This is a genomic window from Bacillus sp. EU63, from assembly GCF_038592915.1.
Taxonomy (GTDB): Bacteria; Bacillota; Bacilli; order Bacillales; family Bacillaceae; genus Bacillus; species Bacillus velezensis.
Window position 1 is genome coordinate 70,172 of sequence record NZ_CP151944.1, and the last position, 57,671, is coordinate 127,842.

Annotated in this window: 47 protein-coding genes, 11 tRNA genes, 6 rRNA genes and 2 other annotated features (2 of these 66 running past the window's edge); all 64 genes read left to right on the forward strand. The window is 47.1% G+C overall.

Annotated elements, in window-relative coordinates; all coding sequences use genetic code 11:
• On the forward strand, positions 1 to 10 hold the 3' end of the coding sequence (divIC, locus tag NYE38_RS00375; RefSeq protein ID WP_014416730.1) for a cell division protein DivIC. 368 nt of this gene lie to the left of the window's left edge; the window shows 10 of its 378 coding nt (coding positions 369-378); its start codon lies off the left edge, out of view; its stop codon occupies positions 8 to 10.
• An 80-nt stretch (positions 11 to 90) separates the two neighbouring features.
• Positions 91 to 477: a S1 domain-containing RNA-binding protein gene (locus tag NYE38_RS00380; RefSeq protein ID WP_004264630.1), complete on the forward strand. Its 387-nt coding sequence runs from the start codon at positions 91 to 93 to the stop codon at positions 475 to 477.
• A gap of 157 nt (positions 478 to 634) precedes the next feature.
• Positions 635 to 711, forward strand: a tRNA-Met gene (locus tag NYE38_RS00385).
• A 9-nt stretch (positions 712 to 720) separates the two neighbouring features.
• Positions 721 to 792: transfer RNA gene (locus tag NYE38_RS00390), tRNA-Glu, on the forward strand.
• A gap of 209 nt (positions 793 to 1,001) precedes the next feature.
• Complete coding sequence (spoIIE, locus tag NYE38_RS00395) at positions 1,002 to 3,491, forward strand: stage II sporulation protein E (protein ID WP_100261564.1); 2,490 nt, start codon at positions 1,002 to 1,004, stop codon at positions 3,489 to 3,491.
• 67 nt (positions 3,492 to 3,558) lie between these two features.
• Positions 3,559 to 4,296 (forward strand): VWA domain-containing protein, encoded by a 738-nt coding sequence (locus NYE38_RS00400; RefSeq protein WP_004264624.1) that lies wholly within the window; start codon positions 3,559 to 3,561, stop codon positions 4,294 to 4,296.
• Entirely contained in the window at positions 4,262 to 5,263 is a 1,002-nt protein-coding gene (locus tag NYE38_RS00405; RefSeq protein WP_017419487.1) for a serine/threonine-protein kinase, read from the forward strand. The genes NYE38_RS00400 and NYE38_RS00405 overlap by 35 nt, the downstream gene beginning before the upstream one ends.
• Positions 5,264 to 5,367: 104 nt before the next feature.
• Positions 5,368 to 6,786 (forward strand): tRNA lysidine(34) synthetase TilS, encoded by a 1,419-nt coding sequence (tilS, locus tag NYE38_RS00410; protein WP_026092323.1) that lies wholly within the window; start codon positions 5,368 to 5,370, stop codon positions 6,784 to 6,786.
• A complete protein-coding gene (hpt, locus tag NYE38_RS00415) occupies positions 6,783 to 7,322 on the forward strand; it encodes a hypoxanthine phosphoribosyltransferase (RefSeq protein WP_004264611.1) in 540 nt (179 codons plus the stop codon). Before tilS ends, hpt begins: the two co-directional genes overlap by 4 nt.
• A gap of 97 nt (positions 7,323 to 7,419) precedes the next feature.
• Complete coding sequence (gene ftsH, locus NYE38_RS00420; RefSeq protein WP_004264608.1) at positions 7,420 to 9,339, forward strand: ATP-dependent zinc metalloprotease FtsH; 1,920 nt, start codon at positions 7,420 to 7,422, stop codon at positions 9,337 to 9,339.
• Positions 9,340 to 9,487: 148 nt separating this feature from the next.
• On the forward strand, positions 9,488 to 10,264 hold the full coding sequence (locus NYE38_RS00425; protein WP_007409940.1) for a type III pantothenate kinase: 777 nt from the start codon (positions 9,488 to 9,490) through the stop codon (positions 10,262 to 10,264).
• 10 nt (positions 10,265 to 10,274) lie between these two features.
• Positions 10,275 to 11,150 (forward strand): Hsp33 family molecular chaperone HslO, encoded by an 876-nt coding sequence (gene hslO / locus NYE38_RS00430; protein ID WP_004264606.1) that lies wholly within the window; start codon positions 10,275 to 10,277, stop codon positions 11,148 to 11,150.
• A 45-nt stretch (positions 11,151 to 11,195) separates the two neighbouring features.
• Entirely contained in the window at positions 11,196 to 12,086 is an 891-nt protein-coding gene (locus NYE38_RS00435) for a peptidyl-prolyl cis-trans isomerase (RefSeq protein ID WP_017419485.1), read from the forward strand.
• Positions 12,087 to 12,161: 75 nt separating this feature from the next.
• Complete coding sequence (gene cysK, locus NYE38_RS00440) at positions 12,162 to 13,088, forward strand: cysteine synthase A (RefSeq protein WP_007615206.1); 927 nt, start codon at positions 12,162 to 12,164, stop codon at positions 13,086 to 13,088.
• A 167-nt stretch (positions 13,089 to 13,255) separates the two neighbouring features.
• Positions 13,256 to 14,677: an aminodeoxychorismate synthase, component I gene (gene pabB / locus NYE38_RS00445; protein ID WP_025650395.1), complete on the forward strand. Its 1,422-nt coding sequence runs from the start codon at positions 13,256 to 13,258 to the stop codon at positions 14,675 to 14,677.
• 6 nt (positions 14,678 to 14,683) lie between these two features.
• On the forward strand, positions 14,684 to 15,271 hold the full coding sequence (gene pabA / locus NYE38_RS00450) for an aminodeoxychorismate/anthranilate synthase component II (RefSeq protein ID WP_007409944.1): 588 nt from the start codon (positions 14,684 to 14,686) through the stop codon (positions 15,269 to 15,271).
• Positions 15,268 to 16,152, forward strand: coding sequence for an aminodeoxychorismate lyase (gene pabC, locus NYE38_RS00455; RefSeq protein WP_017419483.1), 885 nt, complete (start codon positions 15,268 to 15,270; stop codon positions 16,150 to 16,152). Before pabA ends, pabC begins: the two co-directional genes overlap by 4 nt.
• Positions 16,133 to 16,990: a dihydropteroate synthase gene (gene folP / locus NYE38_RS00460; RefSeq protein ID WP_017419482.1), complete on the forward strand. Its 858-nt coding sequence runs from the start codon at positions 16,133 to 16,135 to the stop codon at positions 16,988 to 16,990. The genes pabC and folP overlap by 20 nt, the downstream gene beginning before the upstream one ends.
• Positions 16,983 to 17,345 (forward strand): dihydroneopterin aldolase, encoded by a 363-nt coding sequence (folB, locus tag NYE38_RS00465; RefSeq protein ID WP_017419481.1) that lies wholly within the window; start codon positions 16,983 to 16,985, stop codon positions 17,343 to 17,345. Before folP ends, folB begins: the two co-directional genes overlap by 8 nt.
• Positions 17,342 to 17,845, forward strand: a complete 504-nt coding sequence (gene folK / locus NYE38_RS00470; RefSeq protein ID WP_017419480.1) for a 2-amino-4-hydroxy-6-hydroxymethyldihydropteridine diphosphokinase — start codon at positions 17,342 to 17,344, stop codon at positions 17,843 to 17,845. Before folB ends, folK begins: the two co-directional genes overlap by 4 nt.
• A complete protein-coding gene (locus NYE38_RS00475; protein WP_003150668.1) occupies positions 17,797 to 18,006 on the forward strand; it encodes a helix-turn-helix transcriptional regulator in 210 nt (69 codons plus the stop codon). Before folK ends, NYE38_RS00475 begins: the two co-directional genes overlap by 49 nt.
• A gap of 21 nt (positions 18,007 to 18,027) precedes the next feature.
• Positions 18,028 to 19,029, forward strand: coding sequence for a tRNA dihydrouridine synthase DusB (dusB, locus tag NYE38_RS00480; protein ID WP_007409948.1), 1,002 nt, complete (start codon positions 18,028 to 18,030; stop codon positions 19,027 to 19,029).
• An 89-nt stretch (positions 19,030 to 19,118) separates the two neighbouring features.
• Positions 19,119 to 20,618, forward strand: a complete 1,500-nt coding sequence (gene lysS / locus NYE38_RS00485) for a lysine--tRNA ligase (protein WP_014416740.1) — start codon at positions 19,119 to 19,121, stop codon at positions 20,616 to 20,618.
• Between the two features lie 327 nt (positions 20,619 to 20,945).
• A 16S ribosomal RNA gene (locus tag NYE38_RS00490) occupies positions 20,946 to 22,495 on the forward strand.
• Between the two features lie 174 nt (positions 22,496 to 22,669).
• Positions 22,670 to 25,599 (forward strand): 23S ribosomal RNA (locus tag NYE38_RS00495).
• A 50-nt stretch (positions 25,600 to 25,649) separates the two neighbouring features.
• A 5S ribosomal RNA gene (gene rrf, locus NYE38_RS00500) occupies positions 25,650 to 25,765 on the forward strand.
• Between the two features lie 23 nt (positions 25,766 to 25,788).
• Positions 25,789 to 25,864 (forward strand) — tRNA-Val (locus NYE38_RS00505).
• A gap of 5 nt (positions 25,865 to 25,869) precedes the next feature.
• Positions 25,870 to 25,945: transfer RNA gene (locus NYE38_RS00510), tRNA-Thr, on the forward strand.
• A 36-nt stretch (positions 25,946 to 25,981) separates the two neighbouring features.
• Positions 25,982 to 26,057, forward strand: a tRNA-Lys gene (locus NYE38_RS00515).
• 6 nt (positions 26,058 to 26,063) lie between these two features.
• A tRNA-Leu gene (locus tag NYE38_RS00520) sits at positions 26,064 to 26,145 on the forward strand.
• Between the two features lie 24 nt (positions 26,146 to 26,169).
• Positions 26,170 to 26,244: transfer RNA gene (locus tag NYE38_RS00525), tRNA-Gly, on the forward strand.
• A 14-nt stretch (positions 26,245 to 26,258) separates the two neighbouring features.
• Positions 26,259 to 26,344 (forward strand) — tRNA-Leu (locus NYE38_RS00530).
• An 11-nt stretch (positions 26,345 to 26,355) separates the two neighbouring features.
• Positions 26,356 to 26,432 (forward strand) — tRNA-Arg (locus tag NYE38_RS00535).
• Positions 26,433 to 26,448: 16 nt separating this feature from the next.
• A tRNA-Pro gene (locus NYE38_RS00540) sits at positions 26,449 to 26,525 on the forward strand.
• A gap of 4 nt (positions 26,526 to 26,529) precedes the next feature.
• A tRNA-Ala gene (locus tag NYE38_RS00545) sits at positions 26,530 to 26,605 on the forward strand.
• A 230-nt stretch (positions 26,606 to 26,835) separates the two neighbouring features.
• Positions 26,836 to 28,385 (forward strand): 16S ribosomal RNA (locus tag NYE38_RS00550).
• Positions 28,386 to 28,618: 233 nt separating this feature from the next.
• Positions 28,619 to 31,548, forward strand: a 23S ribosomal RNA gene (locus NYE38_RS00555).
• 50 nt (positions 31,549 to 31,598) lie between these two features.
• Positions 31,599 to 31,714, forward strand: a 5S ribosomal RNA gene (gene rrf / locus NYE38_RS00560).
• Together the 16S, 23S and 5S rRNA genes with 9 tRNA genes alongside form the textbook arrangement of a ribosomal RNA operon.
• 227 nt (positions 31,715 to 31,941) lie before the next feature.
• Complete coding sequence (gene ctsR, locus NYE38_RS00565) at positions 31,942 to 32,406, forward strand: transcriptional regulator CtsR (protein WP_016935919.1); 465 nt, start codon at positions 31,942 to 31,944, stop codon at positions 32,404 to 32,406.
• A 13-nt stretch (positions 32,407 to 32,419) separates the two neighbouring features.
• Positions 32,420 to 32,977: a UvrB/UvrC motif-containing protein gene (locus tag NYE38_RS00570; RefSeq protein WP_017419465.1), complete on the forward strand. Its 558-nt coding sequence runs from the start codon at positions 32,420 to 32,422 to the stop codon at positions 32,975 to 32,977.
• Positions 32,977 to 34,068 carry a protein arginine kinase gene (locus NYE38_RS00575; protein ID WP_003156398.1) on the forward strand — a complete coding sequence of 364 codons (1,092 nt, stop codon included), beginning with the start codon at positions 32,977 to 32,979 and terminating at the stop codon, positions 34,066 to 34,068. Before NYE38_RS00570 ends, NYE38_RS00575 begins: the two co-directional genes overlap by 1 nt.
• Positions 34,065 to 36,500 carry an ATP-dependent protease ATP-binding subunit ClpC gene (gene clpC / locus NYE38_RS00580; protein ID WP_017419467.1) on the forward strand — a complete coding sequence of 812 codons (2,436 nt, stop codon included), beginning with the start codon at positions 34,065 to 34,067 and terminating at the stop codon, positions 36,498 to 36,500. The genes NYE38_RS00575 and clpC overlap by 4 nt, the downstream gene beginning before the upstream one ends.
• Before the next feature lie 93 nt (positions 36,501 to 36,593).
• Complete coding sequence (radA, locus tag NYE38_RS00585) at positions 36,594 to 37,973, forward strand: DNA repair protein RadA (protein ID WP_014416742.1); 1,380 nt, start codon at positions 36,594 to 36,596, stop codon at positions 37,971 to 37,973.
• Positions 37,974 to 37,976: 3 nt separating this feature from the next.
• Positions 37,977 to 39,059: a DNA integrity scanning diadenylate cyclase DisA gene (gene disA, locus NYE38_RS00590; RefSeq protein ID WP_003156401.1), complete on the forward strand. Its 1,083-nt coding sequence runs from the start codon at positions 37,977 to 37,979 to the stop codon at positions 39,057 to 39,059.
• A 113-nt stretch (positions 39,060 to 39,172) separates the two neighbouring features.
• Positions 39,173 to 40,273, forward strand: coding sequence for a PIN/TRAM domain-containing protein (locus tag NYE38_RS00595; protein WP_003156403.1), 1,101 nt, complete (start codon positions 39,173 to 39,175; stop codon positions 40,271 to 40,273).
• Positions 40,274 to 40,285: 12 nt separating this feature from the next.
• Positions 40,286 to 40,984 carry a 2-C-methyl-D-erythritol 4-phosphate cytidylyltransferase gene (gene ispD / locus NYE38_RS00600; protein WP_017419469.1) on the forward strand — a complete coding sequence of 233 codons (699 nt, stop codon included), beginning with the start codon at positions 40,286 to 40,288 and terminating at the stop codon, positions 40,982 to 40,984.
• Positions 40,977 to 41,453, forward strand: a complete 477-nt coding sequence (gene ispF, locus NYE38_RS00605; RefSeq protein WP_003156407.1) for a 2-C-methyl-D-erythritol 2,4-cyclodiphosphate synthase — start codon at positions 40,977 to 40,979, stop codon at positions 41,451 to 41,453. The genes ispD and ispF overlap by 8 nt, the downstream gene beginning before the upstream one ends.
• A gap of 91 nt (positions 41,454 to 41,544) precedes the next feature.
• Entirely contained in the window at positions 41,545 to 42,996 is a 1,452-nt protein-coding gene (gene gltX / locus NYE38_RS00610) for a glutamate--tRNA ligase (protein WP_015388783.1), read from the forward strand.
• A 2-nt stretch (positions 42,997 to 42,998) separates the two neighbouring features.
• Positions 42,999 to 43,232, forward strand: a binding site (T-box leader).
• A 74-nt stretch (positions 43,233 to 43,306) separates the two neighbouring features.
• Entirely contained in the window at positions 43,307 to 43,960 is a 654-nt protein-coding gene (gene cysE, locus NYE38_RS00615; protein WP_014416745.1) for a serine O-acetyltransferase, read from the forward strand.
• The gene (gene cysS, locus NYE38_RS00620; RefSeq protein ID WP_007615229.1) at positions 43,957 to 45,357 is read left to right on the forward strand and encodes a cysteine--tRNA ligase; all 1,401 of its coding nucleotides are present in this window, start codon (positions 43,957 to 43,959) and stop codon (positions 45,355 to 45,357) included. Before cysE ends, cysS begins: the two co-directional genes overlap by 4 nt.
• Before the next feature lie 4 nt (positions 45,358 to 45,361).
• Positions 45,362 to 45,793, forward strand: a complete 432-nt coding sequence (locus NYE38_RS00625) for a Mini-ribonuclease 3 (protein WP_003156412.1) — start codon at positions 45,362 to 45,364, stop codon at positions 45,791 to 45,793.
• Positions 45,777 to 46,526 carry a 23S rRNA (guanosine(2251)-2'-O)-methyltransferase RlmB gene (gene rlmB, locus NYE38_RS00630; protein WP_003156413.1) on the forward strand — a complete coding sequence of 250 codons (750 nt, stop codon included), beginning with the start codon at positions 45,777 to 45,779 and terminating at the stop codon, positions 46,524 to 46,526. The genes NYE38_RS00625 and rlmB overlap by 17 nt, the downstream gene beginning before the upstream one ends.
• Positions 46,527 to 46,532: 6 nt before the next feature.
• Positions 46,533 to 47,045 carry a ribosome-dependent mRNA decay endonuclease Rae1/YacP gene (rae1, locus tag NYE38_RS00635; RefSeq protein ID WP_003156414.1) on the forward strand — a complete coding sequence of 171 codons (513 nt, stop codon included), beginning with the start codon at positions 46,533 to 46,535 and terminating at the stop codon, positions 47,043 to 47,045.
• Between the two features lie 62 nt (positions 47,046 to 47,107).
• Positions 47,108 to 47,764, forward strand: coding sequence for an RNA polymerase sporulation sigma factor SigH (gene sigH / locus NYE38_RS00640; RefSeq protein WP_003156415.1), 657 nt, complete (start codon positions 47,108 to 47,110; stop codon positions 47,762 to 47,764).
• A gap of 85 nt (positions 47,765 to 47,849) precedes the next feature.
• Positions 47,850 to 47,999, forward strand: a complete 150-nt coding sequence (gene rpmG, locus NYE38_RS00645; RefSeq protein WP_003156421.1) for a 50S ribosomal protein L33 — start codon at positions 47,850 to 47,852, stop codon at positions 47,997 to 47,999.
• Positions 48,000 to 48,031: 32 nt separating this feature from the next.
• Complete coding sequence (gene secE, locus NYE38_RS00650) at positions 48,032 to 48,211, forward strand: preprotein translocase subunit SecE (RefSeq protein WP_003156422.1); 180 nt, start codon at positions 48,032 to 48,034, stop codon at positions 48,209 to 48,211.
• 167 nt (positions 48,212 to 48,378) lie between these two features.
• On the forward strand, positions 48,379 to 48,912 hold the full coding sequence (gene nusG, locus NYE38_RS00655) for a transcription termination/antitermination protein NusG (RefSeq protein ID WP_003156423.1): 534 nt from the start codon (positions 48,379 to 48,381) through the stop codon (positions 48,910 to 48,912).
• Positions 48,913 to 49,079: 167 nt separating this feature from the next.
• The gene (gene rplK / locus NYE38_RS00660) at positions 49,080 to 49,505 is read left to right on the forward strand and encodes a 50S ribosomal protein L11 (RefSeq protein WP_003156430.1); all 426 of its coding nucleotides are present in this window, start codon (positions 49,080 to 49,082) and stop codon (positions 49,503 to 49,505) included.
• A gap of 94 nt (positions 49,506 to 49,599) precedes the next feature.
• The gene (gene rplA / locus NYE38_RS00665) at positions 49,600 to 50,298 is read left to right on the forward strand and encodes a 50S ribosomal protein L1 (RefSeq protein WP_045514073.1); all 699 of its coding nucleotides are present in this window, start codon (positions 49,600 to 49,602) and stop codon (positions 50,296 to 50,298) included.
• 48 nt (positions 50,299 to 50,346) lie between these two features.
• Positions 50,347 to 50,489, forward strand: a sequence feature (ribosomal protein L10 leader region).
• A gap of 63 nt (positions 50,490 to 50,552) precedes the next feature.
• Positions 50,553 to 51,053: a 50S ribosomal protein L10 gene (rplJ, locus tag NYE38_RS00670; RefSeq protein ID WP_014416746.1), complete on the forward strand. Its 501-nt coding sequence runs from the start codon at positions 50,553 to 50,555 to the stop codon at positions 51,051 to 51,053.
• 41 nt (positions 51,054 to 51,094) lie between these two features.
• The gene (gene rplL / locus NYE38_RS00675; RefSeq protein WP_003156436.1) at positions 51,095 to 51,466 is read left to right on the forward strand and encodes a 50S ribosomal protein L7/L12; all 372 of its coding nucleotides are present in this window, start codon (positions 51,095 to 51,097) and stop codon (positions 51,464 to 51,466) included.
• A gap of 91 nt (positions 51,467 to 51,557) precedes the next feature.
• Positions 51,558 to 52,163, forward strand: coding sequence for a class I SAM-dependent methyltransferase (locus tag NYE38_RS00680; RefSeq protein ID WP_017419471.1), 606 nt, complete (start codon positions 51,558 to 51,560; stop codon positions 52,161 to 52,163).
• Between the two features lie 243 nt (positions 52,164 to 52,406).
• Complete coding sequence (gene rpoB, locus NYE38_RS00685; protein ID WP_003156440.1) at positions 52,407 to 55,988, forward strand: DNA-directed RNA polymerase subunit beta; 3,582 nt, start codon at positions 52,407 to 52,409, stop codon at positions 55,986 to 55,988.
• Positions 55,989 to 56,050: 62 nt separating this feature from the next.
• Positions 56,051 to 57,671, forward strand: partial view of a DNA-directed RNA polymerase subunit beta' gene (gene rpoC / locus NYE38_RS00690; RefSeq protein WP_007410398.1) — the 5' end (the start) only. 1,979 nt of this gene lie beyond the right edge of the window; only the first 1,621 of its 3,600 coding nucleotides appear in the window; the start codon lies at positions 56,051 to 56,053; the stop codon falls past the right edge of the window.

Here is a 57,671-nt window from a genome sequence, read left to right on the forward strand (position 1 = left end):
GAGCAAGTAGCCTTGTTGACACTTAAATTTTTATTTAGGTATAATTAAACAAACGATCTTTTTATAAGCCTAAGGAGGAGCACTTTTTTTATGTCGATTGAAGTTGGCAGCAAGTTGCAAGGGAAAATAACAGGTATTACAAATTTCGGAGCATTTGTTGAATTGCCTGGAGGCTCAACCGGTCTCGTTCATATCAGTGAGGTAGCCGATAATTATGTAAAAGACATTAACGAGCATTTAAAAGTCGGCGATCAAGTTGAAGTGAAAGTCATCAACGTTGAAAAAGACGGGAAAATTGGTTTATCAATTAAAAAAGCTAAAGACCGTCCGCAAGCCAGACCTAGAAATGATTTCCGTCCGAAAGAATCTTTTGAACAGAAAATGAACAAGTTTCTTAAAGATAGCGAAGACCGCTTATCATCTTTAAAACGAAACACGGAATCAAAACGTGGAGGGCGCGGAGCAAGAAGAGGATAACTTGCTGCTTTCTATAAATACATGGAGCATCCGTCTATCCCAGCGGGTGCTTTTTTTGTATGCGCGCATGTAGTCAGAAAATTAAAACTTTAAAGTTTCTGTTGACGGAATGAAGAAACCTTTGTATTATATAACTTGTGCTTATAAGCACCTATATGGCGGTGTAGCTCAGCTGGCTAGAGCGTACGGTTCATACCCGTGAGGTCGGGGGTTCGATCCCCTCCGCCGCTACCATATATATCCGGCCCGTTGGTCAAGCGGTTAAGACACCGCCCTTTCACGGCGGTAACACGGGTTCGAATCCCGTACGGGTCATCAAGCGAATCGGCTTCTGTTGCAGAAGCCGATTTTTTCATATTTAGACAACTTTTTGAGAAATGTCGGAGGAAATACGAAAGGAAAGGGGAACAAGGGAGAAAGCGTCGAAGAGTTCTTTGGAATTGTTACCTTCTTTTGACAAAATCCTATCTGTGCTTTCATTTATAATGACAAGCAACGAATAAAACAGGTGGGGGATGAGAGCAATGGAAAAAGCGGAAAGAAGAGTGAACGGGCCGATGGCGGGACAAGCTCTGGAAAAACTGCAATCGTTTTTTGAAAAGGCGGCAAAGCTTACAGTCCATCAAGCGCATTCACTTTTTTTCTATAAGGGGTTCATTTATGTCGTGATCGGTTTTTTACTTGGACGGGCTTTCATATTATCTGAGGTTCTTCCGTTTGCGCTGCCGTTTTTCGGAGCGATGCTGTTGATCAGAAGAGATAAAGCCTTCTATGCTTGTCTGTCTTTACTTGCGGGCGCTTTAACCATTTCGCCGAAACACTCTTTATTGATTCTCACAGCTTTGGCCGTCTTCACTCTATTTTCAAAAATCGGTACATATATCGTGCAGGACCGGGTGAAGATGCTGCCGATCGTGGTGTTTTTCTCTATGGCTGCCGCGAGAATCGGATTTGTTTATGTTGAAAGCGGCGCTTTTACCACCTATGATTATGTGATGGCTGTTGTCGAGGCGGGCCTGGCCTTTATTTTGACGCTGATCTTTTTACAAAGCCTGCCGATCTTCACGATCAAAAAAGTGAAGCAATCGTTAAAAATAGAAGAAATCATCTGTTTTATGATCTTGATCGCATCCGTTTTAACCGGGCTTGCCGGTGTTTCATTTCAGGGAATGCAGGCTGAACATATCCTGGCCCGCTATGTCGTGCTGAGTTTTTCCTTTGTCGGCGGGGCAAGCATCGGCTGTACGGTTGGTGTTGTGACCGGACTGATCCTCGGGCTTGCGAATATCGGGAATCTCTATCAAATGAGTCTGCTTGCGTTTTCCGGGCTTCTTGGCGGGCTGCTGAAAGAAGGAAAGAAAGCCGGCGCCGCAGTCGGATTAGTGATCGGCTCACTGCTGATTTCATTATATGGAGAAGGATCTGCCGGATTAATGACCACTCTTTATGAATCTTTGATTGCCGTTGTTTTGTTTTTGATTACGCCCCAATCGATTACGAAAAAGGTGGCGCGATACATACCGGGCACTGCTGAGCACAGTCAGGAACAGCAGCAGTACGCAAGGAAAATCAGAGATGTCACCGCCCAGAAAGTAGACCAGTTCTCCAATGTGTTTCATGCCTTGTCGGAGAGCTTCGCCACCTTTCATCAGACGTCTTCTGATGAGCAGGCGGAAGAAGGGGAAGTGGATCTCTTTTTAAGCAAAATCACCGAGCATTCCTGCCAATCCTGCTATAAGAAAAGCAAATGCTGGGTTCAAAACTTTGATAAAACATATGACTTAATGAAACAGGTTATGCATGAAACAGAAGAAAAACAGTATGCCTCAAACCGCAGATTAAAAAAGGAGTTTCAACAACACTGCTCCAAATCCAGACAGGTGGAAGAGCTGATTGAGGACGAACTTGCCCACCATCACGCCCATCTGACACTGAAGAGAAAAGTTCAGGACAGCAGAAGGCTTGTTGCCGAGCAGCTGTTGGGGGTTTCTGAGGTCATGGCGGACTTTTCTCGGGAAATAAAACGGGAGAGGGAGCAGCATTTTATTCAAGAAGAACAAATGATAGAGGCGCTTCAGCATTTCGGAATCGAGATTCAGCATGTCGAGATATACAGCTTGGAGCAGGGCAATATTGATATCGAAATGACAATCCCGTTCAGCGGAGGACACGGCGAGAGTGAGAAAATTATCGCCCCGATGCTGTCTGACATTCTTGAGGAGCAGATACTTGTCAAAAGCGAACAGCACTCGACTCATCCGAATGGCTACAGCCATGTCGCGTTCGGTTCGACCAAGTCGTACCGGGTATCGACAGGCGCGGCTCATGCGGCAAAAGGCGGCGGCCTTGTCTCCGGCGACAGCTACAGCATGATGGAACTGGGGGCGAGAAAGTATGCGGCCGCGATCAGTGACGGCATGGGCAATGGGGCGAGGGCCCATTATGAGAGCAATGAAACGATTAAGCTGCTCGAAAAAATTCTCGAATCAGGTATTGATGAAAAAATAGCGATCAAAACGATCAACAGTATTCTGTCTTTACGGACGACAGACGAAATCTACTCAACTCTCGATCTTTCTATCATTGATCTTCAGGATGCAAGCTGCAAATTCTTGAAGGTCGGTTCAACGCCGAGTTTTATCAAGCGGGGAGATCAAGTCATGAAAGTGCAGGCCAGCAATCTGCCGATCGGCATCATCAATGAATTTGATGTAGAGGTTGTAAGTGAACAGTTAAAAGCGGGAGATCTGCTCGTCATGATGAGTGACGGTATTTTTGAAGGGCCGAAGCACGTTGAAAACCACGACCTGTGGATGAAACGGAAAATGAAAGGGCTGAAAACCGAAGATCCGCAGGAAATCGCTGATATATTAATGGAAGAGGTCATCAGAACGCGTTCCGGCCAAATCGAAGACGATATGACGGTGGTTGTTGTCCGGATTGATCACAACACGCCGAAATGGGCTTCCATCCCGGTGCCGGCGGTTTTCCAAAATAAAAAGGAGATTTCTTAATCCTTTCGTATAAATCACTTTCCTTCTGGCGAAGATGGGACTAATCGTATCACCGGGAGGAATGTATGTGAATAAGGGACATTTAAATCAAGTTCTGCTGATTACAGATGGCTGCTCCAATCATGGTGAAGACCCGATCGCAATGGCGGCTTTCGCCAAGGAGCAGGGGATTACGGTGAATGTTATAGGAATTATGGAAGAAAACGCGATTGACCAAGAGGCAATGAAGGAAGTTGAAGGCATCGCCATGGCCGGAGGCGGCGTCCATCAAGTTGTGTACGCGTCACAATTGTCTCAGACGGTTCAAATGGTGACGAAAAAAGCAATGACCCAGACGCTGCAAGGCGTCGTCAATCAAGAGCTTAAACAAATTTTAGGAAAAAACGTTGAAATGGAAGAGCTTTCTCCTGAAAAACGCGGCGAAGTGATGGAAGTGGTTGATGAACTCGGCGAAACGGTTCATCTGCAAGTGCTTGTGCTGGTTGATACGAGTGCGAGTATGGCGCCGAAACTGCCGACGGTGAAAGAAGCGCTGATCGATCTTTCCATCAGTTTAAATTCCCGGGCCGGACAAAATGAATTTGCCATGTGTATATTTCCCGGGAAAAGCCAGGAAGTTGAGCTTGTACTGAATTGGACGCCGAAGCTTGAATCCCTTTCTGCACTCTTTGCGAAGCTGTCGACCGGCGGTATCACCCCTACGGGCCCCGCTATCCGGGAAGCGACGCAGCAGTTTGAGAGAATCCGCTCAAGAAGGAGCATGTTGGCAGATGATGAACGACGCTTTAACGAGTTTGGCATGTAGTCTGGCACCGGGGACGGCAATTCAGGGCAAATGGAACGGCAAATCCTACAGATTGCTCAAACAGCTTGGAAAAGGGGCTAACGGTATTGTATATCTGGCAGAAGCATCAGGCGGACAGGTCGCTTTGAAAATAAGCAGCGACAGCATGTCTGTTACCTCTGAAGTGAATGTCTTAAAATCCTTTTCAAAGGCCCGGTCGCAAACGATGGGGCCTTCTTTTTTTGATGCGGACGACGCGTTTATACCGCAGCTGAATAAAAATGTCTCTTTTTACGTGATGGAGTACATAGAAGGGCCGCTTCTTCCGCAATATATCAGCAGTAAGGGAGCGGAGTGGATTCCGGTGCTGATGGTGCAGCTTCTTTCCAGCCTGTCAGTCCTTCATCAGCAAGGATGGGTTTTTGGCGACCTCAAACCGGACAATCTCATTGTAACCGGACCACCGGCTGCCATTCGCTGCATTGATGTAGGGGGAACGACAAAACAGGGCCGCGCGATTAAAGAGTATACGGAGTTTTACGACAGGGGCTATTGGGGGTATGGAACAAGAAAAGCAGAACCATCCTATGACCTGTTTGCTGTCGCAATGATCATGATCCACTGTGCCCAGAAGAAAGAGTGCAAAAAGTCAGGACAGCCGAAAGAACAGCTTCGTTCTATCATTGAAGGCCACCCGTTTCTGAATAAGTATAAGAAGGTTCTGTTTTCTGCTTTAAACGGTCAATATCCGTCTGCAGAAGCCATGAAGCATGACATCCTGACGGCGGGGCAGAGCGCCGGGAGCAAAAGGAAAGCCGCCGCCAAGCCTAAGCCGCCGCATTCAAAACCGCGGCAGGGCACTGTATCTCAAACGCGGTATAAACCTAAACAAAAACCCGCAAAGCACAATGGTTTGTTTGAAACAACACTTATTTTAATCAGCGTTCTCGCCCTTTATTTCGCTTACATCGTCTTTTTTCTCATCTAGTGCCGGCCGGACGCCTGCGCTCATGCTTCTTCTTTGCTTGGAGGGAATGAAAGTGATAGGATATGTATATCTTTAAAAAACCTGCTCATTGTGAGGGGGACATTGTGAAAAGCGTGGAAGATTTTTTCAAAACATATCATCTTCAGGCGGAGGGAGAAACGATTATTGCCGGGGTCTCCGGAGGCCCTGATTCAATGGCGCTTCTCAGTATGCTGAATAAGCACTTCGGGCATTCCTCCGTTATCATAGCGGCGCATGTCGACCATCAGTTCAGGGGTCCTGAATCTGAAGAAGATATGAAGTTTGTGCAGTCATATTGCGAGGCTGAACACATCCTCTGCGAAACGGTACAGATTGATGTTTCTGCATACGCAAAGAAGAATAAGCTGAACAAGCAGGCTGCCGCGCGTGATTGCAGATATCAGTTTTTCGAAGATCTGATGACAAAACACCAAGCGAAGTTTTTGGCGCTGGCTCATCACGGCGATGACCAGGTTGAGACAATGCTCATGAGGCTTGCGAAAGGTACGCTCGGGGCAGGGCTTGCGGGAATGCAGCCCGTTCGCGAATTTGCATCCGGCTGGCTGATCAGGCCTTTCCTCTATACGGCAAAGGATGAAATCCTTGAATACTGCCGTCAAGAAGGGCTCAGCTACAGAACGGATGAGAGCAATGCAAAAGACGATTATACAAGAAACAGATTCAGAAAGACCGTGCTTCCTTTTTTAAAACAAGAATCACCTGACGTTCATAAAATGTTTCAAAAGGTGAGTGAAGCACTGACAGAAGACGAACAATACCTGCAGTCATTAACGAAAGAACGAATGAATAAGGTTATTACAAGCAAGTCTGACACATCGGTTGAAGTCAATTCCTCTCAATTGCTTGCCCTTCCGATACCTTTACAAAGAAGAGGAGTTCAACTAATATTAAACTATCTTTATGAAAACGTTCCATCGTCGTTTTCCGCCCGCCACATACAGCAGTTTCTCGAATGGGCGGAAAATGGAAGCGCCTCGGGAGTGCTTGATTTTCCGAAAGGGCTGAAGGTGGTCAAATCATATCAGACATGTTTGTTTACATTTGAACAATGGCAATGTGAAAAGGTTCCCTTTGAGCTGCAGCTGCAAGGAGCGGAAGGCGAGACTGCTGTTCTCCCCAACGGCTTTATGATAGAGGTGGCCGATCAGGCTGACCCTCATATCAAAAATGGGAATGCTGTTTTTATGACAAGCAGAAATAAGGTGCAATTTCCTTTAACAATCCGGACGAGAAAAATCGGCGATCGGATCAAACTTAAAGGGATGAATGGCTCGAAAAAGGTGAAAGATATATTTATTGATCATAAACTGCCTCTGCGGGATCGGGACGAATGGCCGATTGTAACGGATGCGAGCGGTGAAATTATCTGGCTGCCTGGCTTGAAAAAATCCATCTTTGACGATCTTGTGATTCCAAACAGTGACCGCATTGTATTACAATATAGACAGCATGAAAAGTGTAGGGGGCAAGCATTAACATGAAACAGGATATCGAAAAAGTGCTGATCTCAGAAGATGAGATCCAGCAGAAAGTAAAACAGCTTGGAGAACAATTAACAAGCGAGTACAGCGACACGTTTCCGTTGGCAATCGGTGTGTTAAAGGGAGCGCTTCCTTTTATGGCTGATCTTATAAAGCATATTGATACATATTTGGAAATGGACTTCATGGATGTATCAAGCTACGGAAATTCCACGGTTTCTTCCGGAGAAGTCAAAATCATCAAAGATTTGGATACATCTGTAGAAGGCCGGGACATCTTAATCATTGAAGATATTATCGACAGTGGGTTAACCTTGAGCTATCTCGTAGAACTCTTCCGATATCGTAAAGCGAAATCAATTAAGATTGTTACCCTGTTGGATAAACCAAGCGGAAGAAAAGCGGACATTAAAGCAGACTTCGTAGGCTTTGAAGTTCCTGACGCGTTTGTTGTGGGTTACGGACTTGATTATGCCGAGCGCTATCGCAATCTGCCTTACATCGGAGTATTAAAACCGGCGATTTATGAAAGCTGATCGGCTGCCTGCTTCCGAGATGGTTATCGGTTGTATTGGAATGATTTTCTATGGTACTATTGAACATAGTTGTGCTTACTGTGGGAGGAGGTAAGGAATGAATCGGGTCTTCCGTAATACCATTTTTTATTTACTTATTTTATTAGTAGTAATCGGGGTTGTGAGTTACTTCCAGACCTCAAACCCGAAAACAGAAAATATGTCGTACAGTACGTTTATCAAGAACCTCGATGAAGGGAAAGTTGATAGCGTATCGGTTCAGCCTGTCAGAGGTGTTTATGAGGTAAAAGGACAGCTGAAAAAATACGATAAAGACCAGTACTTTTTAACACATGTTCCTGAAGGAAAAGGAGCAGACCAGATATTTGACGCAATTAAAAAGACGGACGTAAAAGTTGATCCCGCACAGGAAACAAGCGGGTGGGTGACGTTCTTAACGACGATCATTCCGTTTGTCATCATCTTTATTCTGTTTTTCTTCCTGCTCAATCAGGCTCAGGGCGGCGGCAGCCGTGTCATGAACTTCGGAAAGAGCAAAGCGAAGCTGTATACGGAAGAAAAGAAACGCGTGAAGTTTAAAGATGTTGCCGGCGCGGATGAGGAGAAGCAGGAGCTCGTTGAGGTTGTTGAGTTTCTGAAAGATCCCCGCAAATTCGCCGAGCTTGGCGCCAGAATCCCTAAAGGCGTGCTGCTGGTCGGACCTCCGGGAACCGGTAAGACATTGCTTGCGAGAGCCTCAGCCGGTGAAGCGGGCGTTCCTTTCTTCAGCATCAGCGGATCTGACTTCGTTGAAATGTTTGTCGGTGTCGGTGCTTCCCGTGTGCGTGATTTATTCGAAAATGCGAAAAAGAATGCGCCTTGCCTGATCTTTATTGATGAGATCGACGCGGTAGGACGTCAGCGCGGCGCCGGTCTTGGCGGCGGGCATGATGAACGCGAACAGACGCTGAACCAGCTGCTTGTTGAGATGGACGGTTTCAGTGCGAATGAAGGAATCATTATTATCGCTGCGACAAACCGTGCGGACATTCTTGATCCTGCATTGCTCCGTCCGGGACGTTTTGACCGTCAGATTACGGTAGACCGTCCGGATGTCATCGGCCGTGAAGCCGTATTGCAGGTGCATGCGAGAAACAAACCGCTTGATGAGACGGTGAACTTAAAAGCAATCGCTTCAAGAACACCCGGTTTCTCAGGCGCAGATTTAGAAAACCTTCTTAACGAAGCGGCACTCGTTGCTGCCCGTCAAAACAAGAAGAAAATTGATATGCGCGACATTGATGAAGCGACGGACCGTGTCATTGCGGGCCCTGCGAAGAAGAGCCGCGTCATATCGAAAAAAGAACGCAATATCGTGGCGTACCACGAGGGCGGTCACACCGTTATCGGACTTGTGCTGGATGAAGCCGATATGGTTCATAAAGTAACGATCGTTCCGAGGGGGCAGGCGGGCGGATACGCGGTCATGCTTCCGAGAGAAGACCGTTACTTCCAGACAAAACCTGAACTTCTCGATAAAATTGTCGGTCTTCTGGGCGGACGCGTTGCCGAGGAAATTATCTTCGGCGAAGTCAGCACGGGCGCTCACAATGACTTCCAGCGGGCAACGAACATTGCCAGAAGAATGGTGACAGAGTTCGGTATGTCAGAAAAACTCGGACCGCTTCAGTTCGGTCAATCTCAAGGCGGTCAAGTATTCCTGGGCCGGGATTTCAACAACGAGCAAAACTACAGTGATCAGATCGCTTACGAAATCGATCAGGAAATTCAGCGCATCATTAAAGAATGTTATGAGCGTGCGAAAACCATCCTGACTGAAAATCGCGATAAGCTTGAATTGATTGCTCAGACATTGCTTGATGTGGAAACATTAGATGCGGAACAAATCAAGCATCTCGTGGATCACGGAAAACTCCCTGAGCGCAATTTCTCAGATGACCATCTTCAAAAAGACGATGTGAAAGTAAACATCCTGTCTAAAACAGAAGACGAAAAGAAAGACGAGCCGAAAGAATAGTTCGCTTTCTGATATGAAAACCGCCGGCGTATACCGGCGGTTTTTTTACTGGTTCCGTTTTGTTTACAAAAGAGCCGCAGATCGTGTATGGTATTGTAGAATGTTGAAAATGTTATGATTAGAAACTATTCAAAAGTGGTGATAGAGGTTGTTACTGGTTATAGATGTGGGGAACACCAACACCGTGATTGGTGTATATCATGATGGGGAATTAGAATATCATTGGCGCATAGAAACGAGCAGGCACAAAACAGAAGACGAATTCGGCATGCTGCTCCGCTCCTTATTTGAACATTCCGGACTCATGTTTGAACAGATTGAAGGGATTATCATCTCATCCGTGGTGCCGCCGATTATGTTCTCTTTAGAAAGAATGTGCACAAAATACTTTCACATCGAGCCGCAAGTTGTCGGCCCGGGAATGAAAACAGGTTTAAATATAAAGTATGACAATCCGAAAGAAGTGGGAGCTGACAGGATCGTCAATGCCGTTGCGGCGATCCAGCAGTATGGCGGCCCCTTAATTGTTGTTGATTTCGGAACGGCGACGACGTATTGCTACATTGATGAAAACAAACAATACATGGGCGGCGCGATTGCTCCCGGCATTACGATTTCGACGGAAGCGCTGTACTCACGTGCGGCGAAGCTTCCGAGAATTGAAATTGCCCGTCCGGACAATATCATCGGCAAAAACACGGTAAGCGCCATGCAGTCCGGCATCCTTTTCGGCTATGTCGGACAAGTTGAAGGTATAGTGAAGCGGATGAAATGGCAGGCAACACAGGAACCGAAAGTCATTGCGACAGGCGGGCTTGCGTCATTAATCGCAAACGAATCAGACTGTATTGATATTGTTGACCCGTTTCTCACTCTGAAAGGGCTGGAAATCATTTATGAGCGAAATCGTGTGGGTCACGTATAGGAGGTAAACGATGGATTATTTAATTAAAGCAATTGCATATGACGGTAAAGTGCGGGCTTATGCAGCCAGAACGACAGATATGGTTAATGAAGCGCAAAGAAGGCATGACACGTGGCCGACGGCATCAGCCGCAATCGGCCGGACGATGACAGCTTCTCTGATGCTCGGAGCGATGCTTAAGGGTGAAGATAAGCTGACAGTCAAAATAGAAGGCGGCGGCCCGATCGGAGCCATTGTCGCAGATGCGAACGCAAAGGGTGAGGTAAGAGCATACGTATCAAACCCGCACGTTCATTTTGACCTCAATGAACAAGGGAAACTGGATGTCAGACGGGCGGTCGGAACTGACGGAACACTCAGTGTCGTAAAAGATTTGGGCTTGCGTGATTATTTTACGGGACAAGTAGAGATTGTCTCGGGTGAACTAGGTGACGACTTCACGTATTACCTTGTTTCTTCTGAACAAGTCCCTTCATCTGTCGGCGTAGGTGTTCTAGTAAATCCTGATAACACGATTCTCGCTGCGGGCGGGTTCATCATTCAGCTTCTTCCGGGGACTGATGAAGAAACCATTTCAACAATTGAGAAGCAATTATCTCAAATCGAACCGATTTCAAAATTGATTCAAAAAGGCCTGACACCGGAAGAAATCTTAGAAGAAGTTCTGGGTCAAAAACCGGACGTTCTCGAAACAATGCCGGTCAAATTTCACTGTTCTTGTTCAAAAGATCGATTCGAAACGGCCATTTTAGGACTAGGCAAAAAAGAAATACAAGATATGATAGAAGAAGACGGAAAAGCCGAAGCGGTTTGCCATTTTTGTAATGAGAAATATTTATTTACAAAAGAAGAACTGGAAGAGCTTCGTGACGAAACAACCCGCTAGCTCTTTAGCGGGTTGTTCTATTTTATAAAAGGGATGGGGTAGATTTTGAAATCGAGAACACTTTTGACGATTATTGTAGCGGCGCTGTTAGTATGCAGTGTGACAGTGGCGTATAAGTTAACAAAATCCCAAGCCGCGGGGTCATCTGAAGAATCCATCGCGACAATCGGTGATAAACATATCACACGGCAAGACTGGATGAAAAAGATGGAAGACGAGTACGGAAAATCAACTCTGGAAGACATGATTAATGCACAAGTAGTGGAAGAGCTTGCGAAAAAGAATAAACTCACAGTTTCAAACAGCGAATTGGAGCGGGAGTTTCTTTTAATCAAAGCGGTGAATAATTCATTTTATGAAGACAGCCATATTACCGAAAAAGAATGGAGAGACCAGATCCGCTACAACATTCTTCTTGAAGAACTGCTGACGAAGGACATCGATATATCGGATAAGGAAATGCAATCATTTTATAATAAAAATAAAGAATTGTACCATTTCGATGATTCCTACAGAATCCGGCACATCGTCGTCAAAAACAAAGAAGAGGCGGACAGGGTGCTTGCTGATTTGAAAGGCGGTTCCAGCTTTGAAGCAGTCGCCGCTGAGCGTTCCACGGACAGATACACGTCTCAGTATGGCGGAGACCTCGGCTTTGTGACAGAAAACCAGGAAAATATCCCGCAGGCATATATCACAGAAGCTAAAAATCTTAAAGAAGATGAATGGTCCGCTGAACCGATTAAAGTTTCCTCAGGATACGCCGTCATTCAGCTGAAAGAAAAGCTTAAAGCGAGAACTTTCTCATACAATGAAGTGAAGAGCCAAATCAGACGCCAGATCGCAATGGATCAATTAGGTGACAAGGCGACAGTCAAAACGCTGTGGAAAGAGGCGGGGGTCTCTTGGTTCTACGGGGAAAAAAGAACTAAATGATTGACAAAAAATTTTGAAATTGATAACTTATATTTATAATACCAATAAATTTAGTCGGAAATTGAGGTGTCCAACATGGTGCGTATTGCAAATTCTATTACTGAACTAATCGGAAATACTCCTATTGTGAAATTGAATCGCCTGACGGATGAAAACAGTGCAGATGTATATCTGAAGCTTGAATACATGAATCCGGGCAGCAGCGTAAAAGACCGGATCGGAGTGGCGATGATTGAAGCGGCTGAAAAAGAAGGAAAATTAAAAGCCGGCGACACAATCATTGAACCGACAAGCGGAAATACAGGGATCGGTCTTGCAATGGTGGCAGCGGCTAAAGGTCTCAGAGCCATTCTCGTTATGCCTGATACAATGAGTATGGAACGACGCAATCTGCTGCGTGCATACGGAGCGGAGCTTGTGCTGACTCCCGGCGCAGAAGGAATGAAGGGCGCCATTAAAAAGGCGGAAGAACTTGCCGAGGAACACGGATACTTTGTGCCTCAGCAATTCAACAATGCGGCAAACCCGGAAATTCACCGCCAAACGACGGGGAAAGAAATCGTAGAACAGTTTGGTGACGACCAGCTTGATGCGTTCGTGGCCGGAATCGGTACCGGCGGAACCATCACGGGAGCGGGCGAAGTGCTGAAAGAAGCATATCCATCCATCAAAATCTATGCGGTAGAGCCGGCGGATTCTCCAGTTCTTTCCGGCGGAAAACCGGGCCCGCATAAAATTCAGGGTATCGGAGCGGGATTTGTCCCTGAAACATTGAATACGGACATCTATGATCAAATCATTCCCGTCAAAAATGAGGATGCATTTGAATATGCCCGTAAAACGGCAAAAGAAGAAGGGATTCTCGGCGGTATTTCTTCCGGAGCGGCCATTTACGCGGCGCTGGAAATCGCAAAAAAACTCGGGAAAGGCAAGAAAGTGCTTGCGATCATCCCTAGTAACGGAGAACGTTACTTAAGCACACCGCTTTATCAGTTTGAATAGAGACATACACACGGCTCCCGGCTGTATCCGGGAGTTTTTTTGTGCCTGAAGCATCGAAAATCCAAAAAACGTTTCGAATTTTATGGTTGGAAGCGAAATTCACTTTTTTCACCAGTGTGATTGCTTTAAAATAAAACTACAGTAAAACGAAGCAGAGGATTGATATGATGGCACAACGCAGACCGGCAGGAAGAAAAATACCTTTTACGAAACAAGCATTTTTACAGCGATATGAAAACCTTTCGAAATCGAGAAAACGGCATGTTCTGCTCGAAAGCGCGAGAGGGGGAAGATTCAGTATAGCCGGTCTAGATCCGATTGCGTCCGTCAGAGGGAAAGACGGAATTACAACGATCAAGCATGAGGGGGAAACACTGTTTAAAGAAGGTGACCCGCTGCGGGCCTTTCATGAATGGTTTGGAACGCTCGGAACGGAAACAAACGTTGAGTTTCCGGACTTTCAGGGCGGTGCGATTGGTTTTATCAGTTACGACTACGCCCGATATATTGAGAATTTTAAAATGCTGTCGTTAGATGATCTGGAAACACCTGATATTTACTTTCTTGTTTTTGATGATGTGGCCGTTTATGACCATGAGGAAGAGGCGTTATGGCTCATTACCCATACTGAAGCAGAAGAAGCGGATCTTGCGGAAGAAAAGCTGTCCGGCTTAGAGGACATGTGGTGTTCCCTCCAAACGGCGGACGAGCCTTTTTCACCGCTGGATCGGAATGGGGACGGATCGTACGCCGCTCCGTTCACTGAAGAAGGATTTTCGCAGGCTGTAGAACAAATTAAACAATATATCGCGAGCGGCGATGTGTTCCAGGTTAATTTGTCCATCAGGCAGTCTCAGTCCTTATCCGTTCATCCGTATGAGGTGTATAAACACTTGAGAAACGTCAATCCGTCTCCTTACATGGCCTATCTCGAGACACCGGGGTTTCAAGTGATATGCGGGTCGCCGGAGCTATTGGTGACAAAGAAGGGGAAGAAGCTTGAAACGAGACCGATCGCGGGTACGCGTTCAAGAGGAAAAGACGATGCTGAAGACAAGGCTTTGGCTGATGAATTAATTCACAACGAAAAAGAACGTGCGGAACACGTCATGCTTGTTGATCTTGAGCGCAATGACCTCGGGCGCGTATCGCGCTACGGCTCCGTGCGGGTTAACGAGTTTATGGCGATCGAAAAGTATTCCCACGTCATGCATATCGTGTCAAACGTACAGGGAGAGCTGCAGGACGGATATGACGCGACAGACATTATTCATGCGGTGTTCCCGGGGGGCACCATCACGGGAGCGCCCAAAGTGAGAACGATGGAAATTATAGAAGAGCTTGAGCCGACAAGACGGGGGCTTTATACTGGATCTATAGGCTGGTTCGGATTCAACGGAGATTTGCAGTTTAACATTGTGATCCGGACGATCTATGCAGCCGGCGGACATGCTTTTATGCAGTCCGGAGCAGGAGTGGTCATTGATTCGGTTCCGAAGCATGAATACAAGGAATCGTTCAAAAAAGCTTTTGCGATGAAAAAGGCGTTAGAGCTGAGCGAAGAAGAGACAAAAAATCAGACGAGGTGAGCAGAGATGATTTTAATGATTGACAATTATGATTCATTTACGTACAACTTGGTTCAATATTTGGGTGAGCTCGGGGAGGAACTGATCGTCAGACGGAATGACGAGATTACGATTGAGCAGATAGAAGAGCTGGGTCCGGACTTCTTAATGATTTCACCCGGGCCGTGCAGTCCTGATGAAGCGGGGATCAGCCTCGAAGCCATCAAACATTTTGCCGGCAGTATTCCTATTTTCGGCGTATGTCTCGGGCATCAGTCGATTGCGCAAGTATTCGGCGGCGATGTCGTCAGAGCAGAGCGGCTCATGCACGGCAAAACGTCAGAAGTTATGCATGACGGACAGACGATTTTTAAAGGCCTGCAAAATCCGCTGGTCGCCACCCGGTACCATTCACTTATTGTCAAAGCGGACACGCTGCCGGATTGTTTTACGGTATCCGCTCAAACCAAAGAAGGAGAAATTATGGCAATCCGCCATAATGAGCTGCCTGTTGAAGGTGTTCAGTTCCATCCGGAATCCATCATGACCTCCTTCGGCAAAGAGATGCTCAGAAACTTTATAGAGACACACCGCAAAAAGGAAGTAACGGTGTGATTATATATTTGAATGGTCAATATATAGAGGAGAAAGAAGCGGCGCTTTCTCCTTTTGACCATGGTTATCTGTACGGGATCGGCGCGTTCGAGACGTTCAGGCTTTACAGCGGCCGGCCGTTTCTGCCGGATGCGCATGTCGCCAGGCTCAACAGGGCGCTTCGGGATCTGCAGATTGCATATGAGGTGAACAAACAGGAGCTGCTTGATATGCTTCTGAGACTGTTGCTCCTCAATGACATCAAGGACGGCAGCGCGCGTGTCCGGCTTAACATCTCGGCAGGCGTCAGCGATAAGGGATTTGCCGCGCAGACTTATGAAAAGCCGACCGTCCTTTGTTTCGTCAACCGGCTCAATCCGGAAACTCTGCCTGTTCAAAAAGAAGGCAGGCTTCTCTCTGTCCGGAGAAACACGCCTGAAGGATCTTTTCGGTTAAAATCCCATCACTATTTAAACAACATGTATGCTAAACGGGAGATCGGGAATGACCCCAATCTTGAAGGCATTTTCCTGACCGGTGAAGGAGATGTCGCGGAAGGCATTGTCTCCAACGTGTTTTGGCGAAAAGGAGACAAGGTCTTTACGCCATCTTTGGATACGGGAATTCTCGACGGCGTAACGAGACAGTTTGTCATTGATGAATTGAAACGGCAGGGGACAGAAGTCACCGAAGGCCGATTCCGTTTTCAATCAATGCTTGAAGCGGATGAAGCATGGATGACAAACTCCGTGCTTGAAATCATCCCGTTTTCTAAAATAGAGGAAGTGCCGCTGCCCGGAATGAGCGGAAAAACGGTGCAATTGCTCCGTAAGCAGTATCAGCAGGAAATAAACAAAATGAATGTACAGGAGGAGGAACAAAATGGCGCAGCAAACAATTGAACAGCCTAAACTGATTCATACAAAAAAAGGCGCTCTGTCCTATAAAGAGAAGACGCTCGTTATGGGGATATTAAATGTAACGCCAGACTCCTTCTCTGACGGCGGCAAATACGACAGTACGGAAAGGGCGCTTCTGCGTGCGGTGAAGATGGCTGAAGAAGGGGCGCATATTATAGATATCGGCGGTGAATCGACAAGACCCGGCGCATCACTCGTGTCGGCTGATGAGGAAATGTCACGAGTCATCCCCGTCATAGAACGGATTACAAGCGAGCTGGACATTCCGCTTTCAATCGATACGTACAAAGCGTCCGTGGCAGACGAAGCGGTCAAAGCGGGAGCCTCTATCCTTAATGACATCTGGGGGGCGAAAGGTGACCCTGACATGGCGTCAGTAGCCGCCGCACACGGGGTTCCGATTATCTTAATGCATAATCGCACGGAAAGAAACTACAACGATCTTATTCCTGATATGCTTGCAGACCTGATGGAAAGCGTAAAAATTGCCGCAGAAGCCGGCGTCACAGATGAAAACATGATTCTGGATCCGGGGATCGGCTTTGCGAAAAACTATGAGGACAATCTGGCTGTCATGAACAAGCTGGAGGTGTTCAGCGGGTTAGGTTATCCGCTGCTCCTGGCGACATCGAGAAAAAGGTTCATCGGCCGTGTACTTGACCTTCCCCCTGAAGAACGTGCTGAGGGAACGGGAGCGACAGTATGCCTTGGCGTCCAGAAAGGCTGCGACATTGTGAGGGTGCACGATGTCAAAGAGATCGCAAGAATGACTAAGATGATGGATGCTATGTTGAACAAAGGAGGCGCACATTATGGATAAAGTATATGTGGAAGGAATGGAGTTTTACGGATATCACGGCGTGTTCGAAGAAGAAAACAAACTCGGCCAGCGCTTCAAAGTAGACCTGACTGCCGAACTGGATTTGAGCAAAGCGGGAAAAACGGATGACCTTTCTTATACCATTAACTATGCGGAATTGTACAGTGTCTGCCGCGGCATCGTTGAGGGCGAGCCCGTTAATTTGGTCGAGACCCTTGCGGAACGAATCGCAGACACCGTCCTTAAGAAATTTGAGCCGGTGCAGCAATGTACGGTAAAGCTTGTTAAGCCTGACCCGCCGATTCCCGGCCATTATAAATCAGTAGCTATAGAAATGACGAGAAAGAAATCATGAACAATACGGCATATATCGGCCTCGGTTCCAATATGGGCGACCGTGAACATTATTTGCGTCAGGCAGTGGCCATGCTCAGCCGGCATCATGGCGTGACGGTGTCAAAGGTGTCCTCCATATATGAAACAGATCCCGTCGGCTATGAGGATCAAGATCAGTTTCTCAATATGGCGGTTGAAGTGAAAACGTCGTTATCTCCTTTTGAACTTCTTGATGTAACGCAGAGCATTGAAGCTGAATTAGGCAGAACGAGAGAGATTCGCTGGGGACCGCGGACGGCAGACCTTGACATTTTGCTGTATAATCGTGAAAATATTGAAACAGAGCGGCTGATTGTTCCGCATCCGAGAATGTTTGAGCGCTTATTTGTCCTTGCGCCGTTAAAAGAAATATGTCCGCAGGCGGATCATATCACGATAAGCGCTGAAACAAACCAAGAAGGTGTAAGAGTATGGAAGCAGAAATCTGGGGTAGGCGAATTCGTGCATTCAGAAAGCTGAAAGGTTATACTCAAGAAGGATTTGCAAAAGCATTAGGTATATCAGTTTCTATTGTCGGTGAAATTGAACGCGGAAACCGATTGCCGTCAGATGCCATCATTCAAGATGCGGCAGATGTTTTAAATATAAGTGCGGACGAATTGGCCCCGCCTGAAAAATAGACAAATGAAAGGAGGGGAAAAATGTTTAAAATCGGTGATATTCAATTGAAAAACCGGGTTGTGCTTGCCCCTATGGCCGGTGTCTGCAACTCAGCGTTCAGATTGACTGTAAAGGAATTCGGAGCCGGATTGGTATGCGCTGAAATGGTCAGTGACAAAGCGATTCTTTACAACAACGCCAGAACAATGGGGATGCTTTACATTGATGAACGTGAAAAACCGCTCAGCCTTCAGATTTTTGGAGGGAAAAAGGAAACTCTGGTGGAAGCGGCGAAGTTTGTAGATCAAAACACGACTGCTGATATTATTGATATTAACATGGGATGTCCCGTACCCAAGATTACAAAATGTGATGCGGGCGCCAAATGGCTTCTCGATCCTGATAAGATTTATGAAATGGTATCCGCAGTAGTAGATGCTGTTGATAAGCCGGTTACAGTGAAGATGAGAATGGGTTGGGATGAAGAGCACATCTATGCGGTGAAAAATGCCCAAGCCGTTGAACGTGCCGGCGGAAAAGCCGTTGCCCTGCACGGCCGCACAAGAGTGCAAATGTATGAAGGCACTGCGAACTGGGATATCATTAAAGAAGTGAAACAATCCGTCTCCATTCCCGTCATCGGAAACGGTGATGTCAAAACGCCTCAGGACGCGAAACGTATGCTTGAGGAAACAGGAGTTGACGGCGTCATGATCGGCCGGGCCGCACTCGGCAACCCGTGGATGATTTACCGTACGGTGCACTACCTTGAAACCGGTGAGTTAAAAGACGAACCGAAAGTCCGTGAAAAAATGTCGGTTTGCAAACTGCACTTAGACCGCCTGATTAAGTTAAAAGGCGAAAATGTGGCAGTCAGAGAAATGAGAAAACACGCTGCCTGGTACCTGAAAGGTGTCAGAGGCAATGCGAATGTACGCAACGAAATTAACCAATGTGAGACGCGTGAAGAAGTTGTGCAGCTTTTAGATGCATTTACCGCCGAAGCAGAGGCAAAAGAGCTTCAAGATGCAAAAGTAGGTTAATATACACCCTCTATTGCTGCTCACTGCCAGCTTACCGCTGGCAGTTTTTCTGCTTTTTCGTGAAATCAAAATGTAACGGAGTGATACCAATGAGTCAAGAAGAGCAAAATCATGAGGAATTGAACGACCAGCTGCAAGTCAGACGAGATAAAATGAACCAGCTGAGAGAAAACGGCATTGACCCTTTCGGCGAACGTTTCGAGAGAACGCATCAATCTCAACAGATCATTGACGCCTACCAGGAGCTTTCTAAAGAAGAACTGGAAGAAAAAGCGATCGAAGTGACCATTGCAGGCCGTATGATGACAAAGCGCGGAAAAGGGAAAGCCGGCTTTGCGCATCTGCAGGACTTAGAAGGTCAAATTCAAATTTACGTAAGAAAAGACAGTGTCGGCGAAGAACAATATGAAATCTTTAAATCTTCAGACCTCGGAGACGTTATCGGCATCACGGGGAAAGTTTTCAAAACAAACGTAGGCGAGCTTTCTGTCAAAGCGACATCTTTTGAACTGCTGACAAAAGCACTGCGTCCTCTTCCTGATAAATATCATGGGTTAAAAGATGTTGAACAGCGTTACCGCCAGCGCTATCTCGATCTCATCGTAAACCCTGACAGCAAACAAACGTTTATCACACGCAGCAAAATCATCCAAGCGATGAGAAGATACTTAGATGACCATGGATACTTAGAAGTTGAAACACCTACGATGCACAGCATACCGGGAGGAGCGTCTGCACGCCCGTTCATCACGCACCATAACGCGCTCGATATGCCTCTTTATATGCGTATTGCGATTGAACTGCACCTGAAACGCCTGATTGTCGGCGGATTGGAAAAAGTCTACGAAATCGGCCGTGTGTTCCGTAATGAAGGTGTTTCTACACGCCATAACCCTGAATTCACGATGATCGAGCTGTATGAAGCGTACGCCGATTATAAAGATATTATGAGTCTTACGGAAAACCTCGTAGCACATATTGCGCAGGAAGTGCTTGGAAGCACCACAATCCAGTACGGAGAAGAGCAGATTGATCTGAAACCTGAATGGAAACGACTCCACATGGTAGATGCGGTCAAAGAAGCGACAGGCGTAGATTTCTGGAATGAGATGACTGTTGAAGAAGCGCGCGGTCATGCAAAAGAGCATGGTATCGAGATCACAAACTCAATGACGGTGGGTCATATCATCAATGAATTCTTCGAACAAAAAATTGAAGAAACACTCATTCAGCCTACATTTATTTACGGCCACCCTGTAGAGATTTCTCCTCTTGCTAAGAAAAATCCGGAGGACCCTCGCTTTACAGACCGTTTTGAGCTGTTTATCGTCGGCCGTGAGCATGCTAATGCGTTTACGGAGCTGAATGACCCTATTGACCAGAGGGAACGCTTTGAAGCGCAATTAAAAGAAAGAGAAGAAGGAAACGATGAAGCGCATATGATGGATGAAGACTTCGTTGAAGCTCTTGAATACGGCATGCCGCCGACCGGGGGATTGGGTATCGGTATCGACCGCCTTGTCATGCTGTTAACAAATGCTCCGTCTATCAGAGACGTTTTATTATTCCCTCAAATGAGACAACGCTAATAAAAGGGAAGGCGCCGTTTCTGCTTATCGCAGTACGGCGCTTTTTTAGAAACAAGCCACTCGTAAAACTTTTTTGATTTTCTTTTAAAAAACTATTGCACTATTATTTGTGAGGTGGTATATTATTATTCGTTGCCGCTAAACAAGGCGCTGACGAAAAAAAGAAATTCAAAAAGTTGTTGACTTCAAGAGATTGATAAGATATAATAATAAAGTCGCTTGAACGAAAGACAAAATGATCTTTGAAAACTAAACAAGACAAAACGTACCTGTTAATTCAAAGTTTTAAATAAATCGCACAGCGATGTGTGTAGTCAGTCAAACACTTTATCGGAGAGTTTGATCCTGGCTCAGGACGAACGCTGGCGGCGTGCCTAATACATGCAAGTCGAGCGGACAGATGGGAGCTTGCTCCCTGATGTTAGCGGCGGACGGGTGAGTAACACGTGGGTAACCTGCCTGTAAGACTGGGATAACTCCGGGAAACCGGGGCTAATACCGGATGGTTGTTTGAACCGCATGGTTCAGACATAAAAGGTGGCTTCGGCTACCACTTACAGATGGACCCGCGGCGCATTAGCTAGTTGGTGAGGTAACGGCTCACCAAGGCGACGATGCGTAGCCGACCTGAGAGGGTGATCGGCCACACTGGGACTGAGACACGGCCCAGACTCCTACGGGAGGCAGCAGTAGGGAATCTTCCGCAATGGACGAAAGTCTGACGGAGCAACGCCGCGTGAGTGATGAAGGTTTTCGGATCGTAAAGCTCTGTTGTTAGGGAAGAACAAGTGCCGTTCAAATAGGGCGGCACCTTGACGGTACCTAACCAGAAAGCCACGGCTAACTACGTGCCAGCAGCCGCGGTAATACGTAGGTGGCAAGCGTTGTCCGGAATTATTGGGCGTAAAGGGCTCGCAGGCGGTTTCTTAAGTCTGATGTGAAAGCCCCCGGCTCAACCGGGGAGGGTCATTGGAAACTGGGGAACTTGAGTGCAGAAGAGGAGAGTGGAATTCCACGTGTAGCGGTGAAATGCGTAGAGATGTGGAGGAACACCAGTGGCGAAGGCGACTCTCTGGTCTGTAACTGACGCTGAGGAGCGAAAGCGTGGGGAGCGAACAGGATTAGATACCCTGGTAGTCCACGCCGTAAACGATGAGTGCTAAGTGTTAGGGGGTTTCCGCCCCTTAGTGCTGCAGCTAACGCATTAAGCACTCCGCCTGGGGAGTACGGTCGCAAGACTGAAACTCAAAGGAATTGACGGGGGCCCGCACAAGCGGTGGAGCATGTGGTTTAATTCGAAGCAACGCGAAGAACCTTACCAGGTCTTGACATCCTCTGACAATCCTAGAGATAGGACGTCCCCTTCGGGGGCAGAGTGACAGGTGGTGCATGGTTGTCGTCAGCTCGTGTCGTGAGATGTTGGGTTAAGTCCCGCAACGAGCGCAACCCTTGATCTTAGTTGCCAGCATTCAGTTGGGCACTCTAAGGTGACTGCCGGTGACAAACCGGAGGAAGGTGGGGATGACGTCAAATCATCATGCCCCTTATGACCTGGGCTACACACGTGCTACAATGGACAGAACAAAGGGCAGCGAAACCGCGAGGTTAAGCCAATCCCACAAATCTGTTCTCAGTTCGGATCGCAGTCTGCAACTCGACTGCGTGAAGCTGGAATCGCTAGTAATCGCGGATCAGCATGCCGCGGTGAATACGTTCCCGGGCCTTGTACACACCGCCCGTCACACCACGAGAGTTTGTAACACCCGAAGTCGGTGAGGTAACCTTTTAGGAGCCAGCCGCCGAAGGTGGGACAGATGATTGGGGTGAAGTCGTAACAAGGTAGCCGTATCGGAAGGTGCGGCTGGATCACCTCCTTTCTAAGGATTTTAACGGAATATAAGACCTTGGGTCTTATAAACAGAACGTTCCCTGTCTTGTTTAGTTTTGAAGGATCATTCGATTCTTCGAGATGTTGTTCTTTGAAAACTAGATAACAGAGTAATTCACATTCAATTAGTAATGCAAGATATCACGTAGTGATTCTTTTTAACGGTTAAGTTAGAAAGGGCGCACGGTGGATGCCTTGGCACTAGGAGCCGATGAAGGACGGGACGAACACCGATATGCTTCGGGGAGCTGTAAGCAAGCTTTGATCCGGAGATTTCCGAATGGGGAAACCCACCACTCGTAATGGAGTGGTATCCATATCTGAATACATAGGATATGAGAAGGCAGACCCGGGGAACTGAAACATCTAAGTACCCGGAGGAAGAGAAAGCAAATGCGATTCCCTGAGTAGCGGCGAGCGAAACGGGACCAGCCCAAACCAAGAGGCTTGCCTCTTGGGGTTGTAGGACACTCTGTACGGAGTTACAAAGGAACGAGGTAGATGAAGAGGTCTGGAAAGGCCCGCCATAGGAGGTAACAGCCCTGTAGTCAAAACTTCGTTCTCTCCTGAGTGGATCCTGAGTACGGCGGAACACGTGAAATTCCGTCGGAATCCGGGAGGACCATCTCCCAAGGCTAAATACTCCCTAGTGACCGATAGTGAACCAGTACCGTGAGGGAAAGGTGAAAAGCACCCCGGAAGGGGAGTGAAAGAGATCCTGAAACCGTGTGCCTACAAGTAGTCAGAGCCCGTTAACGGGTGATGGCGTGCCTTTTGTAGAATGAACCGGCGAGTTACGATCCCGTGCAAGGTTAAGCAGAAGATGCGGAGCCGCAGCGAAAGCGAGTCTGAATAGGGCGAATTGAGTACGTGGTCGTAGACCCGAAACCAGGTGATCTACCCATGTCCAGGGTGAAGTTCAGGTAACACTGAATGGAGGCCCGAACCCACGCACGTTGAAAAGTGCGGGGATGAGGTGTGGGTAGGGGTGAAATGCCAATCGAACCTGGAGATAGCTGGTTCTCTCCGAAATAGCTTTAGGGCTAGCCTCAAGGTAAGAGTCTCGGAGGTAGAGCACTGATTGGACTAGGGGCCCCTACCGGGTTACCGAATTCAGTCAAACTCCGAATGCCGATGACTTATCCTTGGGAGTCAGACTGCGAGTGATAAGATCCGTAGTCGAAAGGGAAACAGCCCAGACCGCCAGCTAAGGTCCCAAAGTATACGTTAAGTGGAAAAGGATGTGGAGTTGCTTAGACAACCAGGATGTTGGCTTAGAAGCAGCCACCATTTAAAGAGTGCGTAATAGCTCACTGGTCGAGTGACTCTGCGCCGAAAATGTACCGGGGCTAAACGTATCACCGAAGCTGCGGACTGTTCTTCGAACAGTGGTAGGAGAGCGTTCTAAGGGCTGTGAAGCAAGACCGGAAGGACTTGTGGAGCGCTTAGAAGTGAGAATGCCGGTATGAGTAGCGAAAGAGGGGTGAGAATCCCCTCCACCGAATGCCTAAGGTTTCCTGAGGAAGGCTCGTCCGCTCAGGGTTAGTCGGGACCTAAGCCGAGGCCGAAAGGCGTAGGCGATGGATAACAGGTTGATATTCCTGTACCACCTCCTCACCATTTGAGCAATGGGGGGACGCAGGAGGATAGGGTAAGCGCGGTATTGGATATCCGCGTCCAAGCAGTTAGGCTGGGAAATAGGCAAATCCGTTTCCCGTGAAGGCTGAGCTGTGATGGCGAGCGAATTATAGTAGCGAAGTTCCTGATTCCACACTGCCAAGAAAAGCCTCTAGCGAGGTGAGAGGTGCCCGTACCGCAAACCGACACAGGTAGGCGAGGAGAGAATCCTAAGGTGATCGAGAGAACTCTCGTTAAGGAACTCGGCAAAATGACCCCGTAACTTCGGGAGAAGGGGTGCTCTGTTAGGGTGCAAGCCCGAGAGAGCCGCAGTGAATAGGCCCAGGCGACTGTTTAGCAAAAACACAGGTCTCTGCGAAGCCGTAAGGCGAAGTATAGGGGCTGACGCCTGCCCGGTGCTGGAAGGTTAAGAGGAGCGCTTAGCGTAAGCGAAGGTGCGAATTGAAGCCCCAGTAAACGGCGGCCGTAACTATAACGGTCCTAAGGTAGCGAAATTCCTTGTCGGGTAAGTTCCGACCCGCACGAAAGGCGCAACGATCTGGGCACTGTCTCAACGAGAGACTCGGTGAAATTATAGTACCTGTGAAGATGCAGGTTACCCGCGACAGGACGGAAAGACCCCGTGGAGCTTTACTGCAGCCTGATATTGAATGTTGGTACAGCTTGTACAGGATAGGTAGGAGCCTTGGAAACCGGAGCGCCAGCTTCGGTGGAGGCATCGGTGGGATACTACCCTGGCTGTATTGACCTTCTAACCCGCCGCCCTTATCGGGCGGGGAGACAGTGTCAGGTGGGCAGTTTGACTGGGGCGGTCGCCTCCTAAAAGGTAACGGAGGCGCCCAAAGGTTCCCTCAGAATGGTTGGAAATCATTCGCAGAGTGTAAAGGCACAAGGGAGCTTGACTGCGAGACCTACAAGTCGAGCAGGGACGAAAGTCGGGCTTAGTGATCCGGTGGTTCCGCATGGAAGGGCCATCGCTCAACGGATAAAAGCTACCCCGGGGATAACAGGCTTATCTCCCCCAAGAGTCCACATCGACGGGGAGGTTTGGCACCTCGATGTCGGCTCATCGCATCCTGGGGCTGTAGTCGGTCCCAAGGGTTGGGCTGTTCGCCCATTAAAGCGGTACGCGAGCTGGGTTCAGAACGTCGTGAGACAGTTCGGTCCCTATCCGTCGCGGGCGCAGGAAATTTGAGAGGAGCTGTCCTTAGTACGAGAGGACCGGGATGGACGCACCGCTGGTGTACCAGTTGTTCTGCCAAGGGCATCGCTGGGTAGCTATGTGCGGACGGGATAAGTGCTGAAAGCATCTAAGCATGAAGCCCCCCTCAAGATGAGATTTCCCATTCCGCAAGGAAGTAAGATCCCTGAAAGATGATCAGGTTGATAGGTCTGAGGTGGAAGTGTGGCGACACATGGAGCTGACAGATACTAATCGATCGAGGACTTAACCAATTTGAATGTATGCTTACTGTTATCTAGTTTTGAGAGAACACTCTCAATGGTTTGGTGGCGATAGCGAAGAGGTCACACCCGTTCCCATGCCGAACACGGAAGTTAAGCTCTTCAGCGCCGATGGTAGTCGGGGGTTTCCCCCTGTGAGAGTAGGACGCCGCCAAGCTATTACACGTAAGTGTAATATACGGAGGATTAGCTCAGCTGGGAGAGCATCTGCCTTACAAGCAGAGGGTCGGCGGTTCGAGCCCGTCATCCTCCACCATATTTGCCGGCCTAGCTCAATTGGTAGAGCAACTGACTTGTAATCAGTAGGTTGGGGGTTCAAGTCCTCTGGCCGGCACCATTTTTGGACAAGATAATAACACAAGTCTTTTAAAAAGAGCCATTAGCTCAGTTGGTAGAGCATCTGACTTTTAATCAGAGGGTCGAAGGTTCGAGTCCTTCATGGCTCACCATGTAACGCGGGTGTGGCGGAATTGGCAGACGCGCTAGACTTAGGATCTAGTGTCTTATGACGTGGGGGTTCAAGTCCCTTCACCCGCATTATACAGGATAGTTATCCTGTATGCGGAAGTAGTTCAGTGGTAGAACACCACCTTGCCAAGGTGGGGGTCGCGGGTTCGAATCCCGTCTTCCGCTCCAACTATACCATCCACGCCGGGGTGGTGGAATTGGCAGACACACAGGACTTAAAATCCTGCGGTAGGTGACTACCGTGCCGGTTCAAGTCCGGCCCTCGGCATTCATTATTATGCGCCCGTAGCTCAATTGGATAGAGCGTTTGACTACGGATCAAAAGGTTAGGGGTTCGACTCCTCTCGGGCGCGCCATAATATTTTAAAAAATCGGGAAGTAGCTCAGCTTGGTAGAGCACATGGTTTGGGACCATGGGGTCGCAGGTTCGAATCCTGTCTTCCCGACCACTTCGGGGCCTTAGCTCAGCTGGGAGAGCGCCTGCTTTGCACGCAGGAGGTCAGCGGTTCGATCCCGCTAGGCTCCACCATTTATAAAAAAACATGTTGACTTTAAGAGAAACTTATTATATACTTAAAAAGTTGCTTGAGAAAGTGAACAAAATGATCTTTGAAAACTAAACAAGACAAAACGTACCTGTTAATTCAAAGTTTTAAATAAATCGCACAGCGATGTGCGTAGTCAGTCAAACTAAGGTCTGCACGATGCAGATCACACAGACGTTACTGCGGGATGCAGTGAACTTAGTCTGTGATCCATTTATCGGAGAGTTTGATCCTGGCTCAGGACGAACGCTGGCGGCGTGCCTAATACATGCAAGTCGAGCGGACAGATGGGAGCTTGCTCCCTGATGTTAGCGGCGGACGGGTGAGTAACACGTGGGTAACCTGCCTGTAAGACTGGGATAACTCCGGGAAACCGGGGCTAATACCGGATGGTTGTTTGAACCGCATGGTTCAGACATAAAAGGTGGCTTCGGCTACCACTTACAGATGGACCCGCGGCGCATTAGCTAGTTGGTGAGGTAACGGCTCACCAAGGCGACGATGCGTAGCCGACCTGAGAGGGTGATCGGCCACACTGGGACTGAGACACGGCCCAGACTCCTACGGGAGGCAGCAGTAGGGAATCTTCCGCAATGGACGAAAGTCTGACGGAGCAACGCCGCGTGAGTGATGAAGGTTTTCGGATCGTAAAGCTCTGTTGTTAGGGAAGAACAAGTGCCGTTCAAATAGGGCGGCACCTTGACGGTACCTAACCAGAAAGCCACGGCTAACTACGTGCCAGCAGCCGCGGTAATACGTAGGTGGCAAGCGTTGTCCGGAATTATTGGGCGTAAAGGGCTCGCAGGCGGTTTCTTAAGTCTGATGTGAAAGCCCCCGGCTCAACCGGGGAGGGTCATTGGAAACTGGGGAACTTGAGTGCAGAAGAGGAGAGTGGAATTCCACGTGTAGCGGTGAAATGCGTAGAGATGTGGAGGAACACCAGTGGCGAAGGCGACTCTCTGGTCTGTAACTGACGCTGAGGAGCGAAAGCGTGGGGAGCGAACAGGATTAGATACCCTGGTAGTCCACGCCGTAAACGATGAGTGCTAAGTGTTAGGGGGTTTCCGCCCCTTAGTGCTGCAGCTAACGCATTAAGCACTCCGCCTGGGGAGTACGGTCGCAAGACTGAAACTCAAAGGAATTGACGGGGGCCCGCACAAGCGGTGGAGCATGTGGTTTAATTCGAAGCAACGCGAAGAACCTTACCAGGTCTTGACATCCTCTGACAATCCTAGAGATAGGACGTCCCCTTCGGGGGCAGAGTGACAGGTGGTGCATGGTTGTCGTCAGCTCGTGTCGTGAGATGTTGGGTTAAGTCCCGCAACGAGCGCAACCCTTGATCTTAGTTGCCAGCATTCAGTTGGGCACTCTAAGGTGACTGCCGGTGACAAACCGGAGGAAGGTGGGGATGACGTCAAATCATCATGCCCCTTATGACCTGGGCTACACACGTGCTACAATGGACAGAACAAAGGGCAGCGAAACCGCGAGGTTAAGCCAATCCCACAAATCTGTTCTCAGTTCGGATCGCAGTCTGCAACTCGACTGCGTGAAGCTGGAATCGCTAGTAATCGCGGATCAGCATGCCGCGGTGAATACGTTCCCGGGCCTTGTACACACCGCCCGTCACACCACGAGAGTTTGTAACACCCGAAGTCGGTGAGGTAACCTTTTAGGAGCCAGCCGCCGAAGGTGGGACAGATGATTGGGGTGAAGTCGTAACAAGGTAGCCGTATCGGAAGGTGCGGCTGGATCACCTCCTTTCTAAGGATTTTAACGGAATATAAGACCTTGGGTCTTATAAACAGAACGTTCCCTGTCTTGTTTAGTTTTGAAGGATCATTCCTTCAAAACATAGGAACACCTGCTAAATGCGCCACTTCCTGTGGCAACGCATGTGTTAGCATGTCCTATGCGTTGTTCTTTGAAAACTAGATAACAGAAGTAATTCACATTCAATTAGTAATGCAAGATATCACGTAGTGATTCTTTTTAACGGTTAAGTTAGAAAGGGCGCACGGTGGATGCCTTGGCACTAGGAGCCGATGAAGGACGGGACGAACACCGATATGCTTCGGGGAGCTGTAAGCAAGCTTTGATCCGGAGATTTCCGAATGGGGAAACCCACCACTCGTAATGGAGTGGTATCCATATCTGAATACATAGGATATGAGAAGGCAGACCCGGGGAACTGAAACATCTAAGTACCCGGAGGAAGAGAAAGCAAATGCGATTCCCTGAGTAGCGGCGAGCGAAACGGGACCAGCCCAAACCAAGAGGCTTGCCTCTTGGGGTTGTAGGACACTCTGTACGGAGTTACAAAGGAACGAGGTAGATGAAGAGGTCTGGAAAGGCCCGCCATAGGAGGTAACAGCCCTGTAGTCAAAACTTCGTTCTCTCCTGAGTGGATCCTGAGTACGGCGGAACACGTGAAATTCCGTCGGAATCCGGGAGGACCATCTCCCAAGGCTAAATACTCCCTAGTGACCGATAGTGAACCAGTACCGTGAGGGAAAGGTGAAAAGCACCCCGGAAGGGGAGTGAAAGAGATCCTGAAACCGTGTGCCTACAAGTAGTCAGAGCCCGTTAACGGGTGATGGCGTGCCTTTTGTAGAATGAACCGGCGAGTTACGATCCCGTGCAAGGTTAAGCAGAAGATGCGGAGCCGCAGCGAAAGCGAGTCTGAATAGGGCGAATTGAGTACGTGGTCGTAGACCCGAAACCAGGTGATCTACCCATGTCCAGGGTGAAGTTCAGGTAACACTGAATGGAGGCCCGAACCCACGCACGTTGAAAAGTGCGGGGATGAGGTGTGGGTAGGGGTGAAATGCCAATCGAACCTGGAGATAGCTGGTTCTCTCCGAAATAGCTTTAGGGCTAGCCTCAAGGTAAGAGTCTCGGAGGTAGAGCACTGATTGGACTAGGGGCCCCTACCGGGTTACCGAATTCAGTCAAACTCCGAATGCCGATGACTTATCCTTGGGAGTCAGACTGCGAGTGATAAGATCCGTAGTCGAAAGGGAAACAGCCCAGACCGCCAGCTAAGGTCCCAAAGTATACGTTAAGTGGAAAAGGATGTGGAGTTGCTTAGACAACCAGGATGTTGGCTTAGAAGCAGCCACCATTTAAAGAGTGCGTAATAGCTCACTGGTCGAGTGACTCTGCGCCGAAAATGTACCGGGGCTAAACGTATCACCGAAGCTGCGGACTGTTCTTCGAACAGTGGTAGGAGAGCGTTCTAAGGGCTGTGAAGCAAGACCGGAAGGACTTGTGGAGCGCTTAGAAGTGAGAATGCCGGTATGAGTAGCGAAAGAGGGGTGAGAATCCCCTCCACCGAATGCCTAAGGTTTCCTGAGGAAGGCTCGTCCGCTCAGGGTTAGTCGGGACCTAAGCCGAGGCCGAAAGGCGTAGGCGATGGATAACAGGTTGATATTCCTGTACCACCTCCTCACCATTTGAGCAATGGGGGGACGCAGGAGGATAGGGTAAGCGCGGTATTGGATATCCGCGTCCAAGCAGTTAGGCTGGGAAATAGGCAAATCCGTTTCCCGTGAAGGCTGAGCTGTGATGGCGAGCGAATTATAGTAGCGAAGTTCCTGATTCCACACTGCCAAGAAAAGCCTCTAGCGAGGTGAGAGGTGCCCGTACCGCAAACCGACACAGGTAGGCGAGGAGAGAATCCTAAGGTGATCGAGAGAACTCTCGTTAAGGAACTCGGCAAAATGACCCCGTAACTTCGGGAGAAGGGGTGCTCTGTTAGGGTGCAAGCCCGAGAGAGCCGCAGTGAATAGGCCCAGGCGACTGTTTAGCAAAAACACAGGTCTCTGCGAAGCCGTAAGGCGAAGTATAGGGGCTGACGCCTGCCCGGTGCTGGAAGGTTAAGAGGAGCGCTTAGCGTAAGCGAAGGTGCGAATTGAAGCCCCAGTAAACGGCGGCCGTAACTATAACGGTCCTAAGGTAGCGAAATTCCTTGTCGGGTAAGTTCCGACCCGCACGAAAGGCGCAACGATCTGGGCACTGTCTCAACGAGAGACTCGGTGAAATTATAGTACCTGTGAAGATGCAGGTTACCCGCGACAGGACGGAAAGACCCCGTGGAGCTTTACTGCAGCCTGATATTGAATGTTGGTACAGCTTGTACAGGATAGGTAGGAGCCTTGGAAACCGGAGCGCCAGCTTCGGTGGAGGCATCGGTGGGATACTACCCTGGCTGTATTGACCTTCTAACCCGCCGCCCTTATCGGGCGGGGAGACAGTGTCAGGTGGGCAGTTTGACTGGGGCGGTCGCCTCCTAAAAGGTAACGGAGGCGCCCAAAGGTTCCCTCAGAATGGTTGGAAATCATTCGCAGAGTGTAAAGGCACAAGGGAGCTTGACTGCGAGACCTACAAGTCGAGCAGGGACGAAAGTCGGGCTTAGTGATCCGGTGGTTCCGCATGGAAGGGCCATCGCTCAACGGATAAAAGCTACCCCGGGGATAACAGGCTTATCTCCCCCAAGAGTCCACATCGACGGGGAGGTTTGGCACCTCGATGTCGGCTCATCGCATCCTGGGGCTGTAGTCGGTCCCAAGGGTTGGGCTGTTCGCCCATTAAAGCGGTACGCGAGCTGGGTTCAGAACGTCGTGAGACAGTTCGGTCCCTATCCGTCGCGGGCGCAGGAAATTTGAGAGGAGCTGTCCTTAGTACGAGAGGACCGGGATGGACGCACCGCTGGTGTACCAGTTGTTCTGCCAAGGGCATCGCTGGGTAGCTATGTGCGGACGGGATAAGTGCTGAAAGCATCTAAGCATGAAGCCCCCCTCAAGATGAGATTTCCCATTCCGCAAGGAAGTAAGATCCCTGAAAGATGATCAGGTTGATAGGTCTGAGGTGGAAGTGTGGCGACACATGGAGCTGACAGATACTAATCGATCGAGGACTTAACCAATTTGAATGTATGCTTACTGTTATCTAGTTTTGAGAGAACACTCTCAATGGTTTGGTGGCGATAGCGAAGAGGTCACACCCGTTCCCATGCCGAACACGGAAGTTAAGCTCTTCAGCGCCGATGGTAGTCGGGGGTTTCCCCCTGTGAGAGTAGGACGCCGCCAAGCTATCATTTCGGTAAAGGCAGCTCATCATGAGCTGCCTTTTTTGTGTTTTTCTGCATACGTTATATAATATGAGAAACGTAACGATATGCCTTTTTGCAAAAGCAGGTTTTATGCTTGTGCAAAGTGGAAATAATAGAGATAGAGCGATACAGTTGAAAAATTTTGCGAAACACCTTATAGTAAGATTAAAGTCAAATATAGTCAAAGTCAATAAAGGAGGGGGTTGAGTGGGACATAATATTTCTGACATCATTGAACAGTACTTGAAACAAGTATTAGATCAAAATGGCAAAGAAATTTTAGAGATCAAACGCAGTGAAATCGCTGATAAATTTCAATGTGTTCCTTCCCAAATAAATTATGTCATCAACACCAGATTTACAAGTGAAAGAGGATATATTGTTGAAAGTAAACGGGGAGGCGGCGGTTATATTCGTATTATCAAAGTTAAAATGAATAACGAAGTCGTCCTCATCAATAATATTATTTCGCAGATCCATACCCACTTGTCCCAGGCAGCCTCTGATGACATTATTCTCAGACTGTTAGAGGACGGAGTTATTTCGGAAAGAGAAGCTAAAATGATGGTGAGTGTAATGGATCGTTCAGTTCTATATATTGATTTGCCCGAACGGGATGAACTAAGAGCCAGAATGATGAAAGCAATGCTCACATCTTTAAAACTAAAGTAAGCGGGTGAAAAGATTGATTTGTCAAGAATGCAATGAGAGACCGGCCACTTTTCACTTTACGAAAGTTGTTAATGGAGAAAAGCAAGAAGTTCATATTTGTGAACAATGTGCAAAAGAAAATAGCGATTCATACAGTATAAGTGGAAACCAAGGGTTCTCGATTCATAATTTATTATCAGGGCTGCTGAATATGGAGTCCTCATTTCAAAACACCGGTTCTCAAATGTTCGGCTACTCAGAGCAAGGCACAGCTTGTAAGAAATGCGGTATGACGTTTCAGCAGCTGAGAAAAACAGGGCGTTTCGGCTGTGCGGAATGTTACGATACGTTCTACAGCCAAATTACGCCGATCTTGCGAAAAGTTCACAGCGGGAATACGGTGCATGCCGGGAAAATTCCAAAACGAATAGGCGGAAACCTGCATGTAAGACGGCAAATGGAAATGTTAAAAAAAGAACTTGAATCTTTAATACACCACGAAGAGTTTGAAAGAGCAGCGGAGGTCAGGGATCAGATCCGATCGTTAGAGCAGGAATTAAAAAGTAAAGACAGTGAGGGGGAACAAGGGTAATGTCGCTCAAGCATTTTATTCAGGACGCACTAAGCAATTGGATGAAGCAAAAGGGACCTGAAAGTGACATTGTACTCAGCAGCCGTATACGGTTGGCCCGAAACTTTGAAAATATAAAGTTTCCCGCCCGGTATACGAATGAAGAAGCCTCATCCATCATTCAGCAATTCGAAGATCATTTTTCAGGTAAGGAACTGCCTGATATCGGTCAATTTCATTTAATCAGAATGAGTGAAGCTCAGCCTTTGGAAAAACGGGTGCTGATGGAGAAACATCTGATCAGCCCGAATTTAACGGAATCTCCTTTTGGCGGCTGTCTGCTTTCTGAAAATGAAGAAGTCAGCATTATGTTAAATGAAGAAGATCATATCAGAATTCAATGCCTCTTCCCCGGCTTCCAGCTTCTCAACGCTATAAAAGCGGCAAACCAGGTTGATGACTGGATTGAGGAGAAAGTGGATTACGCCTTTGGAGAGAAGAGAGGGTACTTAACAAGCTGTCCTACAAATGTAGGGACGGGACTAAGGGCTTCAGTCATGATGCATTTGCCGGGCCTTGTATTAACTAGGCAAATGAATCGAATTATACCGGCAATTAACCAATTAGGCTTAGTTGTTAGAGGAATTTACGGTGAAGGCAGCGAAGCATTAGGAAATATCTTTCAAATTTCAAATCAAATCACACTCGGAAAATCAGAACAGGACATTGTAGATGATTTAAACAGTGTGGCTGCCCAGCTGATTGAGCAGGAACGTTCAGCCCGAGAAGCGCTTTACCAAACTTCGAAAATTGAATTGGAGGACCGGGTATTCAGATCTTACGGCGTTTTATCCAACTGCCGTATGATTGAATCGAAGGAAACGGCGAAATGCCTTTCTGACGTTCGGCTGGGGATAGACCTGGGGATCATCAAAGGGCTATCAAGCAATATACTTAATGAACTGATGATTTTGACACAGCCGGGTTTTCTCCAGCAATATTCGGGCGGTGCATTACGGCCGAACGAAAGAGACGCGAGAAGAGCGGCTCTTATCAGGGAAAGGCTGCATTTAGAAATGAGTGCAAATAGACAGGAGGATGATTCGATATGATGTTTGGAAGGTTTACAGAGCGAGCTCAAAAGGTATTGGCACTGGCACAGGAAGAAGCACTGCGCTTAGGCCATACAAATATCGGAACTGAACATATACTATTAGGGTTAGTCCGTGAAGGTGAAGGGATCGCATTTAAAGCTTTAGAAGCTCTTGGCCTTAATTCAGATAAAATGCAGAAAGAAGTGGAAAGTTTGATCGGTCGAGGGCAGGAAAGTGCCACCTCTGTTCCTCATTACACACCTCGAGCCAAAAAGGTAATAGAGCTATCAATGGATGAAGCCAGAAAGCTAGGACATTCTTATGTGGGAACAGAACACATACTTCTCGGATTGATTCGTGAAGGAGAAGGCGTGGCGGCGAGAGTTCTGAATAATCTCGGTGTCAGCTTGAATAAAGCGAGACAGCAAGTGCTGCAGCTTCTGGGAAGCAATGAGACGGGATCTTCTGCATCCGGTACCAACAGCAATGCAAACACGCCGACGCTTGACAGTCTGGCGCGTGATTTAACTGCGATTGCGAAGGAAGACAGTCTTGATCCGGTTATCGGGCGAAGCAAAGAAATTCAGCGTGTTATTGAGGTATTAAGCCGCAGAACGAAAAATAATCCCGTTCTTATCGGAGAACCGGGTGTAGGTAAAACTGCGATTGCTGAAGGCCTTGCACAGCAGATCATCAATAATGAAGTGCCGGAAATATTACGTGATAAACGCGTAATGACGTTAGACATGGGTACGGTTGTAGCCGGTACGAAATACCGCGGAGAATTTGAAGACCGCTTGAAAAAAGTAATGGATGAAATACGTCAGGCCGGCAATATTATTTTATTCATTGACGAACTGCATACACTGATCGGAGCGGGGGGAGCAGAAGGTGCGATTGATGCATCGAATATCTTAAAACCTTCACTGGCCCGCGGAGAGCTTCAATGCATCGGTGCCACAACGCTTGATGAATACCGTAAATATATCGAAAAAGACGCGGCTCTCGAGCGCCGTTTCCAGCCGATTCAGGTGGATCAGCCGTCAGCCGATGAAAGCATTCAAATTTTAAAAGGGCTCCGTGACCGCTATGAAGCGCATCACCGCGTATCCATTACCGATGAAGCGATCGAAGCCGCGGTTAAATTGTCCGACCGTTATATTTCTGACCGCTTCCTTCCGGATAAAGCGATCGATTTAATTGATGAAGCCGGTTCAAAAGTGCGTCTCCGTTCTTTCACAACGCCTCCGAACTTAAAAGAGCTTGAGCAGAAACTCGATGAAGTTCGCAAGGAAAAAGACGCTGCCGTTCAGAGCCAGGAGTTTGAAAAAGCGGCTTCCCTTCGTGATACGGAGCAGCGCCTGAGAGAACAGGTGGAAGACACGAAAAAAACCTGGAAAGAAAAACAAGGCCAGGAGAACTCCGAAGTTTCTGTAGAGGATATCGCGATGGTTGTATCCAGCTGGACCGGGGTGCCCGTATCTAAAATTGCCCAAACGGAAACAGATAAGCTTCTCAATATGGAAAGCATTCTGCATTCCCGCGTCATCGGCCAGGATGAAGCCGTTGTAGCCGTGGCAAAGGCTGTCAGACGTGCAAGAGCCGGACTGAAGGACCCGAAACGCCCGATTGGTTCATTCATCTTCTTAGGCCCTACAGGCGTTGGGAAGACAGAGCTGGCAAGAGCGCTGGCGGAATCCATTTTCGGTGATGAGGAAGCGATGATCAGAGTGGATATGTCCGAATACATGGAGAAACACTCGACTTCACGTCTTGTCGGTTCTCCTCCGGGATATGTCGGCTATGATGAAGGCGGCCAGCTGACAGAAAAAGTGAGAAGAAAACCTTACTCTGTCGTATTGCTTGATGAAATTGAAAAAGCGCACCCTGATGTGTTTAACATTCTCCTGCAAGTGCTTGAAGACGGACGCTTAACTGATTCAAAAGGACGCACTGTGGATTTCCGCAACACGATCCTGATTATGACGTCAAACGTCGGAGCGAGCGAGCTGAAACGCAACAAATATGTGGGCTTCAATGTGCAGGATGAATCACAAAACCATAAAGACATGAAAGACAAAGTCATGGGAGAGCTGAAGCGTGCCTTCAGGCCTGAGTTTATCAACCGGATTGACGAAATTATCGTCTTCCACTCCCTTGAGAAAAAACATCTTACAGACATCGTGTCGCTTATGTCTGATCAGTTAACAAAACGTCTGAAAGAACAAGATCTCTCTATCGAGCTGACGGATGCTGCAAAAGCAAAAGTAGCAGAAGAGGGCGTCGATTTGGAATACGGCGCACGTCCGTTAAGAAGAGCGATTCAAAAGCATGTGGAGGACCGGTTATCAGAAGAACTCCTCAGAGGCAATATTGATAAAGGCCAGCACATTGTTCTTGATGTTGAGGACGGCGAATTTGTCGTAAAAACAACTGCTAAAACGAACTAATATAGTGACAAACATGAGGCATACGTAAGCGAGTGTATGCCTCACTTTGTTATATAGAGAAATATTCGATAAGGAAGAGGTCTTACAACATATATGGCTAAATCAAAAACAAAATTCATCTGCCACTCATGCGGTTATGAATCCGCAAAATGGATGGGAAAGTGCCCGGGCTGCGGGGCTTGGAATACAATGGTGGAAGAAACCATAAAAAAAGCGCCGGCGAATCGGCGGGCGGCTTTCTCCCACTCCGTTCAAACCGTCCAGAAACCATCACCCATTACATCAATTGAAACATCGGAAGAACCCCGCGTTCACACAAAGCTCGAAGAATTCAACAGAGTGCTTGGCGGCGGCGTTGTGAAGGGCTCGTTAGTATTAATCGGCGGCGATCCCGGGATCGGAAAATCAACGCTCCTTCTCCAAGTATCCGCACAATTAGCAGATACGGCCGGCAGCGTGCTTTACATTTCAGGGGAAGAATCCGTGAAGCAAACGAAGCTGCGTGCCGACAGACTTGGAATCAACAGCCAAATGTTACATGTTTTATCTGAAACCGATATGGAGTATATTTCGTCTGCTATACAAGAGATGAAACCCGCATTTGTTGTCGTAGACTCCATTCAGACCGTGTACCAAAGTGATATCACCTCAGCTCCCGGCAGTGTATCACAAGTAAGAGAGTGTACGGCCGAATTGATGAAAATCGCGAAAACAAACGGCATACCTATTTTTATCGTCGGACACGTCACAAAAGAAGGATCGATCGCAGGGCCGAGATTGCTTGAGCACATGGTCGATACCGTTCTATACTTTGAAGGAGAGCGGCACCATACATTCCGTATTTTGCGGGCCGTAAAAAACCGTTTCGGCTCCACAAATGAAATGGGCATCTTTGAAATGCGGGAAGAGGGGCTTACGGAGGTGCTGAACCCTTCTGAAATATTCTTGGAAGAGCGTTCTGCCGGGGCATCGGGTTCGAGTATCGTTGCGTCAATGGAAGGAACGAGACCGATCCTGGTTGAAATTCAGGCGCTCATATCACCGACCAGTTTTGGAAACCCGCGCCGCATGGCTACAGGCATTGACCACAACAGGGTGTCGTTAATTATGGCTGTGCTTGAGAAGCGGGTGGGTCTTTTGCTTCAAAATCAAGATGCGTATTTAAAGGTCGCCGGCGGGGTCAAACTGGATGAACCGGCGATTGATTTGGCAGTAGCCGTCAGCATTGCCTCAAGCTTCAGAGATACACCGCCGAATCCCGCAGATTGCTTTATCGGTGAAGTGGGTCTGACAGGAGAAGTCCGCAGGGTGTCAAGAATCGAACAGCGCGTAAAAGAAGCGGCGAAACTCGGCTTCAAGCGCATGATCATACCTGAGGCGAATGCAGACGGGTGGACAATACCAAAAGGGATTGAGGTTGTCGGAGTAGCAAATGTTGCTGAAGCGCTTCGTACTTCATTAGGAGGATCATAATAGATGGAAAAAGAGAAAAAAGGGGCGAAACAAGAGCTTGACCTGTCTGCAATTCTGCAGTTCGTTGCACCGGGCACCCCGCTCAGAGCCGGGATAGAGAATGTACTTCGGGCAAATACAGGCGGCCTGATTGTTGTCGGATACAATGATAAGGTAAAGCAAGTCGTGGATGGCGGTTTTCATATTAATACATCATTTGCGCCCGCTCACTTATACGAGCTGGCCAAAATGGACGGTGCCATTATTTTAAGTGATTCCGGCCAGAAAATTCTTTATGCGAATACGCAGCTTATGCCGGAGGCGACCATTTCTTCTTCAGAAACGGGAATGAGGCACCGTACGGCGGAACGGGTGGCGAAGCAGACCGGCTGTCTCGTCATCGCCATTTCTGAGCGCAGAAATGTCATTACGTTATATCAGGACAGCATGAAGTACACACTAAAGGACATAGGTTTTATTTTAACAAAGGCAAATCAGGCCATTCAAACGCTCGAGAAGTATAAAACCATTTTAGACAAAACGATTACGGCTTTAAACGCATTAGAGTTTGAGGAGCTTGTGACATTCAGTGACGTGCTGTCCGTCATGCATCGGTATGAAATGGTGCTTCGAATAAAAAATGAAATCAATATGTATATTAAAGAACTCGGAACGGAAGGACACTTAATCCGCCTGCAGGTGATTGAACTGATTACGGACATGGAAGAAGAGGCGGCACTTTTCATCAAAGACTATGTCAAAGAAAAAATCAAAGATCCGTTCGTGCTGTTAAAAGAGCTTCAGGATATGTCCAGCTATGATCTGCTTGATGATTCCATTCTGTTTAAGCTGCTTGGATATCCGGCTTCTACGAATCTTGATGATTATGTGCTCCCGAGAGGATACAGGCTGCTGAACAAAATTCCGCGTCTGCCGATGCCGATTGTTGAAAATGTGGTTGAGGCGTTCGGATTTTTGCCAAGCATAACGGAAGCCACTGTGGAAGAGCTTGATGATGTCGAGGGTATCGGAGAAGTGCGCGCCCAAAAAATCAAAAAAGGCTTAAAACGCCTTCAGGAAAAACACTATATAGATAGACAGCTTTAAGAATCGCTTAAACCTGTCGGAATCCGGGTATATTATTGTTAGTTTTTGTTTATTCTGAATTTGTAGGCTCTGACAGTCTGCTGAAAAAATGCTACTTAAAAGGAGGTGGAGGTATGTTAAAACGAATAGTTCAGGCGTTCTTCATTATTGTGGGCGGCGTTGTCGGTATCTTTTTAATACCTGAATTGTTTGTGCTGTCAAATATACAGGACATACCTTTAATAACAAACGCATATACGTCTGCTGCAATTGGTGCTATTATCTTTTTTCTCATCAGTATATGGACGACAGAATATGTGATTAATTGGGTAAAATGGATTGAAGATTCTTTGCTGAGAGCTCCGGTGCCGGATCTGTTATTCGGGAGTCTCGGATTGGTTTTTGGACTTATCATCGCATATCTCATTGTAAACGTGATTCCGCTGGACAATATTCCGTACCGTATATTCAGCACCATCATTCCGGTCTTTCTGGCTTTCTTTCTCGGTTACCTGGGCTTCCAAGTCGGATTTAAGAAAAAGGATGAACTGATCAGTCTTTTCTCCATTTCTGCAAGAATGCAGAAGAAAAAGGGAAGTGCTGATGAGGAGCAGGAGGAACAGGATAAAAGGCTGAAAATCTTGGATACAAGTGTTATTATTGATGGGAGAATTGCAGATATTTGTCAGACGGGCTTTTTAGAAGGTGTCATTGTCATTCCTCAATTTGTGCTGGAGGAATTACAGCATATCGCTGATTCTTCAGATGTTTTAAAACGTAACAGAGGACGCCGCGGACTGGATATCTTGAATCGCATTCAAAAGGAACTGGATATTACGGTTGAAATTTATGAAGGCGACTTCGAAGACATTCAGGAGGTTGACAGCAAGCTTGTCAAACTTGCGAAGCTGACATCCGGCGTCGTTGTGACGAATGATTTTAATTTAAATAAAGTATGTGAGCTTCAGAAGGTTGCGGTACTGAATATTAATGACCTTGCAAACGCGGTGAAGCCGGTTGTGCTTCCGGGCGAAGAGATGAATGTGCAGGTGATTAAGGACGGGAAAGAGCATAATCAAGGTGTGGCTTACTTGGATGACGGGACGATGATTGTTGTGGAAGAAGGCCGCAATTATATAGGGAAACATATTGATGTGCTCGTAACCAGCGTACTGCAGACAGCGGCGGGACGAATGATTTTTGCCAAGCCCAAGCTGCTTGAGAAAGCTCTTTAAGAGGGAGTTAATATGGAGTATGTTGTCGTTATTCCGGCTGCCGGACAAGGAAAACGGATGAAGGCCGGGAAAAATAAGCTGTTCATCAGCTTAAAAGGTGCGCCTGTTATTATACACACACTGCGGGTTTTTGAAAGCCACGCACCCTGTCAGAAAATAATTCTGGTGATAAACGAGAGTGAACGGGAAGATTTTCGCCAGCTGCTGGCCCAATTTCCGATTCAGACGGAAATTGAGCTTGTTACCGGAGGTGCGGAGCGTCAGCACAGTGTATACGAAGGACTGAAAGTGATTGATAAGGAATCGGTCGTCCTTGTTCATGACGGAGCGCGCCCGTTTGTCACACATCAGCATATCGATAAGCTCGTTGAAACAGCAGAGGAGGCGGGAGCGGCTGTCCTGGCTGTTCCTGTGAAAGACACGATAAAACGGGCGGAAGGCTCCCGGGTTGCGGAGACTTTTGATCGTTCAAGCTTGTGGGCCGTTCAAACGCCGCAAGCTTTTCGTCTTTCTTTATTGAAGACGGCGCATATGGAAGCGGAAAACAAAGGCTTCTTAGGTACGGATGACGCCAGCCTCGTCGAGCGTCTTGATGGGTATCAGGTGAGTATCGTTGAAGGCAGCTATACCAATATTAAGCTGACAACGCCGGATGACCTGATATCCGCGGAAGCAATCATGAAAGCGGAAAGTGGGAATCATAATGTTTAGAATCGGACAAGGATTTGATGTGCATCAATTAACGGAAGGCCGTCCTCTCATCATCGGCGGAATTGAAATTCCTTATGAAAAAGGGCTGCTCGGACATTCAGATGCTGATGTATTGCTGCATACAGTCGCAGACGCGTGTCTCGGAGCGGCAGGTGAAGGAGATATCGGCAAGCATTTCCCGGATACTGATCCGGAATTCAAAGATGCGGACTCTTTTAAGCTGCTTCAGCATGTCTGGAACATTGTAAAAGAAAAAGGGTACGTACTCGGAAATATAGACTGCACGATTATTGCGCAAAAGCCGAAAATGGCGCCGCATATTGATGCTATGAGAAAACGGATAGCGGAAGGCCTTGAGGCGGACGTTTCTCAAGTAAACGTAAAAGCGACGACGACAGAAAAGCTCGGGTTTACCGGAAGAGCCGAAGGAATTGCCGCTCAGGCAACCGTTCTGATCCAAAAAGCCTGATCATTGTTTTGATGCCCGGTCTATTTGGTGGTAGAATAGATACATATATTCGGCTAGAGGCTACAGACGAGATGAAAGGAAGTATTTGAACATGGGAAATGAAGTACGCGTTCGTTATGCACCGAGTCCGACCGGACATTTGCATATCGGTAACGCCAGAACAGCGCTTTTTAACTATTTATTTGCCCGCAGCCAAGGCGGAAAGTTTATTATCCGGATTGAGGATACGGACAAAAAGCGAAATATTGAAGGCGGAGAGCAAAGCCAGCTCAACTATTTGAAATGGCTCGGCATGGACTGGGATGAAAGTGTGGATGTTGGCGGAGAATACGGCCCGTACCGCCAGTCTGAGCGTAACGACATTTACAAGGAGTACTATGAAGAGCTTCTTGAAAAAGGGCTAGCTTATAAATGTTTCTGTACGGAAGAAGAACTTGAGAAAGAACGTGAAGAGCAAATCGCCCGCGGGGAAATGCCGCGCTATTCCGGCAAACACAGAAACCTGACTCAGGAAGAGCAGGAGCAGTTTTTAGCCGAAGGCAGACAGCCGAGCATCCGTTTCCGCGTGCCGGAAGGGAAAATCATCGCATTTAACGATATCGTAAAAGGCGAGATTTCTTTTGAATCAGACGGCATCGGCGACTTTGTCATCGTCAAAAAAGACGGAACACCGACGTATAACTTTGCTGTCGCGATTGACGATTACTTAATGAAAATGACGCACGTGCTCCGCGGTGAGGATCACATTTCAAATACACCGAAACAGATCATGATTTTCCAGGCATTCGGCTGGGATATTCCTGTCTTCGGACATATGACGCTTATCGTAAACGAAAGCCGCAAAAAATTAAGTAAACGTGATGAATCAATTATCCAGTTTATTGAGCAGTATGATGAGCTGGGTTACCTGCCTGAAGCGCTGTTTAACTTTATCGGACTTCTCGGCTGGTCTCCCGTCGGTGAAGAAGAGCTTTTCACAAGAGAACAATTCATTGAAATTTTTGATGTAAATCGTTTGTCTAAGTCACCGGCTCTGTTTGATATGCATAAACTGAAATGGGTCAACAACCAATACGTCAAAGCGCTGGATCTTGATCAAGTGGTTGAGCTGACTCTGCCGCACCTGCAAAAAGCAGGAAAAGTCGGCACTGAGCTTTCTGCCGAGGAGCAGGAATGGGTTCGTAAATTAATCTCTCTTTACCATGAGCAATTGAGCTACGGCGCTGAAATTGTCGAGCTGACTGATTTGTTCTTTAAAGATGAGATCGAGTATAATCAAGAGGCAAAAGCCGTTCTGGAAGAAGAACAGGTGCCTGAAGTGCTCAGCGTATTTGCTGCGAAGCTTGAAGAGCTTGAAGAATTTACGCCTGAGCTGATCAAAGCCTCAATCAAAGCTGTTCAGAAAGAAACAGGCCATAAAGGCAAAAAGCTGTTCATGCCGATTCGTGTAGCGGTTACCGGTCAGACACACGGTCCGGAGCTTCCGCAGGCCATTGAGCTGATCGGCAGAGAAACAGCCGTCAGACGCCTGAAAAGCATTTAAATATACGATTGTTGACAGGGAAGAGTATAAAACAATGACCATTACAGAAAGAATCTTCGTCGGCTGAGAGAGATTCATGCGTCATGTTTTAGAAGTGCGCCCTTAAGACCTTTGAAGAACATTTCTGCGGAAATCAGTATTTAAAGGCGGCCGCCGCCGTTACCGGCTTTTAAGTTGGGAAAACAGTGACTTGTTTTTCAAACAGAGTGGAACCGCGCGGTAAAAGCGTCTCTGTCATGTTTACATGCAGAGGCGCTTTTTTTATAGGCGGAAAAACAGACTGGAGCGGGGAGAGAATGGGGGGAAGCATGTGTTTTTTAAAATGCTAAAAGAAGACATAGATACAGTGTTCGATCAAGATCCGGCAGCAAGAAGCTATTTCGAAGTTGTTTTAACTTATTCTGGTTTACATGCTATATGGGCGCATCGGATTGCACATGCTTTATATAAACGGAGATTTTTCTTCCTGGCGCGCCTGATATCACAGATTGCCCGTTTCTTTACCGGAATTGAAATCCATCCCGGCGCGACCATCGGGAGAAGGTTTTTCATTGATCACGGTATGGGGGTCGTCATAGGGGAAACATGTGAAATCGGCAATAACGTGACGGTATTCCAAGGTGTCACTCTTGGTGGGACGGGAAAAGAAAAGGGAAAGCGGCATCCGACCATAAAAGATGATGCTTTAATTGCAACCGGAGCGAAGGTGCTCGGCTCTATTACGGTCGGGCAGGGTTCTAAAGTAGGGGCCGGCTCCGTTGTGCTTCGTGATGTTCCCGACTTTTCGACCGTTGTCGGCATACCGGGGAAAGTCGTCATTCGGAACGGAAGAAAAATCAAACGCGATCTCAATCACCAAGACTTGCCCGATCCGGTTGCTGACCGGTTTAGAGCATTGGAGCAGCAGATTTTTGAACTGCAGGCTGAACTGGAAGATAAAAAAGAAAGGATCAACCAAAAATGACCATTACACTTTATAATACATTGACACGGAAAAAAGAAACATTCGTTCCTCTTGAGGAAGGCAAAGTAAAAATGTACGTGTGCGGACCGACTGTATACAACTATATTCATATCGGAAACGCCCGTCCGGCGATTGTGTATGATACCGTACGCAACTATTTGGAGTATAAAGGATACGATGTTCAATACGTATCGAATTTCACCGATGTTGACGACAAACTGATTAAGGCGGCCAACGAGCTCGGCGAGGACGTCCCGGCCGTTTCTGAGCGGTTCATTAAAGCGTATTTTGAAGACGTGGGCGCCCTCGGATGCCGGAAAGCGGATCTTCATCCCCGGGTCATGGAAAACATGGACGCCATTATTGAATTTGTCAGCGAGCTGATTAAAAAAGGCTACGCTTATGAATCAGAAGGCGACGTCTATTTCAAAACAAGGGCCTTCGAAGGCTACGGCAAGCTATCTCAGCAATCAATTGATGAACTCAGATCAGGCGCGCGTATCCGTGTCGGCGAGAAGAAAGAGGATGCGCTGGACTTTGCTCTTTGGAAAGCTGCTAAGGACGGAGAAATTTCATGGGATAGCCCTTGGGGAAAAGGCCGCCCGGGCTGGCATATTGAATGCTCCGCAATGGTGAAAAAGTATTTGGGTGACGAAATCGATATTCATGCCGGCGGTCAGGACCTGACATTCCCGCACCATGAAAACGAAATCGCCCAATCTGAAGCATTAACAGGCAAGACATTCGCAAAATACTGGCTTCACAACGGATATATCAATATCGATAATGAGAAAATGTCAAAATCTCTCGGCAACTTTGTTTTGGTGCACGATATCATTAAGCAATATGACCCGCAGCTTTTGAGATTTTTCATGCTGTCCGTTCATTACCGCCACCCGATCAACTATTCGGAAGAGCTGCTTGAGAAAACAAAAAACGCGTTTAACCGCCTGAAGACGGCCTACAGTAATTTAAACCATCGTTTGATTAGCAGCACGAATCTGACTGACAATGATGAGGAATGGCTCGCTAAAATTGAAGAGCACCGCACTGCGTTTGAAGAAGCAATGGATGATGATTTTAATACGGCGAATGCGATTTCCGTTTGGTTTGATCTGGCGAAGCTCGCCAATTACTACATGCAGGAAGACAATACGGCGGATCACGTCATTAAAGCCTTTATCAGCATGTTTGACAGAATCGGATCTGTTCTCGGACTTACGCTCGGCGAAGAAGAGCTTGTCGACGAAGAGATTGAAGAGTTGATTGAGAAGAGAAATGAAGCCCGCCGCAATCGCGATTTTGCTTTGTCAGACCAGATTCGCGATCAGCTGAAAAGCATGAATATCATTCTTGAAGATACGGCCCAGGGAACTCGCTGGAAGCGGGGAGAGTAAGCGGATGCTTCAATTTGAACAAATCAAAGATTCAAAGCAGTTAAACGGTCTTGCGCTTGCTTATATGGGTGATGCCATTTTTGAAATATACGTCCGGCATCACCTGCTTAAGCAGGGCTTTACGAAACCGAATGACCTTCATAAGAAGGCGAGCCGGATTGTATCGGCAAAATCACAGGCAGACATATTGTTCCGCCTTCAGGACGAATCCTTTTTCACGGAGGAAGAGGAAGCCGTGCTGAGAAGAGGCAGAAACGCGAAATCAGGGACGACGCCTAAAAACACAGATGTACAGACGTACCGCCATAGTACAGCTTTTGAGGCTTTACTCGGATACCTTTTTCTTGAGAAAAGAGAAGAAAGACTGAATCAGCTGATTGCTGAGGCTATACAAGTCGGGACGTCAGGGAGGAAAACAAATGAGTCAGCAACATGATTACGTCATAGGAAAAAACGCTGTGATTGAGACGTTAAAGTCAGATCGCAAGCTGTATAAGTTATGGATGGCGGAAAACACAGTAAAAGGACAGGCGCAGCAAGTTATGGAGCTTGCTAAAAAGCGCGGCGTCACCATTCAATTTGTACCGAGGAAAAAACTCGATCAGATGGTTGAGGGGCAGCATCAGGGTGTTGTCGCCCAGGTGGCGGCATATGAATATGCACAATTAGACGAATTATATAAAAGAGCGGAAGAGAGAAACGAACAGCCTTTCTTTCTCATATTGGACGAGCTGGAAGACCCTCATAATCTCGGTTCCATCATGAGAACGGCTGACGCTGTCGGTGCACACGGCATCGTGATTCCGAAACGCAGAGCGGTCGGACTGACTTCGACGGTCGCAAAAGCTTCGACCGGTGCGATTGAACACATTCCCGTCGTGAAGGTGACCAACCTTGCCCGGACACTTGATGAAATGAAGGAGCGGGGGATTTGGGTCGTCGGAACGGATGCATCCGCCCGGGAAGACTACCGCTCTATGGACGGCAAGATGCCTTTGGCGCTCGTTATCGGAAGCGAAGGCAGAGGAATGGGGCGGCTTGTGAAAGAGAAATGTGATTTTCTCATTAAGCTTCCGATGGCGGGAAAAGTCACGTCTCTGAATGCGTCGGTAGCGGCCGGCCTTCTCATGTATGAAGTCTACCGGAAGCGCAATCCTTTAGGGGAATGAAGACAGATGGACATCCTGTTAGTAGACGGATACAACATGATTGGAGCTTGGCCGCAGCTAAAGGATTTAAAAGCGAACAGTTTTGAAGAAGCGAGAGATGTACTGATCCAGAAGATGGCGGAATATCAGTCCTACACGGGAATCAGAGTCATTGTGGTGTTTGACGCACACCTGGTAAAAGGCATAGAGAAAAAACAAACGAATCACAGAGTCGAAGTGATTTTCACACGGGAGAATGAGACGGCGGATGAGCGGATCGAGAAGCTTGCCCAGGCGCTGAACAATATTGCGACACAGATTCATGTCGCAACTTCCGATTATACGGAGCAGTGGGCGATTTTCGGACAAGGGGCTCTCCGTAAATCCGCCCGGGAGCTCCTGAGGGAAGTGGACACGATAGAACGCCGGATTCAAAGGCGGGTTTCAAAGATCACTTCTGAAAAACCACCGGGTAAAATCGAGCTGTCCGAAGAGGTTTTGAAAACGTTTGAAAAGTGGCGCCGAGGCGGTCTGGATTAGGTTGACGCTTTTTCGCCCATTAATGTATAATATTTCTATCTACGTGCGCCGGGGGGATCGCAGTGAATCTACAGAACAGCAAGGGAAAGTTCAACAAAGTGCAATTTTGCCAGTTGGAGGACGAGCAGGTCATTGAAAAGGTTCATGTTGGGGATAGTGATGCGTTAGATTACTTGATTACGAAGTACCGTAATTTTGTACGGGCGAAAGCAAGGTCTTATTTTTTAATAGGGGCCGACAGAGAAGATATTGTACAGGAAGGGATGATAGGCTTATATAAGTCTATCCGAGACTTTAGAGAGGACAAGCTCACTTCATTTAAAGCTTTTGCAGAATTATGCATTACCCGCCAGATTATTACCGCAATAAAGACAGCTACCCGTCAGAAACACATTCCTTTAAATTCCTATGTTTCTTTAGACAAACCTATTTTTGATGAAGAATCTGACAGAACACTGCTTGATGTCATTTCAGGCGCTAAAACGTTAAATCCTGAAGAGATGATTATTAATCAGGAAGAATTTGATGATATCGAAATGAAAATGGGAGAACTGCTGAGCGATCTGGAGAGAAAGGTGCTTGTTCTGTACTTGGACGGAAGAAGTTACCAAGAGATTTCAGATGACTTAAACCGACACGTAAAATCAATCGATAATGCCCTGCAGCGCGTGAAGCGCAAGCTTGAAAAGTATTTAGAAATAAGAGAGATCAGCCTGTAGCAGGTTTCTGTGTCATATTGACAGAATTTTTCTGACTGTGCTATTTTATTAAGATAAATGAATGTTTAGGAAAAGGTGTAACGACATGAGAAAAAAGATTACGCTGGCATGCAAAACATGCGGAAATCGTAATTATACGACAATGAAAAGCTCTGCATCAGCGGCTGAGCGGTTAGAAGTTAAGAAGTACTGCAGCACTTGCAATTCACATACAGCTCATTTAGAAACAAAATAGTGTTCGCTTTTTAAATTGTGGAGGTCTTTTACATGCGCATGATGAGTTTCTTTAAAGATGTTGGGAAAGAAATGAAAAAGGTTAGCTGGCCTAAAGGCAAAGAGTTAACGCGCTATACGATCACGGTGATTTCAACGGTTATCTTTTTTGTTATCTTTTTTGCCCTCCTTGATACAGGAATTTCTCAATTAATTCGTTTAATAGTTGAATAATGATCAGCAATACGTGCTATAATAGATCATAATATCGTTTGCCAAAACCCGTTCAGCGGGTTTTTTATTGTGTTGTTGAAAAAAGGATTCATAGGCCCTGAGCCTATTTTTTGTTTTACACTTCATTTTTAAATGCGGGGAGGGAAGGACTGCAGAGTCCTGATAGAATGGAAAAGAATTGGTATGTTGTTCATACGTATTCCGGTTATGAAAACAAAGTAAAAGCGAACCTTGAAAAACGTGTGGAATCAATGGGAATGCAGGATAAAATTTTCCGCGTTGTCGTCCCTGAAGAAGAAGAGACTGATATTAAGAACGGCAAGAAAAAAGTAGTCAAAAAGAAAGTGTTCCCGGGTTATGTGCTTGTTGAAATCGTCATGACTGATGATTCCTGGTATGTGGTCCGCAACACGCCGGGCGTTACCGGATTCGTCGGATCAGCCGGTTCAGGCTCAAAGCCGACTCCGCTTCTTCCTGGCGAAGCGGAAACCATCTTAAAACGCATGGGCATGGATGAGCGGAAAACCGACATTGATTTTGAATTGAATGAGACAGTCAAAGTCATAGACGGACCTTTCGCCAACTTTACAGGATCAATTGAAGAGATTGATTATGATAAGAGCAAAGTGAAAGTATTCGTTAACATGTTCGGCCGTGAAACGCCGGTTGAACTGGAATTTACCCAGATCGACAAATTGTAATGTGAAAAAACTTGAAATTGCTATATATTAATGATAATATAGCAAAGGTACGTCTTGGACTAATCCAAGGCAGCTAGCTTGATATTTCGTCATTCATATAAAGAATGAAACCTTGAGTGGGAGGGTTTACCCTATTACCACATCACGGACTTAAGGAGGTGTGTCTCGTGGCTAAAAAAGTAGTAAAAGTTGTAAAATTGCAAATTCCTGCTGGAAAAGCTAACCCAGCGCCGCCAGTTGGACCTGCACTAGGTCAAGCCGGTGTAAATATCATGGGATTCTGTAAGGAGTTTAACGCTCGTACAGCTGACCAAGCTGGTTTAATCATTCCTGTTGAAATTTCGGTTTACGAAGACCGTTCATTTACATTTATTACAAAAACTCCGCCTGCTGCAGTATTGCTTAAAAAAGCAGCTGGAATTGAGTCTGGTTCTGGTGAACCAAACCGTAATAAAGTGGCAACCGTTAAGCGCGATAAGGTTCGCGAAATCGCTGAAACGAAAATGCCTGACTTAAACGCAGCAGACGTTGAAGCGGCAATGCGCATGGTTGAAGGTACTGCCCGCAGTATGGGTATCGTTATCGAGGATTAATTTGTTTCTTGTCGGGTTGCGAGTTTTCACAAGTTCGCAACCCTTATTCGTGGGAGGTTATTCCGCTATAACCACATAAGGAGGAAATTTTAAAATGGCTAAAAAAGGTAAAAAGTACGTTGAAGCTGCGAAGCTTGTAGACCGTGCGAAAGCTTACGACGTCGCTGAAGCAGTGGCGCTTACTAAAAAAACAAACACAGCTAAATTCGACGCTACAGTTGAAGTTGCTTTTCGTTTAGGGGTTGACCCTCGTAAAAACGATCAGCAAATCCGCGGTGCAGTTGTACTTCCTAACGGAACTGGTAAAACTCAGCGCGTGCTTGTATTCGCTAAAGGCGAAAAAGCAAAAGAAGCTGAAGCTGCCGGTGCAGACTACGTTGGCGATTCTGATTACATCACGAAAATCCAGCAAGGCTGGTTCGAATTCGATGTAATCGTTGCGACTCCTGACATGATGGGTGAAGTCGGTAAAATCGGCCGTGTGCTTGGACCAAAAGGTCTTATGCCAAACCCTAAAACAGGAACTGTTACATTCGAAGTAGAAAAAGCAATCGGCGAAATCAAAGCTGGTAAAGTAGAATACCGCGTTGACAAAGCTGGTAACATCCATGTTCCGATCGGAAAAGTTTCTTTCGAGGATGAAAAACTTGTTGAGAACTTCACAACAATGTATGATACAATCCTGAAAGCAAAACCGGCTGCGGCTAAAGGTGTTTACGTGAAAAACGTTGCCGTTACTTCTACTATGGGCCCTGGTGTCAAAGTAGACGCTTCTACTTTCAACGTAAAATAATATTTGACTTTAGATCAGCATTCTGATATGATTCAAAATGTTGTAAAATATAATATGTCATTTATACCGTAGACAGCAGGGGCCGTTGAGGCTTAATATCCTGCCGAGGTGTATATATATCACAGCTATTACGTTACGTATGCTTGTATATACAGCCTCCATGTCCACATGGAGGCTTTTTATATGAAATCGTCGTCACAGTCGTGATCACCTAGCGGTATAAGTGTTACACAAAATCTACAGGAGGTGTAACCATGAGCAGCGCAATTGATACAAAAAAAGTTGTTGTTGAAGAGATTGCTTCTAAACTGAAAGAAAGCAAATCAACGATCATCGTTGACTACCGCGGACTTAACGTTTCTGAAGTAACTGAACTCCGTAAACAGCTTCGCGAAGCTAACGTAGAGTTCAAAGTGTACAAAAACACAATGACTCGCCGTGCGGTTGAACAAGCTGAACTTGATGGTTTGAATGATGTCTTAACTGGACCGAATGCGATCGCATTCAGTACTGAAGATGTTGTCGCTCCGGCAAAAGTTCTTAACGAGTTCGCGAAGAATCACGAAGCTCTGGAAATCAAAGCGGGCGTTATCGAAGGAAAAGTATCTTCTGTTGAAGAAGTGAAAGCTCTTGCTGAACTTCCTTCACGCGATGGCTTACTTTCTATGTTGCTTAGCGTACTTCAAGCTCCAGTTCGCAACCTTGCACTTGCAGCTAAAGCAGTTGCAGAACAAAAGGAAGAACAAGGCGCTTAATCTGATTTTACCCTAAAATAAAACAAATGGAGGAATTTCAAATGGCTTTAAATATCGAAGAAATCATTGCTTCCGTTAAAGAAGCAACTGTACTTGAATTGAACGACCTAGTAAAAGCAATCGAAGAAGAATTTGGCGTAACTGCTGCTGCTCCTGTAGCTGTAGCTGGCGGAGCTGCTGCTGGCGGCGCTGCTGAAGAGCAAAGCGAATTCGACCTTATCCTTGCTGGTGCAGGTTCTCAGAAAATCAAAGTTATCAAAGTTGTTCGTGAAATCACTGGTCTTGGCTTGAAAGAAGCTAAAGAACTTGTTGACAACACTCCAAAACCACTTAAAGAAGGTATTGCGAAAGAAGAAGCTGAAGAGCTTAAAGCTAAACTTGAAGAAGTTGGCGCTTCTGTAGAAGTTAAGTAATCTTCACTTGCCTGTAGGGGAAGCTCGCTTTTATGAGGCGGGCTTTTTCTTTGCTTTTCTTTAAGTGCCATTATAAAAGGAGGTTCTAATAATGAGTGAACACTATTATTCAGAAAAACCTTCAGTTAAAAGCGATAAACAGACATGGTCATTTACACTGCGGAACAGATCTTATACATTCACAAGTGACAGCGGCGTTTTCTCGAAAAAGGAAGTTGATTTCGGTTCGCGTGTCTTAATTGAAGCGTTTGAAGAGCCGGAGATCGATGGTGACTTCCTGGATGCAGGCTGCGGTTACGGCCCGATCGGTCTGTCACTCGCCGGTGCATTTACAGACCGGACCGTGCACATGATTGACGTGAATGAAAGAGCCGTAGAGCTGTCAAATGAAAATGCAGAAAAAAACGGAATAAAAAACGTTCGGATTTATCAGAGTGATTTATTTTCAAATATTGATTCTGCTCAAACATTTGCTTCTATTATTACAAACCCCCCAATCCGCGCCGGAAAAAAAGTTGTCCATGCCATTTTTGAAAAAAGCGCTGAGCATTTAAGGGCTTCAGGTGAATTGTGGATCGTTATACAGAAAAAGCAAGGCGCGCCTTCTGCCATTGAAAAGCTCGAGGAACTGTTCGATGAAGTTTCCGTCGTTCAAAAAAAGAAAGGCTATTATATCATAAAAGCAAAAAAAGTTTGACTCGGTATTTTAACTATGTTAATATTGTAAAATGCCAATGTATATATTTTGCTTGATATGATGAATTGTCAATATCTATGTATAAATTATACAAGTATGGAAATGCTAATAAAATCGGTATTTGTTTTTGGATGTGGTTTTCTTAATTAGAAACCCTTTTTTCTTTTGTCTTGTAAAAGTATTTCTTTATCGTAAGAGATGCTTATTACACATATAATACGCATGATTTGAGGGGTGAATCAGTTGACAGGTCAACTAGTTCAGTATGGACGACACCGCCAGCGCAGAAGCTATGCTCGCATTAGCGAAGTGTTAGAATTACCAAATCTCATTGAAATTCAAACCTCTTCTTATCAGTGGTTTCTTGATGAGGGTCTTAGAGAGATGTTTCAAGACATATCACCAATTGAGGATTTCACTGGTAACCTCTCTCTTGAGTTCATTGACTACAGTTTAGGAGATCCTAAGTATCCCGTTGAAGAGTCAAAAGAACGTGATGTGACTTACTCAGCTCCGCTGAGAGTGAAGGTTCGTTTAATTAACAAAGAAACTGGAGAGGTAAAAGACCAGGATGTCTTCATGGGTGATTTCCCTATTATGACAGATACCGGTACTTTTATCATCAACGGTGCAGAACGTGTTATCGTATCTCAGCTTGTTCGGTCTCCAAGTGTATATTTCAGTGGTAAAGTAGACAAAAACGGTAAAAAAGGTTTTACCGCGACTGTCATTCCAAACCGTGGCGCATGGTTAGAATACGAAACTGATGCGAAAGATGTTGTGTATGTCCGCATTGATCGCACACGTAAGTTGCCGGTTACGGTTCTTTTGCGTGCTCTCGGCTTCGGTTCCGACCAAGAGATTCTCGATCTCATTGGTGAGAACGAATATCTCCGCAATACACTGGATAAGGACAACACTGAAAACAGTGACAAAGCGCTTCTTGAAATCTATGAGCGCCTTCGTCCCGGAGAGCCGCCTACAGTAGAAAACGCAAAAAGCTTGCTGGATTCCCGTTTCTTCGATCCGAAGCGATACGACCTTGCGAATGTAGGACGCTATAAAATTAATAAAAAGCTTCATATCAAGAACCGCCTGTTTAACCAGCGACTTGCAGAAACACTGGTGGATCCGGAAACCGGTGAAATTCTCGCTGAAAAAGGGCAGATTCTTGACAGAAGAACACTTGATAAAGTACTGCCATACTTAGAAAATGGAATCGGCTTCAGAAAACTTTATCCTAACGGCGGCGTCGTCGAGGATGAAGTGATGCTTCAATCCATTAAAATCTATGCTCCTACCGATGCAGAAGGAGAGCAGACGATCAATGTGATCGGCAATGCTTACATCGAAGAGGCGATTAAAAACATTACGCCTGCTGATATTATTTCTTCTATCAGCTACTTCTTCAACCTCCTGCACGGAGTGGGCGACACTGATGATATCGACCATCTCGGAAACCGCCGTCTGCGTTCTGTAGGTGAGCTCCTGCAAAACCAATTCCGTATCGGTTTAAGCCGGATGGAACGTGTCGTACGTGAAAGAATGTCTATTCAAGACACAAATACAATCACGCCGCAGCAGCTGATTAACATCAGACCTGTTATTGCGTCTATTAAAGAGTTCTTCGGAAGCTCACAGCTTTCTCAATTCATGGATCAGACGAACCCGCTTGCTGAATTGACGCACAAACGCCGTCTGTCAGCTCTCGGACCGGGCGGTTTGACACGTGAGCGCGCAGGTATGGAAGTACGTGACGTTCACTACTCTCACTATGGCCGTATGTGTCCGATTGAAACGCCTGAGGGCCCGAACATCGGTTTGATCAACTCATTGTCATCATTTGCGAAAGTAAACCGCTTTGGTTTCATTGAGACGCCATACCGCCGCGTTGATCCTGAAACAGGAAAAGTAACGCCTAGAATCGACTACCTGACTGCTGATGAAGAGGATAACTATGTCGTAGCCCAAGCGAATGCTAAGCTGAGCGATGACGGTTCTTTCTTGGATGACAGCATCGTAGCGCGTTTCAGAGGGGAAAACACCGTTGTAGCCCGCAACCGCGTGGATTACATGGACGTATCTCCTAAACAGGTTGTTTCTGCTGCGACAGCATGTATTCCGTTCTTGGAAAACGATGACTCGAACCGCGCCCTCATGGGAGCGAACATGCAGCGTCAGGCTGTGCCTTTGATGCAGCCGGAAGCTCCGATCGTCGGAACGGGTATGGAATATGTATCCGGTAAAGACTCCGGTGCAGCCGTTATTTGTAAACACCCTGGTATCGTTGAACGGGTGGAAGCGAAAAACGTATGGGTGCGCCGCTATGAAGAAATTGACGGCCAAAAAGTAAAAGGCAACCTGGATAAGTACAGCTTGCTGAAATTTGTCCGCTCCAACCAAGGTACGTGCTACAACCAGCGTCCGATCGTCAGTGTCGGCGATGAAGTAGTCAAAGGAGAAATCCTTGCTGACGGACCTTCAATGGAGCTTGGTGAACTTGCTCTCGGCCGCAACGTAATGGTCGGCTTCATGACATGGGATGGTTACAACTATGAGGATGCCATCATCATGAGTGAACGCCTTGTGAAAGATGATGTATACACATCTATTCACATTGAAGAATATGAATCAGAAGCACGTGATACAAAGCTTGGGCCGGAAGAGATCACCCGCGATATTCCAAACGTAGGGGAAGACGCGCTCCGCAATCTTGATGACCGCGGAATTATCCGTATCGGTGCGGAAGTCAACGACGGAGACCTTCTCGTAGGTAAAGTAACGCCTAAAGGTGTAACTGAGCTTACGGCTGAAGAACGCCTTCTGCATGCGATCTTTGGAGAAAAAGCGCGTGAAGTCCGTGATACTTCTCTCCGTGTGCCTCACGGCGGCGGCGGAATTATCCACGACGTAAAAGTCTTCAACCGTGAAGACGGCGACGAACTTCCTCCGGGAGTGAACCAGCTTGTACGCGTATATATCGTTCAGAAACGTAAGATTTCTGAAGGGGATAAAATGGCCGGACGTCACGGAAACAAAGGGGTTATCTCGAAGATTCTTCCTGAAGAAGATATGCCTTACCTTCCTGACGGCACGCCGATCGATATCATGCTTAACCCGCTGGGTGTACCATCACGTATGAATATCGGTCAGGTATTAGAACTTCACATGGGTATGGCTGCCCGCTACCTCGGCATTCACATCGCGTCACCTGTATTTGACGGCGCGCGTGAAGAAGATGTGTGGGAAACACTTGAAGAAGCAGGCATGTCAAGAGACGCTAAAACAGTTCTTTATGACGGCCGTACGGGAGAACCGTTCGACAACCGTGTATCAGTCGGAATCATGTACATGATCAAACTGGCGCACATGGTTGATGATAAACTTCATGCCCGTTCTACAGGTCCTTACTCACTTGTTACGCAGCAGCCTCTCGGCGGTAAAGCCCAATTCGGCGGACAGCGTTTCGGTGAGATGGAGGTTTGGGCGCTTGAAGCTTACGGCGCAGCTTACACGCTTCAAGAAATCCTGACTGTGAAGTCCGATGACGTGGTCGGACGTGTGAAAACATATGAAGCCATCGTCAAAGGCGACAATGTTCCAGAGCCTGGTGTTCCGGAATCATTCAAAGTATTGATCAAAGAGCTTCAAAGCTTAGGTATGGACGTAAAAATCCTTTCAGGCGATGAAGAAGAAATAGAAATGAGAGATCTAGAAGACGAGGAAGATGCGAAACAGGCTGACGGCCTTGCATTATCAGGTGATGAAGCGCCGGAAGAAACAGCATCTCCAGACGTTGAACGTGACGCAGTAACGAAAGAATAGTCTCTGATTGATAAAGGCAAGTGACATCGGTTAATCCGAAGATAAAAAGGGAGGTAGGCCCCTTGCTAGATGTGAACAATTTTGAGTATATGAACATCGGTCTTGCTTCACCGGATAAAATCCGTTCATGGTCTTTTGGTGAAGTGAAAAAGCCTGAAACGATAAACTATCGTACATTGAAACCTGAAAAGGACGGCCTGTTCTGCGAACGCATTTTCGGACCGACTAAGGACTGGGAATGTCATTGCGGCAAGTACAAGCGGGTTCGTTATAAAGGCGTAGTTTGTGACCGTTGCGGAGTTGAAGTAACGCGGGCTAAAGTCCGTCGTGAGAGAATGGGGCATATTGAACTGGCTGCCCCGGTTTCTCACATTTGGTATTTCAAAGGTATTCCGAGCCGTATGGGTCTTGTATTGGATATGTCACCGCGTGCGCTGGAAGAAGTTATTTACTTTGCTTCTTACGTCGTAACTGACCCGGCCAATACACCGCTCGAAAAGAAACAGCTTTTATCTGAAAAGGAATACCGTGCGTATCTGGATAAGTACGGAAACAAATTCCAAGCCTCTATGGGTGCGGAAGCCATTAATAAACTTCTGCAGGACATCGACCTTGTCAAAGAAGTTGATATGTTAAAAGAAGAGCTGAAGACTTCTCAAGGACAGCGCCGTACACGTGCGATCAAACGCCTTGAAGTGCTTGAAGCCTTCCGTAATTCAGGAAACAAGCCGTCTTGGATGATCCTCGACGTGCTTCCGGTTATTCCGCCTGAATTAAGACCGATGGTTCAGCTTGACGGCGGACGTTTCGCAACGTCTGACCTGAACGACCTTTACCGTCGTGTCATCAACCGTAATAACCGTTTAAAACGTCTGTTAGACCTCGGCGCGCCAAGCATCATCGTTCAGAACGAAAAACGTATGCTTCAGGAAGCAGTCGATGCTCTGATTGACAACGGACGCCGCGGCCGTCCGGTTACCGGACCGGGTAACCGTCCGCTTAAATCTCTTTCTCACATGCTGAAAGGGAAACAAGGGCGTTTCCGTCAGAACCTTCTCGGTAAACGTGTAGACTACTCAGGACGTTCCGTTATCGTCGTAGGTCCGCATCTGAAAATGTATCAGTGCGGTTTGCCGAAGGAAATGGCGCTTGAGCTCTTCAAGCCTTTCGTCATGAAAGAGCTTGTTGAAAAAGGCCTTGCTCACAATATCAAGAGCGCAAAACGCAAAATCGAACGCGTGCAGCCTGAAGTATGGGATGTACTTGAATCTGTCATTAAGGAGCATCCGGTCTTACTGAACCGTGCCCCTACTCTTCACAGATTAGGTATCCAGGCTTTCGAACCGACGCTTGTTGAAGGACGCGCCATCCGTCTTCACCCGTTAGTATGTACAGCTTATAACGCTGACTTTGACGGTGACCAAATGGCGGTTCACGTACCTTTATCAGCTGAGGCTCAAGCTGAAGCACGTATTCTGATGCTTGCAGCCCAAAACATCTTGAACCCTAAAGATGGTAAACCGGTTGTTACGCCGTCTCAGGATATGGTATTAGGAAACTACTACCTGACGCTTGAGCGCGCCGGAGCAGTCGGCGAGGGTATGGTCTTCAAGAATACAGACGAAGCGCTTCTTGCTTATCAAAACGGTTATGTTCACCTTCATACGAGAGTAGCTGTTGCAG

What these genes read in the sequence shown, in the direction of transcription:
- NYE38_RS00595 (WP_003156403.1), top strand. Translation starts at nt 39,173, where the DNA reads ATGTTAAAACGAATAGTTCAGGCGTTCTTCATTATTGTGGGCGGCGTT.
- rpmG (WP_003156421.1), top strand. Translation starts at nt 47,850, where the DNA reads ATGAGAAAAAAGATTACGCTGGCATGCAAAACATGCGGAAATCGTAAT.
- NYE38_RS00680 (WP_017419471.1), top strand. Translation starts at nt 51,558, where the DNA reads ATGAGTGAACACTATTATTCAGAAAAACCTTCAGTTAAAAGCGATAAA.
- hpt (WP_004264611.1), top strand. Translation starts at nt 6,783, where the DNA reads ATGAAACAGGATATCGAAAAAGTGCTGATCTCAGAAGATGAGATCCAG.
- rlmB (WP_003156413.1), top strand. Translation starts at nt 45,777, where the DNA reads ATGAGTCAGCAACATGATTACGTCATAGGAAAAAACGCTGTGATTGAG.
- hslO (WP_004264606.1), top strand. Translation starts at nt 10,275, where the DNA reads ATGGATTATTTAATTAAAGCAATTGCATATGACGGTAAAGTGCGGGCT.
- lysS (WP_014416740.1), top strand. Translation starts at nt 19,119, where the DNA reads ATGAGTCAAGAAGAGCAAAATCATGAGGAATTGAACGACCAGCTGCAA.
- NYE38_RS00405 (WP_017419487.1), top strand. Translation starts at nt 4,262, where the DNA reads ATGATGAACGACGCTTTAACGAGTTTGGCATGTAGTCTGGCACCGGGG.
- ispF (WP_003156407.1), top strand. Translation starts at nt 40,977, where the DNA reads ATGTTTAGAATCGGACAAGGATTTGATGTGCATCAATTAACGGAAGGC.
- NYE38_RS00475 (WP_003150668.1), top strand. Translation starts at nt 17,797, where the DNA reads ATGGAAGCAGAAATCTGGGGTAGGCGAATTCGTGCATTCAGAAAGCTG.
- rae1 (WP_003156414.1), top strand. Translation starts at nt 46,533, where the DNA reads ATGGACATCCTGTTAGTAGACGGATACAACATGATTGGAGCTTGGCCG.
- folB (WP_017419481.1), top strand. Translation starts at nt 16,983, where the DNA reads ATGGATAAAGTATATGTGGAAGGAATGGAGTTTTACGGATATCACGGC.
- ftsH (WP_004264608.1), top strand. Translation starts at nt 7,420, where the DNA reads ATGAATCGGGTCTTCCGTAATACCATTTTTTATTTACTTATTTTATTA.
- rplJ (WP_014416746.1), top strand. Translation starts at nt 50,553, where the DNA reads ATGAGCAGCGCAATTGATACAAAAAAAGTTGTTGTTGAAGAGATTGCT.
- NYE38_RS00575 (WP_003156398.1), top strand. Translation starts at nt 32,977, where the DNA reads ATGTCGCTCAAGCATTTTATTCAGGACGCACTAAGCAATTGGATGAAG.
- ispD (WP_017419469.1), top strand. Translation starts at nt 40,286, where the DNA reads ATGGAGTATGTTGTCGTTATTCCGGCTGCCGGACAAGGAAAACGGATG.
- pabA (WP_007409944.1), top strand. Translation starts at nt 14,684, where the DNA reads ATGATTTTAATGATTGACAATTATGATTCATTTACGTACAACTTGGTT.
- pabB (WP_025650395.1), top strand. Translation starts at nt 13,256, where the DNA reads ATGGCACAACGCAGACCGGCAGGAAGAAAAATACCTTTTACGAAACAA.
- gltX (WP_015388783.1), top strand. Translation starts at nt 41,545, where the DNA reads ATGGGAAATGAAGTACGCGTTCGTTATGCACCGAGTCCGACCGGACAT.
- nusG (WP_003156423.1), top strand. Translation starts at nt 48,379, where the DNA reads ATGGAAAAGAATTGGTATGTTGTTCATACGTATTCCGGTTATGAAAAC.
- folP (WP_017419482.1), top strand. Translation starts at nt 16,133, where the DNA reads ATGGCGCAGCAAACAATTGAACAGCCTAAACTGATTCATACAAAAAAA.
- cysS (WP_007615229.1), top strand. Translation starts at nt 43,957, where the DNA reads ATGACCATTACACTTTATAATACATTGACACGGAAAAAAGAAACATTC.
- dusB (WP_007409948.1), top strand. Translation starts at nt 18,028, where the DNA reads ATGTTTAAAATCGGTGATATTCAATTGAAAAACCGGGTTGTGCTTGCC.
- disA (WP_003156401.1), top strand. Translation starts at nt 37,977, where the DNA reads ATGGAAAAAGAGAAAAAAGGGGCGAAACAAGAGCTTGACCTGTCTGCA.
- NYE38_RS00380 (WP_004264630.1), top strand. Translation starts at nt 91, where the DNA reads ATGTCGATTGAAGTTGGCAGCAAGTTGCAAGGGAAAATAACAGGTATT.
- spoIIE (WP_100261564.1), top strand. Translation starts at nt 1,002, where the DNA reads ATGGAAAAAGCGGAAAGAAGAGTGAACGGGCCGATGGCGGGACAAGCT.
- folK (WP_017419480.1), top strand. Translation starts at nt 17,342, where the DNA reads ATGAACAATACGGCATATATCGGCCTCGGTTCCAATATGGGCGACCGT.
- cysK (WP_007615206.1), top strand. Translation starts at nt 12,162, where the DNA reads ATGGTGCGTATTGCAAATTCTATTACTGAACTAATCGGAAATACTCCT.
- radA (WP_014416742.1), top strand. Translation starts at nt 36,594, where the DNA reads ATGGCTAAATCAAAAACAAAATTCATCTGCCACTCATGCGGTTATGAA.
- secE (WP_003156422.1), top strand. Translation starts at nt 48,032, where the DNA reads ATGCGCATGATGAGTTTCTTTAAAGATGTTGGGAAAGAAATGAAAAAG.
- rplL (WP_003156436.1), top strand. Translation starts at nt 51,095, where the DNA reads ATGGCTTTAAATATCGAAGAAATCATTGCTTCCGTTAAAGAAGCAACT.
- clpC (WP_017419467.1), top strand. Translation starts at nt 34,065, where the DNA reads ATGATGTTTGGAAGGTTTACAGAGCGAGCTCAAAAGGTATTGGCACTG.
- rplA (WP_045514073.1), top strand. Translation starts at nt 49,600, where the DNA reads ATGGCTAAAAAAGGTAAAAAGTACGTTGAAGCTGCGAAGCTTGTAGAC.
- NYE38_RS00625 (WP_003156412.1), top strand. Translation starts at nt 45,362, where the DNA reads ATGCTTCAATTTGAACAAATCAAAGATTCAAAGCAGTTAAACGGTCTT.